At 51.2% G+C, this 57671-nt stretch carries 56 protein-coding genes (1 of these 56 running past the window's edge); 48 read left to right on the top strand and 8 right to left on the bottom strand.

What is annotated here, in order from left to right:
• From C3F13_01540 to C3F13_01515, 6 genes are all read left to right on the top strand, one after another.
• Positions 1-972 carry the 3' portion of a hypothetical protein gene (locus C3F13_01540; GenBank protein PWB56248.1) on the top strand. It extends 336 nt beyond the left edge of the window, so the window shows 972 of its 1308 coding nt (coding positions 337-1308); its start codon lies beyond the left edge, outside the window; its stop codon occupies positions 970-972.
• Positions 972-1961: a hypothetical protein gene (locus tag C3F13_01535; GenBank protein ID PWB56247.1), complete on the top strand. Its 990-nt coding sequence runs from the start codon at positions 972-974 to the stop codon at positions 1959-1961. Before C3F13_01540 ends, C3F13_01535 begins: the two co-directional genes overlap by 1 nt.
• A gap of 25 nt (positions 1962-1986) precedes the next feature.
• Positions 1987-3270, top strand: coding sequence for a (Fe-S)-binding protein (locus tag C3F13_01530; GenBank protein PWB56246.1), 1284 nt, complete (start codon positions 1987-1989; stop codon positions 3268-3270).
• The gene (locus tag C3F13_01525) at positions 3260-4642 is read left to right on the top strand and encodes a glycolate oxidase subunit GlcD (GenBank protein PWB56245.1); all 1383 of its coding nucleotides are present in this window, start codon (positions 3260-3262) and stop codon (positions 4640-4642) included. Before C3F13_01530 ends, C3F13_01525 begins: the two co-directional genes overlap by 11 nt.
• Before the next feature lie 20 nt (positions 4643-4662).
• Positions 4663-5769 (top strand): lactate dehydrogenase, encoded by a 1107-nt coding sequence (locus C3F13_01520; protein ID PWB56244.1) that lies wholly within the window; start codon positions 4663-4665, stop codon positions 5767-5769.
• A gap of 319 nt (positions 5770-6088) precedes the next feature.
• Complete coding sequence (locus C3F13_01515) at positions 6089-6970, top strand: alpha/beta hydrolase (GenBank protein ID PWB56434.1); 882 nt, start codon at positions 6089-6091, stop codon at positions 6968-6970.
• 116 nt (positions 6971-7086) lie between these two features.
• Here C3F13_01515 and C3F13_01510 read toward each other — a convergent pair whose 3' ends face one another.
• Genes C3F13_01510 through C3F13_01490 form a run of 5 tightly spaced genes read right to left on the bottom strand, consistent with a single transcriptional unit; the run spans position 7087 to position 10159 of the window.
• A complete protein-coding gene (locus tag C3F13_01510; protein ID PWB56243.1) occupies positions 7087-7308 on the bottom strand; it encodes a ferredoxin in 222 nt (73 codons plus the stop codon).
• A 31-nt stretch (positions 7309-7339) separates the two neighbouring features.
• Complete coding sequence (locus C3F13_01505) at positions 7340-8104, bottom strand: hypothetical protein (protein ID PWB56242.1); 765 nt, start codon at positions 8102-8104, stop codon at positions 7340-7342.
• Between the two features lie 8 nt (positions 8105-8112).
• Entirely contained in the window at positions 8113-9012 is a 900-nt protein-coding gene (locus C3F13_01500) for a hypothetical protein (GenBank protein ID PWB56241.1), read from the bottom strand.
• Between the two features lie 8 nt (positions 9013-9020).
• Positions 9021-9488, bottom strand: coding sequence for a hypothetical protein (locus C3F13_01495; protein ID PWB56240.1), 468 nt, complete (start codon positions 9486-9488; stop codon positions 9021-9023).
• Positions 9485-10159 carry a hypothetical protein gene (locus C3F13_01490; GenBank protein PWB56239.1) on the bottom strand — a complete coding sequence of 225 codons (675 nt, stop codon included), beginning with the start codon at positions 10157-10159 and terminating at the stop codon, positions 9485-9487. The genes C3F13_01495 and C3F13_01490 overlap by 4 nt, the downstream gene beginning before the upstream one ends.
• 325 nt (positions 10160-10484) lie before the next feature.
• Here C3F13_01490 and C3F13_01485 point away from each other — a divergent pair, with 325 nt between their 5' ends.
• The 14 genes from C3F13_01485 to C3F13_01420 all read left to right on the top strand — a co-directional run bounded on the left by C3F13_01485 (position 10485) and on the right by C3F13_01420 (position 28559).
• Entirely contained in the window at positions 10485-11408 is a 924-nt protein-coding gene (locus C3F13_01485) for an alpha/beta hydrolase (GenBank protein ID PWB56238.1), read from the top strand.
• 41 nt (positions 11409-11449) lie between these two features.
• Positions 11450-12853 (top strand): hypothetical protein, encoded by a 1404-nt coding sequence (locus tag C3F13_01480; GenBank protein PWB56237.1) that lies wholly within the window; start codon positions 11450-11452, stop codon positions 12851-12853.
• Positions 12843-13115: a hypothetical protein gene (locus C3F13_01475; protein ID PWB56236.1), complete on the top strand. Its 273-nt coding sequence runs from the start codon at positions 12843-12845 to the stop codon at positions 13113-13115. Before C3F13_01480 ends, C3F13_01475 begins: the two co-directional genes overlap by 11 nt.
• 884 nt (positions 13116-13999) lie before the next feature.
• The gene (locus C3F13_01470; GenBank protein PWB56235.1) at positions 14000-14182 is read left to right on the top strand and encodes a hypothetical protein; all 183 of its coding nucleotides are present in this window, start codon (positions 14000-14002) and stop codon (positions 14180-14182) included.
• 214 nt (positions 14183-14396) lie between these two features.
• Positions 14397-15674, top strand: a complete 1278-nt coding sequence (locus tag C3F13_01465; protein ID PWB56234.1) for a hypothetical protein — start codon at positions 14397-14399, stop codon at positions 15672-15674.
• 3 nt (positions 15675-15677) lie between these two features.
• A complete protein-coding gene (locus tag C3F13_01460) occupies positions 15678-18089 on the top strand; it encodes a hypothetical protein (GenBank protein PWB56233.1) in 2412 nt (803 codons plus the stop codon).
• A 61-nt stretch (positions 18090-18150) separates the two neighbouring features.
• Positions 18151-18891, top strand: coding sequence for a hypothetical protein (locus C3F13_01455; protein ID PWB56232.1), 741 nt, complete (start codon positions 18151-18153; stop codon positions 18889-18891).
• Positions 18892-18955: 64 nt separating this feature from the next.
• Positions 18956-19717, top strand: a complete 762-nt coding sequence (locus C3F13_01450; GenBank protein ID PWB56231.1) for a hypothetical protein — start codon at positions 18956-18958, stop codon at positions 19715-19717.
• Positions 19717-22302, top strand: coding sequence for a hypothetical protein (locus C3F13_01445; GenBank protein PWB56230.1), 2586 nt, complete (start codon positions 19717-19719; stop codon positions 22300-22302). Before C3F13_01450 ends, C3F13_01445 begins: the two co-directional genes overlap by 1 nt.
• An 8-nt stretch (positions 22303-22310) precedes the next feature.
• The gene (locus C3F13_01440) at positions 22311-23507 is read left to right on the top strand and encodes a hypothetical protein (protein ID PWB56229.1); all 1197 of its coding nucleotides are present in this window, start codon (positions 22311-22313) and stop codon (positions 23505-23507) included.
• 980 nt (positions 23508-24487) lie between these two features.
• Positions 24488-25282, top strand: coding sequence for a short-chain dehydrogenase (locus C3F13_01435; protein ID PWB56228.1), 795 nt, complete (start codon positions 24488-24490; stop codon positions 25280-25282).
• A 38-nt stretch (positions 25283-25320) separates the two neighbouring features.
• Positions 25321-26340, top strand: a complete 1020-nt coding sequence (locus C3F13_01430) for an alcohol dehydrogenase (protein ID PWB56227.1) — start codon at positions 25321-25323, stop codon at positions 26338-26340.
• A 263-nt stretch (positions 26341-26603) separates the two neighbouring features.
• Positions 26604-27551 (top strand): NADPH:quinone oxidoreductase, encoded by a 948-nt coding sequence (locus tag C3F13_01425; protein PWB56226.1) that lies wholly within the window; start codon positions 26604-26606, stop codon positions 27549-27551.
• Between the two features lie 135 nt (positions 27552-27686).
• Entirely contained in the window at positions 27687-28559 is an 873-nt protein-coding gene (locus C3F13_01420) for a hypothetical protein (protein ID PWB56225.1), read from the top strand.
• Positions 28560-28889: 330 nt separating this feature from the next.
• Here the strand turns inward: C3F13_01420 and C3F13_01415 are convergent, their stop codons facing one another.
• The 3 genes from C3F13_01415 to C3F13_01405 are packed head-to-tail and all read right to left on the bottom strand — an operon-like array spanning position 28890 to position 31683.
• Positions 28890-30095, bottom strand: coding sequence for a TIGR00299 family protein (locus C3F13_01415; protein ID PWB56224.1), 1206 nt, complete (start codon positions 30093-30095; stop codon positions 28890-28892).
• A gap of 3 nt (positions 30096-30098) precedes the next feature.
• Complete coding sequence (locus C3F13_01410) at positions 30099-30881, bottom strand: 1-(5-phosphoribosyl)-5-amino-4-imidazole-carboxylate carboxylase (GenBank protein PWB56223.1); 783 nt, start codon at positions 30879-30881, stop codon at positions 30099-30101.
• A complete protein-coding gene (locus tag C3F13_01405; GenBank protein PWB56222.1) occupies positions 30874-31683 on the bottom strand; it encodes a TIGR00268 family protein in 810 nt (269 codons plus the stop codon). Before C3F13_01405 ends, C3F13_01410 begins: the two co-directional genes overlap by 8 nt.
• Before the next feature lie 1102 nt (positions 31684-32785).
• Here C3F13_01405 and C3F13_01400 point away from each other — a divergent pair.
• The 28 genes from C3F13_01400 to C3F13_01265 form a co-directional block, all read left to right on the top strand.
• Positions 32786-34171 (top strand): ABC transporter substrate-binding protein, encoded by a 1386-nt coding sequence (locus tag C3F13_01400; protein PWB56433.1) that lies wholly within the window; start codon positions 32786-32788, stop codon positions 34169-34171.
• Between the two features lie 87 nt (positions 34172-34258).
• A complete protein-coding gene (locus tag C3F13_01395; GenBank protein ID PWB56221.1) occupies positions 34259-35197 on the top strand; it encodes a sugar ABC transporter permease in 939 nt (312 codons plus the stop codon).
• Positions 35198-35209: 12 nt separating this feature from the next.
• Positions 35210-36070, top strand: a complete 861-nt coding sequence (locus C3F13_01390) for a carbohydrate ABC transporter permease (protein PWB56220.1) — start codon at positions 35210-35212, stop codon at positions 36068-36070.
• A gap of 13 nt (positions 36071-36083) precedes the next feature.
• Positions 36084-36350: a hypothetical protein gene (locus tag C3F13_01385; GenBank protein ID PWB56219.1), complete on the top strand. Its 267-nt coding sequence runs from the start codon at positions 36084-36086 to the stop codon at positions 36348-36350.
• Positions 36347-37489, top strand: a complete 1143-nt coding sequence (locus C3F13_01380) for an ABC transporter ATP-binding protein (protein PWB56218.1) — start codon at positions 36347-36349, stop codon at positions 37487-37489. Before C3F13_01385 ends, C3F13_01380 begins: the two co-directional genes overlap by 4 nt.
• 5 nt (positions 37490-37494) lie before the next feature.
• On the top strand, positions 37495-38598 hold the full coding sequence (locus C3F13_01375; GenBank protein PWB56217.1) for an ABC transporter ATP-binding protein: 1104 nt from the start codon (positions 37495-37497) through the stop codon (positions 38596-38598).
• Positions 38599-38603: 5 nt separating this feature from the next.
• Positions 38604-39458, top strand: a complete 855-nt coding sequence (locus C3F13_01370; GenBank protein ID PWB56216.1) for a hypothetical protein — start codon at positions 38604-38606, stop codon at positions 39456-39458.
• Positions 39459-39480: 22 nt separating this feature from the next.
• Positions 39481-40524 carry a hypothetical protein gene (locus tag C3F13_01365; protein ID PWB56215.1) on the top strand — a complete coding sequence of 348 codons (1044 nt, stop codon included), beginning with the start codon at positions 39481-39483 and terminating at the stop codon, positions 40522-40524.
• A 36-nt stretch (positions 40525-40560) separates the two neighbouring features.
• Positions 40561-41319, top strand: a complete 759-nt coding sequence (locus C3F13_01360; protein ID PWB56214.1) for a 2-deoxy-D-gluconate 3-dehydrogenase — start codon at positions 40561-40563, stop codon at positions 41317-41319.
• Positions 41320-41340: 21 nt separating this feature from the next.
• Positions 41341-42291 (top strand): hypothetical protein, encoded by a 951-nt coding sequence (locus tag C3F13_01355; protein PWB56213.1) that lies wholly within the window; start codon positions 41341-41343, stop codon positions 42289-42291.
• A gap of 11 nt (positions 42292-42302) precedes the next feature.
• Positions 42303-42605 carry a hypothetical protein gene (locus tag C3F13_01350; GenBank protein PWB56212.1) on the top strand — a complete coding sequence of 101 codons (303 nt, stop codon included), beginning with the start codon at positions 42303-42305 and terminating at the stop codon, positions 42603-42605.
• 14 nt (positions 42606-42619) lie between these two features.
• Positions 42620-43591, top strand: coding sequence for an aldo/keto reductase (locus C3F13_01345; protein ID PWB56211.1), 972 nt, complete (start codon positions 42620-42622; stop codon positions 43589-43591).
• Positions 43592-43613: 22 nt separating this feature from the next.
• Positions 43614-44273: a dimethylmenaquinone methyltransferase gene (locus C3F13_01340; protein PWB56210.1), complete on the top strand. Its 660-nt coding sequence runs from the start codon at positions 43614-43616 to the stop codon at positions 44271-44273.
• A 56-nt stretch (positions 44274-44329) separates the two neighbouring features.
• Positions 44330-45004: a bifunctional 4-hydroxy-2-oxoglutarate aldolase/2-dehydro-3-deoxy-phosphogluconate aldolase gene (locus C3F13_01335; protein PWB56209.1), complete on the top strand. Its 675-nt coding sequence runs from the start codon at positions 44330-44332 to the stop codon at positions 45002-45004.
• 17 nt (positions 45005-45021) lie between these two features.
• Entirely contained in the window at positions 45022-46167 is a 1146-nt protein-coding gene (locus C3F13_01330; protein ID PWB56208.1) for a sugar kinase, read from the top strand.
• A gap of 63 nt (positions 46168-46230) precedes the next feature.
• Positions 46231-47211: a sugar kinase gene (locus C3F13_01325; protein ID PWB56207.1), complete on the top strand. Its 981-nt coding sequence runs from the start codon at positions 46231-46233 to the stop codon at positions 47209-47211.
• A gap of 2 nt (positions 47212-47213) precedes the next feature.
• The gene (locus tag C3F13_01320; protein ID PWB56206.1) at positions 47214-47861 is read left to right on the top strand and encodes a 2-dehydro-3-deoxyphosphogluconate aldolase; all 648 of its coding nucleotides are present in this window, start codon (positions 47214-47216) and stop codon (positions 47859-47861) included.
• Between the two features lie 29 nt (positions 47862-47890).
• Positions 47891-48667 (top strand): GntR family transcriptional regulator, encoded by a 777-nt coding sequence (locus C3F13_01315; GenBank protein PWB56205.1) that lies wholly within the window; start codon positions 47891-47893, stop codon positions 48665-48667.
• A gap of 82 nt (positions 48668-48749) precedes the next feature.
• On the top strand, positions 48750-49127 hold the full coding sequence (locus C3F13_01310) for a cupin domain-containing protein (protein PWB56204.1): 378 nt from the start codon (positions 48750-48752) through the stop codon (positions 49125-49127).
• 84 nt (positions 49128-49211) lie between these two features.
• Positions 49212-49931, top strand: coding sequence for a hypothetical protein (locus C3F13_01305; protein PWB56203.1), 720 nt, complete (start codon positions 49212-49214; stop codon positions 49929-49931).
• A gap of 123 nt (positions 49932-50054) precedes the next feature.
• On the top strand, positions 50055-51578 hold the full coding sequence (locus C3F13_01300; GenBank protein PWB56202.1) for a hypothetical protein: 1524 nt from the start codon (positions 50055-50057) through the stop codon (positions 51576-51578).
• 15 nt (positions 51579-51593) lie between these two features.
• Entirely contained in the window at positions 51594-52583 is a 990-nt protein-coding gene (locus C3F13_01295) for a hydroxyacid dehydrogenase (protein PWB56201.1), read from the top strand.
• Between the two features lie 30 nt (positions 52584-52613).
• A complete protein-coding gene (locus C3F13_01290; GenBank protein PWB56200.1) occupies positions 52614-52949 on the top strand; it encodes a hypothetical protein in 336 nt (111 codons plus the stop codon).
• Complete coding sequence (sucC, locus tag C3F13_01285; GenBank protein ID PWB56199.1) at positions 52882-54108, top strand: succinate--CoA ligase subunit beta; 1227 nt, start codon at positions 52882-52884, stop codon at positions 54106-54108. Before C3F13_01290 ends, sucC begins: the two co-directional genes overlap by 68 nt.
• A 3-nt stretch (positions 54109-54111) precedes the next feature.
• Entirely contained in the window at positions 54112-54990 is an 879-nt protein-coding gene (locus C3F13_01280) for a succinate--CoA ligase subunit alpha (GenBank protein PWB56198.1), read from the top strand.
• A 17-nt stretch (positions 54991-55007) separates the two neighbouring features.
• On the top strand, positions 55008-56852 hold the full coding sequence (locus C3F13_01275) for an aldehyde ferredoxin oxidoreductase (protein ID PWB56197.1): 1845 nt from the start codon (positions 55008-55010) through the stop codon (positions 56850-56852).
• Positions 56849-57121 (top strand): molybdopterin synthase sulfur carrier subunit, encoded by a 273-nt coding sequence (gene moaD / locus C3F13_01270; protein ID PWB56196.1) that lies wholly within the window; start codon positions 56849-56851, stop codon positions 57119-57121. The genes C3F13_01275 and moaD overlap by 4 nt, the downstream gene beginning before the upstream one ends.
• A partial coding sequence (locus C3F13_01265) for a gfo/Idh/MocA family oxidoreductase (GenBank protein ID PWB56195.1) occupies positions 57118-57671 on the top strand: 554 nt, incomplete at its 3' end. The genes moaD and C3F13_01265, both read left to right, overlap by 4 nt.

Here is a 57671-nt window from a genome sequence, read left to right as displayed (position 1 = left end):
ACACCGACCGAAAAGGTTGCCAAGCTAGGGGCAGAGATCGTCAACCGCTACCGGGTTATCGACAATGAGCCGCAGAACCTGAATATGCTGGTAGATCTAGGGATAACCCCGGCAGGAGTACCCGTGCAGGCAAACCGGGCAGCGATCGAGGCAGACTTGCTGATCGCTACAGGGATAGTTGAGCCGCACCAGTATGCCGGTTATTCTGGTGGGAGCAAGACCCTAGCAGTGGGTGCAGCAGGTGAAGCCCTGATTGCCCACACCCACGGGCCTGCCTTCGTTGATGACCCATGTACCCGCTTGGGGAAGATTGACGGGAACCCGTTTCAGGAGGCTGTTACTGAAGCAGCTCGACGAGCAGGTCTGCGCTTCATTGTGAATGTCGTTCTGGATGATGAAAAACATATCCTGATGGTGAAAGCGGGCGACCCTATACTGGCTTACCGGGAGCTGGTAGCATTTGCCAGATCGGTTTATGAGGTAAGCATCCCTTACCAATATGACATTGTGATTGGGGGTGTGGGATATCCAAAAGATTCCAATATCTACCAGGCCAGCCGAGCCCCTTCATATTTATATTTCGCTCCAACTCCGGTGGCCTGTCCTGGAGGGATGTATATCATTCCGGCACGCTGTGAAGAAGGAGCTGGAATAGGTGTGGGCGAGCAGCGCTTCTGGAAGGCTATGAAAGAAGCAGCAGATGTCCTATCGATCCTGGAAGATGCGAGGCAGCATGGCTACCCACCTGGCCAGCAACGGGCCTTCGTGCTTGCCAAAGTGCTGGAACACAACCGGGTGATCATCGTGGGCAGTGAGTGCCCCGAGCTGGTTGCGGACTGCAAGATGACACCTGCAGCTTCAATGGATACCGCCCTGGCGATGGCTGTTGGTGAACTCGGCTCTGTATGCAAGGTTCTAATTGTTCCGCATGCACTGCTCACATTACCAGTGGTTGAAAAGGTGAACGGATAATGCCTATGATGAAAGCCTTGCAGTTGGTCCGGCCGCGGATTTTCGAAAAACTGGAAGTACCGATTCCGACCTTGGTTCCTGGTCCATCCGAACAGTTGCTGATTAAGACCCGCTGGCTATCGTTATGCGGGAGTGATATCTCATTTTTCAACGGAAACAAACGCTATATCCAATTCCCACTCCCAGTGGGTAACCCCATCCATGAGAGTGTGGGGGAGGTGGTCGAGAGCCAGTCAGGTTTGTTCAAGCCGGGCGAGATCGTTCTGGCCATCCCCGAGGGCGACCAGGGACTGGCTGAATACTACACCGCCTTGGCCAGTAAAGCGATCCACCTGCCTGAAGCTCTGGCTCAATGTGATGACAGTTGCTTGATCCAACCACTATCGACAGTTTTGAATGCGGTCGACCAGCTCGGTGAGCTGCAGGGAAAATCAGTGGCCGTTGTGGGTCTAGGGTCAATTGGTTTGTTCTTCTGCTGGCTACTCAAGAAACGCGGGGCAGCGTCGATCACTGGTATCGATCCCATCCCTTCTCGATGCAAGGTAGCAGAAAGATTAGGCGCAAACCAGACGATCGCGTTGCGTAGTGGTCAAGCAGTGCATACCTTGCGCCAGGAAGAAAAAGAGCTGCTGCTCTTCGATATATGCATCGAAGCGGTTGGTCACCAGACGCAAACCTTGAATGACTGCCTTGACCTGGTGAGTAAGCAAGGCACCGTCCTGTGCTTCGGCGTCCCAGACCAGCCAGTCTACCCCATTGAATATGAGGTCTTCTTTCGCAAGAACGCCGTACTTGTAGCTGTGGTCACCCCCGACTGGAGCGACTACCTGAGCCGGGCGAGTGAGCTCTACCTGGCACATCATGCTGAGCTGGCATGGCTGGTGAGCCATCGCATCCCAATCCAGGAAGCTGCCAGGGCATTCACATTGTACGAACAGCATGACGACAAAATCCTTAAGGTCATCCTAGACGCCTCTGGTTGGTCCTAGGAATATACCAACGTTTTTTTACCCAATGGATGCCATCCCAGAGGTCGAAAGACCAAGAGAAACTGAATACTTGAACTGCATCCGCTGTGGATTGTGCCTGGCTGTCTGCCCGACCTACCGGGAGCATCTCTCTGAACCTGCCAGCCCACGCGGCCGGGTGGTTCTAGCGCGCAAGAGCCTGGAAGGTGAGCTTAAGCTAACAACCAACCTGTTGGAGCAAATGAATGCCTGCTTCGCGTGCTTGGCATGCAATGAAATCTGCCCCGTGGGGATCCGGCCAGCCGAACTGGTCCTGGCGATGCGCTATGTGGGTGAACAAACCAGGCGGACTGGCTGGAAGCAGTTGCTATTCGGCGGCATGATTCCAAATCCGGGGAGAATGGAAACAGCCACCCTGCCACTACGGATATATGAACGTTCAGGATTGCGTAAATTATTCTATCAACTAGGTGTGGGTCGACTACTCCCTGAAAAGGTGCGTGACCTGGAAGCCATGTTGCCACACCTCCCTCGACGCCCATTAAGGCAGTCCTTGCCGGAAGTCACCGAGGCGCTGGGGCAAAGCCGATACCGGGTGGGTTTCTTTTTAGGCTGTGTGCAGAACCTGCTTTACCCGGATGAGAGCAAAGCCACCGTGCGAGTATTGGCGCGCAATGGCTGTACGGTGATCACGCCCAGGGAAGTACAATGCTGCGGCATGCCAGCCCGGGGATATGGGCGTCTCGACCTGGTGCGGCAACAAGCCAAGCATAATATTGAGCTATATGAAAAGAGCGGGGTGGAGGTCATTGTGACTGATTGCGCCACCTGCGGATCGACGCTGAAGGATTATGTCGTTCTGCTGCAAGACGAAGCCGGCTGGGAAGCGCGAGCGCAGGCTTTCAGTGCCAAAGTACGCGATGTGAGCGAATTCCTGGCAGACATCCCCCTTGAAAAACCCACAGAAAGACTCCAAGCGCGCCTGACCTACCATGATCCCTGCCACCTGCGGCGGGGGCAAAAAGTGTGGCAGCAGCCGCGTTATTTACTTTCGCTAGTGGATGGGTTGGAATTCGTCGAGCTGCCTGAAGCCGATTGGTGCTGCGGCTCGGCGGGTAGCCAGCTGATCACCCATTATCAGACTTCTGTGAAAGTGATGGAGCGCAAGCTAGACAACCTGGTTGCTACCGGTGCCCAGGTAGTCGCCTCAGGCTGCCCGGGCTGCCAGATGCAGCTGAATTCTGCGGTCAGGCGGCGAGGATTGAACCTCAGGGTAACCCACCCCATCATGTTACTGGATGAAGCTTACAGGACAGACAATGCAGCATGATCTAATCGACGACTTAATCCGTTCGGTCGGGAAGAAGGGTGTGTTATCCACTCCCGAAGACCTGGCCGCATACAGTTACGATGGGACCTTCTTGGAAGGTACCCCAGAGGTGGTGGTGCTGCCGGAGACGACTGAGCAGGTCAGCCAGGTGGTCAAAATCGCTGCCACCAGGCACACCCCGATCGTGCCGCGTGGATTGGGATCGGGGCTGGCTGCAGCATCCGTGCCGCTCCCCAGTGGATCTATTGCCCTGAGCCTGACGCGCATGAACCATATCCTCGAGATCGACCTGGAAAATTCAACTGCCAGGGTTGAAGCTGGGGTTGTGACTGCTGACCTGCAAGCAGCGGTGGAGAAGCTGGGGTTATTTTATCCTCCCGATCCCTCCAGTATCCGCCACTCATCGATCGGAGGCAACGTGGCTTGTAACGCGGGTGGTCCACGCTGCTTGAAATACGGTTTGACCGGTGATTACGTACTGGGACTTACTATCGTGCTGGCAGATGGGAGGATCTTGCGAACAGGCGGAAAACCCATCAAAGATGTCACAGGGTATGACCTGAACGGACTTTTCACCGGCTCGGAAGGAACGCTGGGGATCATAACGGAAGTACTGGTCAGGCTGATCACCAAACCGCGCTTCGCTAAGACCGCCCTGGCGGAGTTCGCTGCGTTGGATGATGCCTCCCAGACTGTCACAGCCATCCTGGCAGCAGGGATCGTGCCCGCCAGCCTGGAGCTGATGGACCAGACTGCCATCTGCTGTATCGAAGAAGCCATGCACCTGGGTTTGAACACCGAGATCGAGGCATCCTTGATCATTGAGACAGATGGGAACGATGAAAGCACAGTGCTGCGGGAAATCGACGCCTGTGACAAGCTCTGCCAGGAAAACGGAGCAGTGAAGGTAAGGACGGCTAAATCGGAAGCAGAGCGAACCAGCCTGTGGAAGGCGCGGCGGTCCATCTCCCCCTCACTGGCTCGACGGGCCCCCAACAAACTAGGTGAAGATATTACCGTGCCGCGCAGCGCCATCCCGGAGATTATCCGGCGAATACGGGCTATCAGCGAGAAATACGGTTTGCCGGTGGTGATCTTTGGACATGCTGGCGATGGCAACCTGCACCCGAACATCCTGTTCGATAAGCGCGACCCTGAGCAGTGGGCAAAAGTAGAGCAGATGGTCCCGGAGATCTTCATGGCTTCATTGAGCCTGGGCGGCACGCTCTCGGGTGAACATGGCGTCGGCCTGCTCAAACGACCTTACTTGGAGCATGCCTTAGGCCAGGCATCTATTGATGTTCAAAGAAAGATCAAAACTGCCTTGGATCCACTGAATATCCTGAATCCGGGGAAGATGTTCCCAGAGTGAAAATAGATTAGGAGAATGCAATGACAGAGGAAAACGTGCGCGTACCAGTTAAGGACTTAATCCGATTCATGATCTTAGCCCTGGAGAAAATGGGGATTCCCACAGAAGACGCCACGATCATTGCAGACGTGTTGATCACCTCTGACCTATGGGGGGTACGGTCGCATGGTGTGGCCCATCTAAAGATGTACCACGAACGGATCAAGGCTGGCCTTCAGCTTCCGCTAACGAATTGGAAAGTAGTCAAAGAAAGCCCAACCACGGCAGTGGTCGATGGGGGTAACGGGATGGGGATGGTGGTGGGAACACAGGCGATGCGCATCGCTATCCAAAAAGCCAAACAATATGGCCTAGGTGCCGTGGCAGTGCGCAACTCCAGCCACTACGGTGTGGCAGGTTACTACCCGCTAATGGCTGTGAAGGAAGGCCAGGTTGGGCTGAGTGTAACCAATGCCCACCCATCTACCGCTCCCACCTTTGGAACGGAGCCGATGCTGGGGACCAACCCGATCGCGGTGGCAGCCCCCACCGATGAAGAATTTCCGTATATGTACGACGCGGCCACATCGGTCATCCCGCGGGGTAAGATCGAGGTCGCTGCCCGTGCTGGTAAACCTATTCCCGAAGGCTGGGTGATCGATGCCCAGGGCAATTCAGTAACTGAGAGCAGCCAGATCATTGCCAATATGAATGCCAACCAGGTAGCTTTACTTCCCCTGGGAGGATCGGGTGAAGCGATGGGAGGGCATAAAGGCTACGGATTATCAACCTTCGTCGAGATCTTCTCAGCCGCTTTCCAGAGCGGGGCTTATCTTTCCATGCTGCATGATAAGGATCACGAAGGGAAAACCCAATTTCTGCGTATCGGGCACTTTTTCCTGGCGATCAATGTAGAAAACTTCGTCCCATTGAACGAATTCAAACACAGCACCGGTAATATGATGCGCGAGCTGCGTGCGTCACGCAAAGTCTCCGACCAGCCGCGCATCTATACAGCAGGGGAGAAGGAATATTACAACACTTTACATAACCAGGCAGAAGGGATCGAGATCACACCGGGAGTGCAAAAAGCACTGCAAACATTACAAAAGGATCTAGACATCGGTGAGTATGTCCTGGGATTTTGATCTTAATCACACCAGTGGCATTATGAGTTTCTGATCAGGAAGCCCATATCTATCCATAGATAAATAATTAAGGTTTATATCGAAATAAGGGCGATATTCAACTGCGCCTTTGATAACGCTAAATGCGATTAAACAAAATTAAAACGAGGATAAAATGAAAAATCTATATCAAAAGTGTTTTTTTTATTTGGCAACAATTACCATATCGCTATTCCTGGCATTTGGTACAACGGGATGCGGGACGGTTGCTACGCATGCAACACCATCGATAACCCCAATAGAGCCAACAGCTGCACAAGCAACACAACCAACCAATGTCATGCCCCAAGGCGGACCTGGCAATCCTGCGAGCTCAGGCACAATTGCTTCTGTTGCACCAACATATGCGGACTTAGCCTACACGACAGTTTCGCCAACGGATAAACTTGACCTCTATATTCCTAACACGGGTAGTGGACCTTTCCCTGTGGTGATCATGGTTCATGGAGGTGGATTCATGATGGGTGATAAAAGTGATGGAACAGGCCTGGCTGGTGTGGACCAGTTACTTGCAGACGGTTACGCAGTTGCCAGCATAAATTATCGTTTAAGCGGTGAAGCCAAATATCCAGCGCAAATTAATGATGCCAAAGCCGCTGTGCGATTCTTGCGAGCGAATGCAGACAAATATAACCTGAATCCAGATAAATTCGGTGCCTGGGGAGCTTCTGCAGGCGGTAATCTGGTTTCATTGCTTGGTACTACCTGTGGCGTGACTGAACTGGAAGGTGCTGACTTAGGAAATGCTGATCAATCCAGCTGCGTACAGGCAGTGGTAGACTGGTTTGGTCCGATTGACTTTCTGGCTATGGACGAGCAGTTTGCCGGCACTAATTGTCCACAAAATCACAATGATGCTAGCTCTCCAGAATCCCAATTGGTAGGTACCCCCATCCAGACCGTGCCTGACCTGGTAAAAACCACAAATCCAATGAACTACATCACGCCTGATGATGCTCCCTTCTTCATCCAAAATGGTTCAGCGGATTGTAATATTCCACCCATACAAGGGAAGAACCTTGCAGATGCATTAAGTCCAGTTATTGGAGCAGATAAAGTAACTTTCATACTGATAGATGGTGCAGGGCATGGTGGTTCGCAGTTCACAACCTCTGAGAACCTGGCACTGGTGATAAATTTCCTTGACAAATACCTTAAGTAAATAAGGCTATTATGCAGAACGCTCCCGGCCAGGGAGCATTCTGTTTTTAAGGAGGAACTACCAATGAACGCAAAATTTAATAACCTTACTGGAGATTGAGAAAAAAGAACTTATTTTTATTTTTGATCCACTTTATTAGTTACACGCTGTATATCTGTCTCGGTTTCCACTACGAAGATGATTGCATCGGATGGACAGTTCATCTGGCAGGTGCCACACTCGATACAGATCGTCACATCGATGTGGGATTGGGTCTCCCCCTCGGTGATGGCATTGCTTTCACAACCTGACACACACGCTCCGCAGGATATGCATTGTTCAATTACAACGTATGGCATAAGCTTCCCTTACCTGTAAGAATACCGTACCTTAGCCCATGTACATATGGCGTGGATCGATGACTTCCCGGATCAGGCGCACCTGTTCGGGAGTGGGTGGCTCGGTGTATGCGATGTGCTCTGGCACGGCAGGCTTGAAACCCATGGTACCCAACACCTCTTCCAGGGTGATACCCGGATGGATGGATGAAAGCATCATCTGCTTAGTCTCTGGATGAAATGAGAAGATGGCCTTATCGGTGATGACCCGGCTTGGCCCACCCAGCAGACCGGCCTGGCTGCGGCTGTCATTCCCGGTGAGATAGCCTGGGCTGGTGATAAAGGATATAGCCTGCCTGATCTTGCGCTCTTCATGGCGCATGATGATAATGGTGCGCTTGGCGCAGGAGGCGATATCGTTCGCCCCTCCACTGCCGATCATGTGGCGAAATTTTCCTTTTGGGTCGCCCAGGAGCGAGGTATTCAGGTTGCCATATTGGTCAACCTCAAGGCCACCTAAGAAGCCCACATCCACCCGACCGCGATGCAGCACTTCGCCCAGAATATCCACAAAACTGCTGAGCACATTGGCCCGGTACCAGACGCGCGGGTCGGCTAACCCAACCCCCTGGTCCACTGGCTGGGGATCGATCACCCCTAATTCAAACAAAATAGTCATCTTGGGGGCATGGGTGTGCTTGGCCAGGAAAGACGCCACGACCGGCAAGCCCAACCCAACCGCGACGACTTCTCCGTCGTGCAGCTCGCGGGCGCCAGCGACAGCCATTAATTCGGAGGGGGTATATTCGAATGGCATGGCTCCTCCTAGTATCCCATCACTGGGTCGGCTTTAAGGCGACTGAGATGCTTAAGACCACCCACCTTCTCAAGATATGCCCAATGGTCTTCAACCCCATACACATATTCATCCAGGTAGGCATGAAAAGCATCGGGAGTCTGGGTGGCTTCTACATAGGCCTGGATGTGCTCCGCATCATAATCATACGATTGATAGACCGAGGTTGGGTGAGCCGAAAACGGTAGCTCAACCACGTGGGACACAAACAGGCCCGGTATGGTGGTGCGCTCGGGGTCCTGGCAGATGGTTTCGCATGAGACGACATGCTCAGCGATCACGATGGCGCGCTGGCTGGCGCGCACCTGCTCATTATTATCCCAACGTGGTCCAAGGATGCAGGCGTTACCTTCCTCATCGGCGGTCTGCACCTGAACGATCGCCACATCCGGCGTGAGCGGCTTCAGGACCGGCCACTCTTGCCCGGTAAATGGATCGGTGATACTGGCAATCTCGGATGAAGAGCGCTCCTTGAGGTTGGTCATCAGATCGGAGCCGCGCAGGGAGCGGATGGGCATGAATGGAACTCCAAGCGCGCCCGCCAGATACCTGAAGGCGACCGACAGGCTGCTGTACTCTTCTGCGGCCAGGGTACCTGACTCGATTCCCCGATTCACGCAATTCAGCCTGCCGAAGCGATCCAGTGAACCACCGCCGTAGATGATCCGGTCAACTGCGCCGGCACCCACCAGCATATCGGCATCCATCGCCCCAACACATTGGGAGATGGTCAGATGGTTGATCCCCATGCGGATGACCTCGCGGGCGAAGGCCATGGTGCAGCGCGTGATGGCAAAACCAGAGAGCGCTAGGTGCGAACCAGAGGGAATGCTTGCTACTGCGTCATGTAGGGTGGATAACTTGGACATGATGGTCCTTAATCGAGGGAAGGTCGCTTGTCGAACAGCACCAACAATAAATGGCAGCCATTTTCGTCCTTCTTTATCTCGGCCAGCTCAATTGGACGGTCGAGCTTTTCCTCAACTGCCAGGACAATCAGATTAGCCGGAACACAGGTAAATGGCTCGATCCCGTGGGAGGTCATGCGGTCTTCGACCTGCCCGTGAAGGCATCCTTTGACTGTCAGCCTTAGCAAGCGACCATCCTGGTCATAAGAGACCTGCCCGGCGATACCTTCAGACTCCAGGGTTGCTTGCACGGTTTTCAGGATTTGCTCCAGATCAGGGGCTTCAAGGGCTGGGCGGATGCGTTCACGGTAATATTGCCGGCCGACAGTGGTCATGCGGAAGCGTGCACCCCGCCCGCGTTCATCCCAAAAAGCTTTTTCCAGCTCATAGATCAATCCGTTGGCGTAATCGAGGGGGATGGTTTTTTTATCGTTCATGGCTGATCCTTATAATATGCTTCGCCCCATTTTTCGGTGAAGACCAGATCTTTGATAGGCAAGCGTGGGCGTGGCCGATGGGGACGGGTGGGATGGCCGATGGAAATTATGCTCACGGCTTTAAATTCTTCTGGCATACCCAGCAATGCTTTGATACGTTCTTCATCGCGGATATCAATGCAGGGGGCAATCACCCAGCAAGCACCCAGGTCCAGGGCTGTCACCATGAGTAGGATATTCTCGATGGCTGCAGAGGTGTCAAACGGCATATCCCAGACATTTTTCTTGCCACAGACAACCAGATCCAGCGGGGCATCAGCCAGGAAAGCAGACACTTTACCGGAAGTCAGTTTTTCAAATGCAGCCTTTTTCTTCTCTTCATCCTGTAAGCTGGCAAAGCGCTCCTGCATCTGCTTGGTAACGAATTCGGATGTGAAGCGGCGACCGCTCCCCCCACCTGCGAGTGCGCCAAGTTTCTTGCGCATCTCCGGATCGGTAACGACAATGAAGCGCCATGGCTGAGCGTTTTCACCCGAGGGTGCCTGGCGTGCAGCTTCAAGGATCAGGTCTAGGTCTTGGGCTGAGACTGGCTCCTCCGTATATTCGCGGATGCTACGCCGATCCAGGATAACTTTCATGGTAGCATCTACAAGACTATATGTATCTGACATTTCTCCTCCCGATTATGAGGGTATAAGGAAATATTCTATTTGTAATGTTGCACAGTGCCGTCAGGTGAAAATGAGTTTTACAGTATAATACTACGTTAGAATACCAAATTTTCAAGCATTTGTCAATAAAATGCATGTCCATTCTATTAATACTCAATCACATTCATGTATAACAGAATGAGTACTCGTATGAAGTGCTTATAATTTGCTCTGTCGGTCAGCAACTGAGTTTTGTGGTAAATCTTTAGTGCTTGTTAACGAAAAATAACTGCTATAGAGAAATTAGGAGTATATTGAACACTGAAACATCTACAGAGAGGAAAGCATGACAGACACCATTTCCCTTACGCCTCCGCCCCATTATGGCATCCAGCAGACACCTCCGAAGGCAAATACCGATCATATTAAACACAAGATGCTCGATATACCATATGCGTCAATCTCACCCTCACAAAAGCTGGATATCTATCTTCCAGACGGTTTTCCAGCTCCATACCCGGTGATCCTGCAGCTCCATGGAGGCGCGTTCATGGGCTGCGATAAGGCAGATATGCAGGTGGTGCCGATGCTGGAAGGGCTTAAGAGAGGATATGCTGTTGTTGCTACGAATTACCGGCTGAGTTGGCAAGCAAAATTTCCTGCCCTAGTTCAGGATGTGAAAGCTGCTGTACGCTGGATCAGAGCTAACGCCGACCGGATCGGTATTGACGCGCAGCGAGTCGCCGCCTGGGGAGGCTCAGCGGGAGGATACCTTGCCTCCATGCTGGGGGTCTCTGAGGGTATAGCAGAGCTTGAGGATAAAGAATTAGGGAATCCGGAGCAACAATGCAATGTTCAAGCAGTTATTTCTTGGTACGGGCCGAATGATTTTATGAAGATGGATGCTCAACTGGAAGAAAATGGGCTAAAACCGCCGGATGACCAGTTGCACTGCGGGCCGAATTCACCCGAATCACTGTTACTGGGGCACACGATTATCGAAGTCCCTGAGCTCGTCAAAGCAGCCAACCCTGAAACATATATCCGAAAAGGTGCACCCCCGTTTTTCTTGCAGCACGGGACGATGGATGCAGTTGTTCCGGTTCAACAATCGATCAATTTTGCCTCGAAATTAGCTAGTGTTCTCGGCAGAGATAAGGTGATGTTAGAATTGCTACAAGGAGCCGAGCATGCTGATCCGATGTTTGAGACTCCAGAGAATGTAAAAAAGGTACTTGATTTCTTAGATGGTCATTTCAAAAAAGGGTAATTTTAAATATCACCAGATCGATCTTGGGCTGATTTATCCTGATGGCACCAAAATATAGCTTAAAAGATGGTGTGTATCTCATTAAGGGCGCCTTGCGAGGCGCCATCATGGATACCAACTCAGGCCTTGTTTACTCTATAAATAGTCAAGGCTGTAAAGTATGTGCATACAAAGTGGAAGATGATCAATATTGGCACGCACTTGTCTCTATGGGTATTGCTGGTGAGATTGAACGTGCTTGCCCGCAGGAATTACCCAGGTCAATGGAAAATGACCATCTAAAGTTCATGTGGTTTGAAATCGCGACAAATGAGTGTAATCAGCGATGCATTCACTGTTATACCAATTCCATGCCTCAAAACAGCCGGGGCGATTTGTTGACGAAAGACTTTTCCCCTTCGATCGCTCAACCGAAGTCTCGGATGTTGTATAAAGACTGGCTGAGAGTGATCAAGCAAGCACGAGAACTTGGGTGTAAGGCTTGTCAATTTATTGGTGGTGAGCCGCTTTTATATCGGGGTGAAAAAGGTGAAACAGTTATTGAGTTGGCCGGATTTGCAAAAAAGGTTGGATATTCATCTGTTGAAATCTTTACCAATGCGACCCTGCTCACTCCCGATAACATACTCAAGATAAAAGAGATGGGGATCAAGGTGGCAGTATCACTTTATTCAGATGATCCAATTATTCACAATAGTGTCACCCAAACTCCCGGCAGCTATGCAAAAACAGTTAGCTCCCTGGCGTTGTTGAAGAAATTTGGTGTTGAAACAAGGGTGGAGACTGTAGTTATGAAAGCCAATCAAGAATCTGTTGAATCTACAAAGTCATTCATACGGAAAATGGGTTTGCATGGGAGAAAACCCGATCTAGTTCGACCAAATGGTCGGGGCGAAAAAAGCCTGATTCAACCCGTCGATAAGACTCTAATCCAGTACGGATTCATGCTGACCCCCCTTTTTAAAGCTAGTAGAAAGAAGATTGCCCATTATAAATCGCGCCATTCTTGCCTAAATGGTAAATTGGTGATTACAGAATTTGGTGATATCCTGCCATGCATATTTGCCCGGGAACATATCCTTGGGAACTACCTGGCTCAAAACAACCTCTGTGAGGTTATTTGCTGTTCAGAACTCCAGGGTATATGGCATACCACTAAAGACCATGTGGCTGTCTGCCAGGATTGCGAATACCGCTATGTATGCTTTGATTGCAGACCTCTGGCTGAAGCAGCCGCGCAAGGCCGGGTAGATTTTCGCTCTGCGCCTTACCCACGCTGCACTTATAACCCATATTCTGGAGAGTGGGGCAATGGGATATGGATAGTTGATAGGGACGGCAAACCATATTATGATAAAAGCATGGCTCTAGAAATCCGACAAGTCAGGCAGTCAATAGAGAGATCGTCAAATATGATGATAGGAGAGATGAATTATGAAGGATAAAAAAAATAAGACACCCATATCAAAAACGGGTGCGACAATTTCATTGGTCACTTCGATGAAGAATCCTGACACCTTATGTGAACCTTCAGAAGAATGCCGGCCTCTGTGCGAACCTTGTACCGATGGAGGACCTGAATGCGCGCCGGATTGCACCTGTTCTCCCTGTGAAGAGGAAGAAAAAAGCCATACTCTAAATCATGATCAATATAATTCTGAAGAAGATTTCGGTGAAGTAGATCAAGGCTGTGAGCCAAATTACTAATATTCGGTTATTTAAGATTATTACAAGGTAGTTTTACAATTTAATCAGTAGCTGAAACGCAATTTAACAATTTTTACTTCACCTAAACAAGTGTGAATTTTGTTGGTTCTGAAAAGATAGTAGAGTATTTTTAAATCGATGTTCGATATTTTCTTATTAAAATGTAGTAAAATCCACGAAACAGCCATTAGATTTTGGTGTTGACTGGACTTTAATAACATAACCAATGTACTCGCTTAGTCCGTGTCCAATGGACTGAGCCATAAATGGCAGGACATTGGTTGGGAGATGCTGCTTTTTAGGATCGTCCTTTTAAGCCATTGGTTGAGCGTCCCCGCAAGGGGGAGACTCTTTGAGCGTCTCCACGCTCACTTTTTGTTTATTAGACTTATGTTTGGTTGAGCGTCCTCGCAAGGGGGAGACTCTTCGAGCCGCTCCACGCGCACTTTTTGTTTAATAGACTTATGTTTGGTTGAGCGTCCTCGCAAGGGGGAGACTCTTCGAGCCGCTCTACGCTCACTACCGCACCAAGATCGTGCAGGTGGACGCTCGGTGCAAGCACGCTCACTAAAAATGGGTAGAAGGGGTTATAAATACCCTAAAAACGCATGTTTTTTTCCACCTAGAGCTGCCAAACGGCGGTTTTTCCCTTTACATCCCCCACTTTTATCACTTTTTTAAAAATCGAAAAATAGGTCAAAAATAAATAATTCCAGTGTCCTTGCCGCCTTTTTTAGTCAACAGCAGTCAACCAATTCTTCGGAAAGGGAGGGTACCATGGTTAAAAGAGACAAGCGGGAGTTGATGATGATCACACTTGAGAAAGCCATTGGTATACATTTAGCCACTTTGGAAACGGAGGGTAAAAGTCCCCGTTATATTGATTGGCTGAAAACCCGGCTGAGATTTTTAATGGCTATAAAGAGAAAGCCTACAGCCAGTATTATGAACCCCAAGAAATTACCGTCGATGATGGCCACAATTATCTACGCAGTCTGATGGAGCGCGATAAACGGCATGTGGGCCATCCGATGGATAACGAAGAGAATGGCAAATTCGAGCTCTAATACATCTATGGCCTGAGCTGCTCAGTTCGCTAATGATCCACCTGGCTTACAAAGATGGAGATTTGGAGGAGAATTTAATGCAAAGGCAAAAACTGTCCCAACTTGCCAAGACCTTCCCAGTGACCATAACAGGTTTGACTTATCATATTTGTAATTGACCCATGAATAAAATCCTGGTAATATTCACCACTTACTTTTTTTAGATTAATGGTAAATGGAGAAGACCATGCTCTGGGGACTTTGTTGCATGTTAGCTTTTTTAACTGGTGTGTTTTTTCTTAAATTCCTCACCACGCACCCATTACGTATGAGCCTGTACTTAAGCCTGACCTGGGCATGCTTTTTAGGCAGCCTGGTCATCTTTTCTCAACCAATGATCCGTGTTCGAGTTGGTTTGGCAGTGCTGGCTTGGATGTTTTTTTTCCTGGGTGGTTATGCAATCCTAACTAGAATATTCCTGTCGCGAGAAGACCATCGGCATATACCTCTCCTAACACGTCAAAAGGGAGACCCCGGCGACGGTCATGTTGCGGTCATCTATTTCACCCATGGCGAACCTGAGACATACGATCCGATCGGATGGCTCAACCAGTTCCGCGAGTTTGATGAGCAACGGATCTCCTTTGTCCCATTTCTTGCCAGGCCTTTCTTTGTATATCAATTGCGGAAAAAATACCTCCAGGTAGGCTCCAGCAACCACCGAAAGGTTCATCAGCGGATGATGAGCAGCCTGGAGCGTGAATTTCGCCTTCAGGGTGATGAAACCACCCGATTCTATATAAGCTTTTTGGATGATGATCCCCGCCCGGATGCCGCTATCATTCAAGCTTTGAATGAGGGGGCAAGCCAGTTGATCGTGGCAGAGGTTTTTGTCTCAGTATCCAACCATACCCTGGAAGGCAAGAACCTGATCGAGGCGATAAGGCTTGAAGATTACGAAATTCCCATTTATTACACAGGTCCGATGTGGGATTCATCCACCCTGCACCGCATGTTCCTGGAGCGGGCTCAGCAGCACCTTGGTGGAACTGACAAAACTAAGGTGGGTGTGCTTCTAGTTGGACATGGGCAGCCCGATGTATGGGATCGCGAATTTGCTAGCGAAACTGAACACGAGCTCCAGTTCCGCCGATATATCCTGGACCTGTTTGAAAAGGATGGTTTCCATCGGGATCATCTAAGCCTGGCATGGATGGAATTTAAAAACCCTAAACCAGCGAAGGTCATTGAGCAATTTGTGACAAATGGGGTGGAGACGGTGTTATATTTCTCAGCCGCCATCAGTGCCGATTCGATCCACAGCCAGTATGACATCCCTGAGCTCGTGAATAAAGCGAGGGTACCAAAAGGGTTTTCATTGATAAACCTGGGGGCATGGAATGATGATCCGCTCGTGATCCAGGCGATCAAGGAAAAAATTGAGGCCGCTTATGCAACCTGCCTTAAACCCGAAAAACAAGTGATACATCCATTGAAAGAAATCTCGCTGTAAATAATGAGCTTGTTACACCGCGGGCTTTATGTGGTCCAGATCAATGACCAACGCCAACCCAAATCAGTGGGAAATAAAGCATTTAATATCCACCAGTTGATGCAAAGGGGATTGCGTGTGCCTAAAACGTATGCAGTCAGCTGGGAAGCCTATGATCGTTATTTGCAGGATGATGATTCAATCCTTAAACTATTAAGTCAGCAGCTGATGGAGGTGCTGGAACCTGCAGGTGTTTATGCGGTGCGCTCGTCTGCCAGCGTCGAAGATACGCTGGAAGGCTCATTTGCCGGCCAGTTTAAAACCATCCTCGATGTTCAGGGTGAGCAGGCAATCCTGATGGCGATCTTGTCCGTATGGTCCAGTGTAAATTCACCCGGTGTGCAGGCCTACCTTGACAAACTTCCATTACAACAACGCGAGCTGCACATGGCGGTCATCTTGCAGGAAATGGTCAACCCGCTTGTCTCCGGGGTTGCCTTCTCGCGCAATCCCATCACTGGCGAGGATGAGGTGATAGTCGAAGCGGTGCAGGGAGCTGGAGCGGCCTTGGTTCAGGACGGGATCACACCACTGCGGTGGGTGAACCGGTCAGGATTGTGGAAATCATCCCCACAACATTCACCGATTGGGACCGGCTTGATCGAGATGGTATGCCGGCAAACGCGCCAGATTGCTGAATCTTTCAAAGCGCCGGTAGACCTTGAGTGGGTCTATGATGGGCACGAGCTCTTCTGGGTTCAAATGCGCGAGATACCTTCACTGAAGAACCTGGAAACCTACTCGAATCGAATTGCCAAGGAAGTACTGCCGGGGATGATCAAACCCCTGATATGGTCGATCAATATCCCCCTGATCAACTCCGTGTGGGTTGAACTTTTAACCGAGCTGGTAGGGAAAAATGATCTCAAGTTCGATGACCTGGCAAAGAGTTTTTATTATCGAACCTATTTCAATGTAAGTGCGTTGGGGCGAGTTTGGGATGTCTTTGGCATGCCACGCGAAAGCCTGGAGATCATGATGGGTATCCTGCCCCGCTCTGAAAGACAGCAAAAATTTAAGCCAACCTGGCGGATGATGCGACTGTTGCCCCGCTTGTTATTATTCGCCTGGAAGAAATGGCACCTCGGAAAGCGTTTTGAGGTTGATTATCCACGTCTGAAATTATTACCTGAACATTACAACTGGCAGAATACACGAAATCAAAATGAAAGTGAACTGTGGGTCGAAATCAACAGGCTCTATCGTGATCTGTATCCTCTGGTTTATTACAACATAAATATCCCGCTCCTGATGGGGTTCTATAACACAGCCTTTGCATACTTCCTTAAGAAAGCGGAAGTTGATCCAGCCCAGTTTGATCTGATGGCAGGCATGACAGCCCATCTGGAGTACGCTCCTGACATACCCCTGAGGGATCTACAGCATGACTTTCACAACCTGGACCCTGCCACCCAGCAGTACATTAGACAATCCTCTTATGTAGAATTTCAACAATTACCTGGCATCCCCCAGTTTCAGGAAAAAGTCTCCAGCTTCATGATACGATTTGGCTACTTGTCGGATAGCGGCAATGACTTCTCATCAGTCCCATGGCGCGAGAAACCGGACATGGTACTGAAGCTCATCACCCAGGGGCCAGTGCAGGAAGCACATAAGGCCAAGGTGCGTTATGAGGACCTAAACCTACCCAGGCTGACATCCCATTGGGCGAACCTGTTGTACAGGAAAGCCAGGAAATTTCGCCTGTACCGTGAACAGATCAGCTCTTTATATACCCAGGCTTATGGCTCCTTCCGACCATACCTCCTTGCGCTCGGACACCATTTCACGGCGCGTGGTCTGCTTTCCGAGCCTGAGGATATCTTTTACCTGGATCGGTTGGAGATTGACGAGATTGTTTCATACATAGTGGATGAAAGAAACTCAGCACCCGCCAAACAACTGGACCAGGATTATGGCTTGCTTGCCAAGATACGCAAGGCAGAGCTAATCAGCTGCAAGGACGTGCACCTACCGACTTTGATCTATGGCAATGTGCCCCCATTGGTGGATACAAACGAGGAGGATAAACTCACTGGAGTTCCCACTTCGAGGGGATATTATACAGGTCCGACCAGGGTAGTGCATGGGCTGGAAGATTTCAATAAAGTGAAGCCCGGTGATGTGTTGGTCATCCCATTCTCAGATGTGAGTTGGTCGGTGCTTTTCGCCCAGACAAAAGCAATCATCGCCGAATCAGGAGGAATGCTGTCACACAGCTCGATCCTGGCACGCGAATATCAGATCCCGGCGGTGGTATCCGTGCCAGGTGCTATGGAACTCAAAGACGATATGCTGGTTACGGTGGACGGCTACCGGGGAGAGGTAATCTTACATACGAAAGCAGAGATTCAGCAGAATGAAGGGTCAAATTGACCTATACGTTTCCAACACCGAGATTGGGTGATTGCTGCTTTGATATTTTATTGAGGGAAAAATGGAACTATGGATTGCTTTCCTTGCTTGTCTCATCGGGTACTTGTGCGGTTCGATTTCTTCCGCTCGCCTGGTCACAAGGCGGGTGGCTCCAGATACTGACCTGAGGCTGATCCAACAGCCTATCCCGAGTACAGACATTATATTTGAGTCTGACTCAGTAAGCGCTTCCATGGTGCGCATACAGGTAGGCACACGGTACGGGTGTCTGACAGCCGTCCTGGATATACTCAAAGTCTTCATTCCTACTTTGGCGTTCAGACTGTGGCAGCCCGCAACCCCATATTTCTTGCTCATAGCCATATTTGGATTGATTGGGCATGACTGGCCACTTTATCACCACTTCAAGGGTGGTCGGGGAGAATCAGCGATCATCGGAGGTATGCTGGTGATCGATCCCATTGGGTTGATACTGACCAACCTGGCTGGTGGCGTGATTGGCTGGCTGGTCGGGGATGTGCTGGTCCTACGCTGGTCTTTCCTGATCCTGCTCATCCCATGGCTTTGGTTCAGCACCCATGAGCCTGCATATCTGATCTATGCCATCGCCTTCAACCTGATATACTGGGGAAAGATGACCCCTGAGTTAAAACAATTCTTCCGGATCTTAAAACAAGGTGGCTTGAGCACGCAGGAAGAGGTTGCAGGGGACATGGCAATGGGTCAGAGACTGGGACATTTCCTGGATCGTTATGGTGCACCCAGCCTGATACGCAGGCTGTTTCGGGTGAACAAAAAGTAGCAGCCCAACCAGCCACGTTTGGGTTATGAGAATGACAAATTTTCCTTCGATATAGGAACACGGCATGACTGAGATCGTATTAGAAGCAAAAGGTCTGCGAAGAAAATATCAAATGGGTGAAGTGGTGGTCGAAGCGCTCTCTGGATTGGATTTCCAGGTTAATAAGGGTGAATTTATTGCTATCATGGGTCCGTCAGGCAGTGGAAAATCAACTCTGCTGCATCTGTTAGGTGGGCTGGACTCACCTTCGGATGGAGAGGTCATCCTGGCAGGCAAGAAACTTTCTGTCCTGGGGGATAAGCAAGTCACCCTGGTGCGCAGGCATAACATTGGCTTCGTCTTTCAATTTTTTAACCTGCTGCCAACATTATCTGCGGAGGAGAATATTGCCCTACCGCTCTTAATTGATGGTAAAAACGTCCGTCAATACCAGGCTCGCATTGACCGCCTGCTGGATTTGGTCGGCCTAACAGACAGGCGCAAGCACAAACCCGACCAGCTTTCGGGTGGCGAGCAACAGCGCGTGGCGTTGGCGCGCGCCCTGGTCACTGAACCGGCCATCATCCTGGCCGATGAGCCAACCGGCAACCTGGATTCAAAGACCGGGACCACGATCATGAACCTGTTGCAACGTTCCTGTGTGGAATTAGAACAGGCTCTGGTAGCTGTGACGCATGACGCACGCGCAGCAACATACGCCAACCGCGTTGTCTTTCTCCACGATGGCAAGATCGTCAAACAGATCCAATTCACGGATGGTCAGGAGATGTCTGACCGATTAAGCATGGTGATCAAGGTGTTTGAAGCGCTGGAGGCAAAAAGGTAGTGCTGCTCACGCGATGGCTGACCCTACGTTCCATGTGCTCCCGCCCCTTGCGCACGCTTTTAAGCATGTTCGGCATCATCCTGGGTGTGGCTGGATTGCTGGCCATTCGTATCACCAACCTCACAGCATTGGATACACTTTCAGCGCTTTTCGAAGGCACTGCTGGGAAAACCGACCTAATCGTGACATACACCGGGACGGATGGAGATGGGTTACCGGAACGCATCTTGCGCAGGATCATTGATGACGAAGCTGTACAAACAGCTGTTCCAAGCCTGCAGATTCATACCGCCCTGGCGGTCGGTGTTCCTGAATCTGCCATACCGCTGAGCCTGCTGGGATTTGATATGGGTGGCTTCTCGGTTTTTGGGATCGATTCACAAACGGATCTAAGCGTACGAGACTATACGATAACCCAGGGCGAGTTTCTCTCTCAAGATGAGAATGGCCGCGAGATCGTGCTGGTTGAGAACTACGCCAGTGAGAATGAACTAGAAGTTGGCAAAATAATCGAATTATTGACAGAAGACGGTCCCAAGGAATTCACTGTTGTTGGTTTGATTGCTAAAAAGGGGGTGGGGCAAAATAACAATGGCGCGTTTGGCGTGATCCCACTGAAAACTGCCCAGGAGCTTTTTCATCGCAACGGTGAAATCGACCAGGTCGATATTGTGCTAAAACCGGATTACGGATCAGCGGATCAACTCGCTATGGTTAAAGCCCAACTTCAATCACAGCTGGGGGATGAATACCCTGTCACCTCCACCGTTTCAGGGGGCAGCCGAGTGAATCAGATGCTGAGTGGTTTTTCCATCGGACTAAATTTCATGGGCGGGATGGCGCTTTTCGTTGGAGGCTATCTCATCTACAATACTTTTTCCATGACCGTGGTTGAACGCACACGTGAATTTGGCTTGTTGCGTACATTGGGTCTCACCCGTCAACAGGTGACCATCCAGGTGCTGGTAGAAGCTGCAATCTTGGGGTTGATTGGTTCGTGCGTTGGTGCCATCTTAGGAATCGGACTATCACAGGGTGCCACGTATTTGTTAACATATCTATTGGACCTGGATTCAATCCCATTAATAATCACCCCTGAGGTCATCCTCTCCAGCCTGCTGGTGGGTATGGCAGTAACACTCGTTGCGGCGCTCATCCCAGCCTGGCAGGCGGGCCGCATCTCACCGCTTGAAGCCCTGCGTGTGCGTGGGGTTCGGAAGGAAGGCTGGCTACTCCGCCAGGGATGGATATTAGGTCTCCTCTTCCTATCGATCTCGTTTATCATCCTGGTTGCCAATCCATTCCCATACGATGTCCAGTTCCGGCTGGGCAGCCTCACCGTGGTTTGTCTATTTTTCGGCGGGACGCTGCTCATCCCGGGCAGCGTGGGTATCTGGCAACGTGTAATCCGTCCAGTTGTCCACTGGTTATATGGGGCAGCTGGACAATTGGGTAGCAGGAATATCCAACGGTCAAAGTTACGCACCACCCTCACCGTGGCGGCATTAATGATCGGCGTTTCGATGATCATCATCACACGTGGGATGACCGATTCCTTTAAAGGCGACCTGGAAACATGGATCAACGCGTATGTGGGCGGTGATCTTCTGGTCACCTCCGCTTCTCCCATGCGCAGCCAGGTGATGCGCCGGTTGGAAGCCATACCTGGTGTTGAAGCAGTGACTCCCATGCGTACCCTGGATGTGAAATGGCAGACTCCGGATGAAAAGACCGAAGATCTGGTCTTCATGGGGATTGATACACAAACCTACGACAAAGTGACCTCTTTTGTTTTCAGTGATAGTCAAGTCGATGGAGAGGCAGCCTATGAAAAACTTAGTGAAGGGAATACGCTTTTTATCTCCAGTGTTCTGGCAGAGAAATATGGATTAAATGTTGGAGATACCCTGAGCCTGAGAACACGCAGTGGCGAGCGGGATTTCTCAATTGCAGCGGTGGTGGTAAATTTCTACAACCAGGGCCTGGCAGTCCAGGGAAACTGGCAGGATATGCGCCGTTATTTTAAGACTTCCGAGGCTGGGGCCTACCTGGTGAAACTTGCGGATGGATATCTAACAACAGAAGTACAGCAGCGCATTCAAGAAACCTACGCTGATCGGCAACACCTCTCCATCGCCTCAAACCAGTCACTAATCGATCAAGTTCTGACGCTGCTCAACCAGGCCTACAGCATGTTTGATGTGATGGCAGTCATTGCCTTGCTCGTCGGAGCTCTGGGGGTGGTCAATACCCTGACGATGAATGTTGTAGAGAGAGCGCGGGAGATCGGCATGCTGCGCAGCATCGGCCTGACGCGTGAGCAGACACTGGTAATGGTGCTGGCAGAGTCTCTGCTGATGGGCTTGATCGGAGGGGTGCTTGGCCTGGGTTTCGGCATCTTGCTGACGCGCATCTTCCTGTGGTCGATGACTGCCATGTCGGGCTATAAGATCAACTTTATCATGCCTGTAGGGGCTGTGATCGCTGGCATATCAATCGCCCTGTTGGTTTCACAGCTTGCTGCAATTTTCCCAGCCAGGCGGGCATCACGCACACAAATATTGGACGTTATCCGTTACGAGTAGGAGCCTTTATGAGATTTAAATTCATCCATGTTCTAAGTGCTTTATTGATCAGCCTGATTATGCTTGCAGGCTGCCAGGCAAATACACCTGAAGTTGTGTCAACCGACAGCCAGGCAAACGGACCTGAATTGTTCATGGACGATGGTGTAATGACCATTGAAGGGCACCTGGTCCCCAGGGTATTTGCCACCCTCTCCTTTGCTGCTACTGGCGAGGTGGTTGAAATTCTGGTGCAGGAAGGTGAAACGGTGTCAACAGGTCAGGTGATTGCCCGTTTGGGAGGAAAACAGCAAACTGAGGCATCTGTAAAATCCGCTGAGCTGGAGTTGCTGGCTGCACAGCAAGCACTGCAGGATCTATACGATGCCCAGGAAGCGGTAACGAACCAGGCTTTTTTTGATCTCCAGGCAGCCCGCCAGGCTGAGTGGGATGCGCAAAGCCATCTTGATTCCATCACCGGTGACCAACTCCAGAATGAAATTGCCGGTGCAAAAGCTCAGCTGGTGCTTGCTGAGAAACAGCTGGAAAGTGCTAATGACAATTACAATGATTACGAGGATGAAGCGGAGGACGATACGACACGCGCTTTCTACCAGGTGCAGCTGACAGAGGCTCAGCAAGCTTATGACCAGGCAGCTCTACGGCTAGATGATTTGCAAGGCGAAGGATACACTTTTATTTTACAGCAGGCGCAGGATTCCTTGGAAGCTTCAAAAACCCAACGAAAATTAACAGAAGCGCATTTTAGCGATGTCTCACATGGTCCGGACACAGATTCGCTGAATTTAGTAAATGCTCGGGTTTCTGCCGCCAAAGAGAACCTGGCAGCTGCCCAGGCAACGCTTGAGCAGTTTGATTTACGAGCTCCAGCGAATGGGACCTTGGTTGAATTAAACCTTAACGAAGGCGAGCTTGTCATGATAGGACAGCCTGTTGCTAAGTGGGCAGATTTATCAGAATGGTATGTGGAAACAATAGACCTAACTGAGATTGATGTGGTAAATATTGAATTGGGTCAGGTTGTGGAAGTGGCAGCCGATGCATTTCCAGATAATATAATGAGCGGAACAGTAACTACAATCCGGGATACTTTTCAGGAAGTCCGGGGAGATATCACCTATGTCACTCGCATAAAATTGGAAGATGCTGCTCCCGGGTTGAGGTGGGGGATGACGGTCCTGGTGAGCTTTATTCCCTTCAAATAAAGATGTGGTTCTGCTGAATAATTCTGGATTTTCCTGAGCCTACCACCGTTTGGTTTTAGAGCGATATATGTATTTAAAATTGTGCTCATTTAAAAATCACTCAGGTAGAAATATAAGCAGTAAATATATAAGATCTCATTCTCCAAACCAATCGTCTTTAATAATGGTTCACATGATTATTAAAGCGCTTGCATGGTTTCTTAATAGTTATCTGAATCCACTGGATGCCAATCCGTTGACAGGACTTTACCAACCTCATCCAATATACTTGACCTACAAGTCATGCAATGGATTGGACGAAAACAGCAGGACACTGGTTGGGAAGAGCGTTTTTCTAGATTCGTCCTTTTACATCATTGGTTGAGCGCCTCGCAAGGGGGAGACTCTTTGATCTGATGCACGCATGTGAATCAAATAGCCTGTTGAAGGTGGGTTTTTAGTTTATTCTCCACATTTATTCCGCCTGGTTGGATACAAGCCAGCAAATCAAAGACGACTTCGGTGTTGCAAAAGTCGAACCGCTGTCAATTGATGCTAAGGTGCATGGCCTCGATCCAGTTAATGTGTGACAAGCTATCAGCCAGGATCGCTGTTTATCCATGATGCTTTGCAAATGTTGCGCGCGCTGATGTAGGTGTCGGTTGTTGTGTATGCCCAGAGCATATCAACCCGTATAGCAGCTACCATTTGCGATTGATCGGTATACACGCACCCATTGACACTCATCAAAACGATGCTTTACTTTTCGCGTACTTGTAATTACAATACAACATTACTACAATTTTCAAGAATAGTTTCTCAAAGCAAAACAATATCATCTCCTGTAGAGCGCATCTAATGCAAGAGAGTAAAATAGAATACCTCTACCGGGTTTATAAGGAAATATTGGCTTAACTACCCTATTCATGCTTTATCAGGCTTGGGTGAGATGTCATTAGTATATTCAATGTCAGGTAACTCTGAAAGTTAAGGAGTTCAAAATGGATCTCGAACTCAAGGATAAAGTGGCCGTTATCACAGGGGGAAGTGTTGGCATCGGACTGGCCGTTGCTCATGGCCTGGCAAAGGAAGGTGTGCACGTTCTGATTTGCGCCCGCAATGCGGCCAGGGTCAGTGAAATGGCTTCTGAGATTGCAGCTACTTACGGGGTAACAGCAATTGGCGTCAAGGCAGACCTATCAATGCCTGAGGATATCTCCACGGTGATCACCAAAGCCGGCCAGGCTTTTGGTGGCGTGGATATACTGATCAATAATGCCGGCACCGGCAGCAACGAGACTATCCTGAACGCTCCCGATGACAAATGGCAGTACTATTGGGAACTGCATGTCATGGCGGCAGTCAGGTTGGCGCGCGGTCTGGTGCCTTTAATGCAAAAGCGTAATGGGGGGGTAATAATCCATAATGCCTCCATATGCGGTAAACAACCGCTCGGTTATGAGCCAATTTATAACGTCACCAAAGCAGCCCTTATCATGTTTTCGAAGTGCCTGGCTGACGAGGTGATCAAATACAACATTCGCGTCAATTGTATCAATCCGGGGTTGATCCTTACCCCTGATTGGAAGAAGACGGCTGCGCAATTGACGGCGGGCACTGATGTAACGGTGGATCAATACCTCGACCGAATTGCCAGGGATAATGCGCCTATTGGGCGGTTTGCGACCCCTGAAGAATTGGCTGACTTTTTTGTATTTCTCTGTTCGCCGCGCGCCAGTTATTGTGTAGGTTCCACTTATTATGTGGACGGCGGCTGGTTGAAGTCTGTTGCGTAATTTACCCAATCTATCACTTAAAGAAAGCGAGGCATTTCATGAAACAAGCGGTAATGACTAAAGCTGGGGAAATTGAACTTCACGATGTTCCTGCACCCACACCCGGGCAAGGTGAAGTTTTGTTACGTGTCCAGCGTATTGGGGTGTGTGGTTCAGATATCCATGTATATCACGGTAAACATCCCCTCACGAGCTATCCGGTGGTGCAGGGGCACGAGTTCTCTGCGGTGCTCGAAGCTGTTGGGCCGGGGGTCGCCGGACTCATGCCTGGCACAAAGGTAACTTCGATGCCACAAATTGTGTGTGGCGAATGTGCACCGTGCCGCCGCGGGGATTATCACATTTGCGACAAATTAAAAGTGCAGGGTTTTCAAGCGCCCGGCTGTGCCCAGGAATTATGGACCACATCTGCAGACATGATCATAAGCCTGCCGGATACGTTTACCTTTGAGCAAGGAGCTCTGGTGGAACCTGCCGCCGTAGCGGTCCATGCCGTGGAGCGAGTCGGAAAGTTGGCTGGGCATCGCGCCGTGGTTTTAGGTGCGGGGCCCATTGGTAACCTGGTTGCACAAACTACCCGCGCAGCAGGCGCACAGGTCTTGATCACTGATTTAAGTGACTACCGTCTTGAAGTAGCCCGCCAATGTGGACTAGCAAACACCAGCAATCCCAAGCAAGAAAACCTGGCAGATGCTGCTAGGCGTGTTTTTGGTAATGATGGTTTTGATGTGGCTTTTGAGTGTGTGGGAGTGGAAGCAACGATTACAGAAGCAGTGGCGAATATCCAAAAAGGCGGCACAATAGTTATTGTGGGTGTGTTTGGCGATAAGCCCCGCCTGGATATGTCCACCGTGCAAGACCGGGAGTTGAACATTCGCGGCACTCTGATGTACAAACGTCCCGATTATATCCGTGCCGTGGAACTCATAGGCTCAGGTGGCATCATAACCGAGCCGCTGGTTTCCAAGCACTATTCGATCGACAACTACATTGAGGCCTATCGCTACATTGATAAATTTGGCGACAAGAGTATGAAGGTGGTCATCGATGTGGCATAGGAACTCCTGAGTGAAGATAATCCTTGTTCGGGTGTTGCGTGGCAAGTAGACTTGGAATACCAATGGTTGATTGGAAATCATCGGCGAACAAGGGCGATCTAAGCTGCACTTCATTCACTAGTGGTTCAAGGCAGCTGTAAATTGCTGACGATCCCTGCCGGATCACGCCTTGTGCTTATTGAAGAGCAGACCTGGTTTGAGGAAAGCCAGGGAGTTTAGCGGTGATATCTTCATAATATGCGGTTTATAAAGGAGTGGATTGTATGAAAGCAATGATCATTACTGCATTCGGAGGGCCAGAAGTATTTCAAGAGGCTGATTGGCCCAAACCGGTACCGCAGGCTACAGAAGTCCTGGTGCGAGTGTACGCAGCCGCAATAAATCCTGTAGATTATAAGATTCGCAAGGCTGGTAGATGGGCAGGGGTAAAACCACCTGCGGTCTTGGGTTATGATGCTGCCGGGGTTGTTGAGGCAGTAGGGGTAGGTGTTAAAGCCTTCAAGCCAGGCGATGAAGTGTATTACTCACCATCAATCTGGACAGGGCAGGGCAGTAACGCTGAATATCAGGTTTCCGATGAATCGATTGTAGCCCATAAGCCCAGGAATTTAAGCTTTATAGAAGCATCTGCATTGCCCCTTGCGGGCATGACAGCCTGGGATGCCATGCAATTTTTACAGCCGAAGCCAGGTGCCACGCTGCTGGTGCATGCAGCCGCAGGTGGAGTAGGTTCGCTAGCGGTACAAATAGCGAAAGAAGCTGGAGCACGGGTGTTAGGAACATGCCGAAAGGAAAACCAGGAGATGGTTAAGTCCCTTGGGGTCGATTTGGCCATTGATTATCATGCCGAAGATTTTGTCACTGCAGTGCAGCGTGAGACAGGTGGCGAAGGAGTGGATGGTGTGTATGATACCGTGGGAGGAAATCTGCTTGCCCAAAGTATCAATATCATCAAACCCCATGGCCGCGCAGTGACCTGCGTCAACAGCACAGGCGATTTGAGTGCAGCAAATCCTAAAAACATAACCATCTATTTTGGTTTCATGGAACGGGCTAGGGCAAAGCTGGAGGCGCTACGCGTGCTCGTCGAACGCCAGCAGCTGAAACCAGTCATTGACTCGGTGATCCCCCTGGAGGAAGTGGCAGCAGGGCATCGCCAGCTTGAAGCTGGTGGGGTCAGAGGCAAGATTGTATTGCAGGTGATTGGGTGATAGCCCGAATTCCATGTATCGTAGCCACCAGTCCGACTGATGGTCGTTTATATATTTACAGGAATCAATCACCAGATCAATTTTCAAGAATTTTCCGAGCAGCCGATATTTCTAAAACACAAGGAGTAAGGTGGTATGAATAAAATCGGAATATACTTTGCTTATTGGACCGAGAAATGGACGGGGGATTATAAATACTTTGTGGATAAAGTTGCCCGGCTTGGTTTTGATATTTTGGAAGTCCAACCGGATGAACTGCTGAGTATGCCCAAGGCAGAACAGGAAAACCTGCGCCAAATGGCGAATGACCGGGGGCTTGAACTCACCTACTGTATTGGCTTTTCACACGACAGGGACCTGGCTAGCGAGTCAGCTTCAGTCCGCCAGGCAGGTCTTGATTACGCCTATAAAATTTTGGATGTTATTCATTTCATGGGTGGCAAGGTTTTTGGTGGCATTAACTATTCCTCCTGGCCAGCGGTCTTTCCCAGTAACCTCATCGACAAACGCCCGTATCTCGAACGCAGTGCTCGCTGTGTTAAGGAAATCAGCAAAGTAGCTGAAGACTATGGCATCACCTACTGCCTTGAGATCGTGAACCGCTTTGAGCATTTCTTGCTGAACACTGCCGCAGAAGGAGTGGCTTTTGTGGACGCAATCGGCAGCCCAAATGTTAAGCTGCTCCTGGATGCGTTTCACATGAACATTGAAGAAGACAACATTGGTGCTGCCATTACCTCGGTTGGCGACCGGTTGGGACATTTCCATATCGGTGAAACAAACCGCAAACCGCCAGGACAGGGGCGGATGCCGTGGGATGAAATAGCCCAGGCATTAAAGAAAATAAACTACCAGGGACACGTGGTGATGGAACCATTTATCAAGCCTGGCGGGGAGGTAGGCCACTCTATCCGTGTTTGGCGTGACCTGAGTGTCGGCGCAGACGAAGCTCAGCTTGACCACCAGGCTAAGGAAGCTTTGACTTTCATGCGCAATAAACTTGCCTGATCTCTTAGAAAATAAGGGCAGCCGATTCTACCTGACTGGTAAATGAGGCTGCCCCGAATTTTTAATCTCAGCTGACTTTTTGATATCATCTCGGCACAGTCTGAGTATATTTTTCGTTGATTGGAGTAACGATCTATCAATATCCACCAAGGTAAGATGCACGGTGGATAATTATTCTTATATTGTCATAAGGATTATCGAGCCTAATAAATCAATATGTTGGTTCTGTGGGTGAAAAACCACCAACGCTGGGGCGACAACCCGGATGCTGCATCGTAATATTGCGAATAGGGCTGAGATATGGATGTTAATTTGACCGCTTGTTTTCGTTTATTCAGCTAGAAACAGGTTTTGAAGATGCTCTTCCGCAGCAAATTCCGCAGCTCGATATATTTTTTGGATGGGGATATTGTGTTGTAAGGCTAATCGTCTGCAATCCTCATACTCGGGTGTGTAGTTCCAGCTTTTATCGCCCTTTTTCGAAAATTTGATGTTCACTGCCCCATAAGGTGTGCTCACCTGCGTGATGTGCCGTTCCACTGAATAGCGATCAACAGAATATTTGCGTATACCCAATGTGGTAGTTTCGGAAAAAATGATTTCCATTAATTTCTCTGTGTCATCTTCGGTACACAGCACCGTGACCAGAGAGCCCGGGCGATTCTTCTTCATATAAACAGGCGTAAGAGAAACATCCAGCGCACCGGTATTAAAAAGCCTTTCGGAGAGATACGAGTAAATTTCAGGATTCATGTTATCGATATTGCATTCGAGGCATACCAATTTCTCTGTCTGCAATGAATAACTGGACAAGGTTGGTTCCATGCTTTCCCCGATCAATAAGCGTAAAACGTTGGGGGTTGGTAAATCCCGTTTACCTGCGCCATAACCAATTTTCTCTAACCGCATGGCTGGAATGATGCCAAATTCCTGCACCAGGCTGGTTAATAAGGCTGCGCCGGTCGGTGTAACCAGTTCTTTATTTATCTCGCTTCCATGGATGGGAACACCTTTTAATAAAGCCAGGGAAGCTGGTGCAGGTAATGGGAGCGTTCCATGAGCCGATTGGATAGTGCCTGAGCCGAGGGGGAGCGGTGAGGCAATGAGCCTATCAATTCCGAGTAATTCCATACCCAGCAAGACTCCCACCACGTCGACAATCGTGTCCAAGCCCCCAAGCTCATGTAAATGTATTTCTTCTACTTCCAAGCCATGGATCAGGGCCTCGACCTCACCAATCCTTCGAAATACTTCCACTGCCTTCCCCTTGATATTTTCAGACAATGGGCTTTGCAAAATGAGGTTGATTATCTCTGCCAACTTGCGTTCTGTAACCCGATCATCTACCAGCACATCAACCTGGATTGCGGTCAATCCCGCCTTATTAACCCGCTTGGAGGTAATTTTGAAACCCTGAATAGGCAAGAGAGCTAAGCGCTCTTTTATATCATCAAGCGGAGCGCCACAATCCACCAGGGCACTTAAGAACATATCTCCGCTGATACCTGATGGGCAATCGAGATAGCCGATTTTCATAGGCTAGGTTCCTTTTGTACAATTGACTCTTATTCGCTCAAGGATGGCGAAAGCCATTTGGGCGGCGCCAAAGCCATTGTCAATATTCACTACGGCCACACCGGGGGCACAGGAATTTAGCATTGCCAGCAAAGGTGCCAGGCCGCCAAAACTGCTGCCGTAGCCCACGCTGGTTGGCACTCCAATCACCGGGCAGGCAACCAATCCGGCGACGACGCTGGTTAAGGCTCCTTCCATCCCTGCGATGGAAATGATTACATCGGCATTCATGAGGACGTCTCTCTGGTCGAGTAAACGGTGCAATCCCGCAACGCCGACGTCATAGACGCGCACGACTTTTTGACCCAAGAATTCCAGCGTCTGTACCGCTTCCTCGGCCACTGGAATATCCGCAGTTCCACCCGTGATGACGGCTACCATTGGTTGCGCATCATCGGGGGGTATAGGTAGATCATCTTGCAAGACGAGCAGGCGTGAGATGGCATCATAATGCGCTTCCGGTAGCTGTAGCCTGACAAATTTGGCCATCTCAGCAGAGACTCGCGTGCCCATCACCTTTCCATGCAATTGCTTTATCCGCTCAAAAATGGAAGCTACCTGCTCGGGTGTCTTGTACTCGCAAAAAACCACCTCCCCCGCACCCTTGCGTAATGCGCGATGCGAATCCAACCTGGCATAGCCCAAATCGGCGTAGGGAAAGTCTCGAAGCAGGTTCAACGCACTATCAATATCGATTTGCTGATTAGATAAATCCGTGAGGATCTGCCGTATTTTGATATTATCCATTTCTCTCTAGAACCTCATTCATGCTTCCCGACCTGAATCCATTCAAATCAAGGGTGATGTATAAAAACCCCAATTCTTTTATTCGGCTGGCAATTTCAAGCCGTTTTTCCAAGGCGATGGTAAAGTCCGCCGGCTCCATTTCTATACGGGCGATCTGGTTATGATAGCGAACCCGCACCTGTGAAAAACCCATTTGGCGAAGGATATGCTCGGCCTGTTCTATCTGATGCAGAGTGGAAATCTCGATCGGGGTTCCGTACGGGATACGTGAGGATAAGCAGGCAGCGGAAGGCTTATTCCAGTTCGGCAGTTTAAATTGGCGGGCCAGAGCCCGAATATCAGCCTTTGTGAGACCGACTTCCATCAGAGGGCTGCGCAAGCCTTTTTCTAATGCCGCTTGCCTGCCTGGCCGATGGTCATTCAGATCATCAGCATTTGTTCCATCCAGGATATACCGATAGCCGTGTTGTACGGAGTATTCAACCATCGTGGTGTATACATTCTGTTTACAAAAATAACACCGGTTTGGCGTGTTTTCTGTATAGCGCGGGTCTGCTAATTCATGGCCTTCGACGATTACCTGTTTAACACCGAGAAGCTCGGCAATTTGGCGAGACTCATCTAGATCACTTCTGGGCATGCTGGCCGAAACGGCAGTTAATGCAATTGCGTGTTCACCAAGGACATCGTGAGCGATTTTAAGCAGCAGGGTACTATCGACGCCCCCGGAATAAGCCACAATCACCGATTGCATTTCACTGAGCAGTTTTTTTAGATTTTCATACTTCTCTTCAAGGATCATACCTGTAATCTTCTTTCATCGAACGTGTGTCAAGCCTTCAAATGTCTCTTGTTAATATCGATAAACTCTCTTCGTTCATATTCATGGCTAGTGAGTGACATCGAGCGGGATGCAGCGGAAATTATAACTGATTGGTTCCGTGTTTTCGCAAGTGGTCATTTGAATCATATACGCCTTGTCATGAATTTGCCCACACAGCTTATTATTGTGATCCCGGCGAGCTGGGGCGAATGATTAGATTTGTCTTTCAAAGGAAGTCATTGTGTAATAATCGCTCTAATTCCGATCTATCGATGAAGAATTCAGGTCATTTCCCGTGGTGAGGCATGTATACAAAACACAGTCTTTTGATTGACACCGTTTCTTCATAGGGGTGTTATGCCTATAATTTGGGAAGTTAGTTTTCACCTTCGATCTCACGCTCTAATATAACTATTGACAGTGTATAAAAAAATGTTATACTGCCGCTTGTATTGTAATGACAATATTACATTACTACAATATTCTCAATCGCTTTTGGAATAACAAAAATAAACTACAACAAGGTTAATTATTAAATATACGATGACGGTTGCACACCGCATGTGTTATTCAATTATTTCGATGTACGCCCTGTTGAACTAGTTTCATAGAGGTTCCCCTGTGTCACGGATTTCGTGGCACTTTTTTTATTGTTGGTAACCTGATCGCTGCTTATTCGTTGTCTCCGAGGTTAATACTGGCTTCCTGTCAGGTACGATTGCGTCAAATTGACAGGCATATGGATCGTGAGTACGACCTGTATCAAGAATATGCTCGGATAACCTTTTCGGATTAAAAGGAGGTGTAGCTCTAAGGAAGACACGTAAACAGAGATTTACCTGGGTGAATCCTGAGGTTGCTAGGAAGATACAGCGATTTTGCCTCAAGGAACTGTACAGAGTCCAAATGGTAATATCCTGCGGTAGACGTTAGTCAGATAAAGACCAGTGATATACCACTCGGACGGTTCAAAAAGAAAAACATTTGGATCAATCTATTTACCCATTTTTGCTTGCATGGAGGAGAATATCCGATGAAAGGCAATTTGTGGAAAATTTTGTGCATATTGATGGTTGGTGCGATGGTACTGGCTGCTTGCGGAACCAAGGCAACTACCACTGCTCCGGAGACTGCCGCACCGGCGACAACAACCGAACCTGTAGCCACCACCTGTAACGATGCCGACCGGGTGCCCATCACCTGGTCGACCATTGCCGGGTTCTATACCGATGCCATGACGGCCATCGTGAGTGACTTTGAAGCCGAGAACTGCGTGAAGGTGACCATTGTTGGTATCGACAATGCCCAGCTGTATGACAAGCAGATCATCGAGGCTGTGGGAGAGACGGGTGCTTACGACGTGTACAACATCGAGACCGCTGAGAAGGCTGGTTTCGCTGAGAACGGCTACATTCTGCCGATGGATGACTACATCGCTGCCAATCCTGATAAGGTGGCCTATGATGATATTGCGCCCGTACTGGCAGAAATCACCACCAAGTACAAAGGCCACATCTGGGGTCTGCCGTACTACACCTATACCCAAGGTAACTTCTTCCGGCAGGACCTATTCGATGACCCGACCGAGCAGGCAGCCTTCAAAGCCAAATATGGCTATGACCTGGCCGCACCCCAGACGTGGGAGCAGACCAAGGATATCGCTGAATTCTTCACCCGCAAGTCAGGCGAGACCCTGAAGGGTGAAACACTGACCAAGGACTTCTACGGGATCGGCCTGATGGCTGGACGGTTCCAGGAGATCCAGGACGAGCTCTCCGGCATGATCCTGTACAAGGGTAGTGACTGGCTGGGAGCTGATGGCTCAATCTTGGTTAAGGATGCAGGAAACGAGTGGGCTTTGGACTGGTACGTGAATGATCTGCTGCCCTATGCTCCACCGGCAGCTCTGACCGTGACCTATGACGGTGTGATGAACCAGATGCAGGACTGCCAGATCGCCATGACAGCCAACTTCTTCCTGGATCAGTGGCCGAACGCAGCCAACACTGAGAACACCTGCCCGGGTGCCAAGATGGGCATCGGGACTGGTATTGAGAATACCACATACATCGGTGCATTCCTGATGGGTGTGTCGAGCTCGTCGAAGCACCCGAAGGAAGCCATGGACTTTGTGGCCTACGTGGCTGGTAAAGCAGCCCAGACCAAGTTTGCATCCATGGGTGGATCAACGACCCGCGTCAGTGTACTGACTGACCCGCAGTTCAATACCCCTGAAAGCTGGCCGAAGACCGGGCACTTTGCTTACCTGTTGAAGGTGTTTGATAACATGAAGAACACCGTGTCCAATCTGTTCTTCAGCCCGTACGGCGCCAAGCTGTACAATGCCATGGGACCGATCTACCACCAGGCAGCGGCAGGAGAAAAGACGCCGGAGGCGACCCTCCAGGAGCTGTACGACGAGTTTGTCAAGATCTGTGGCGGAGATACATGCTCCGTGTTTAGATAAGCTCGACTATTTTCGATTGGGGCCGGGCTCGACCCGGCCCCAGCATCTGTCTGGCAGTATATTAACCCGCTCGGTTGGGAGATAAAGATGGAATCATTAGCAATCAAGAATTCCAGGTCGACCAAAAAGACCCGAAGAACCATATCAGATAATTGGTATTCGGTGCTGCTGATTGCGCCGGCCATGATCATTATCCTGTTTTTTGCCCTCGTACCGCTTTTCTATGCGATCGATGTATCATTCCGCCAGGCTGACCTTACCATGGGCGGTATCCAGGGGTTCGTTGGTTTACGAAACTATCGGGAAGTACTGCACGAGGAGTATTTTTGGCAATCGGTGGGCACAACCTTGAAGTTCACCTTCTTTGCCATCGTCATTGAAATGGGGCTCGGGATCGTCCTCGCCTTTTTGATTTCAGGCGCGACGAAGGGCAAGGGTTTGATTCGCAGTCTGTTGATTCTTCCTCTCGCAACAGCGCCGGCAGTTACGGGTCTTTTCTGGAGGTATTTGTATGACACCCAGTTTGGTGTCTACAACTACTTTTTAAAAATACTCGGCTTGCCATGGCAGCCCAACTGGCTGGGTGACATCAAGCTGGGCCTGTGGAGTGTGATCATCTTCGATGTCTGGCTGTGGGTGCCGTTTGTAGCTCTAATCGTTCTGGCGGGCTTGCAATCTCTGCCTAAAGAGCCTTTTGAAGCGGCTGAGCTGGATGGCGCTTCCACAACTCGAGTTTTACGCACTCTCACTTTCCCCATGCTGTCACCTGTGCTCATCCTGGTATTTATCTTGCGGACGATTGACTGCCTGCGTCTTTATGATAGCGTAGCCACTCTGACCCGCGGCGGACCGGGCTCTGTGACGGAGACGTTGACGTATTACCTCTACCGCCAGGGTCTGGTATTTTTCCGTATGGATTATGCTTCGACCATGGCCTTGCTCTTTATGTTTGCTGTGATCCTGGCAAGTGGCTATGCCCTCAGGCCCTTACTTGCCCGGCTCGCCAAGCGTGCTGGACAAAGATAAGGAGATACCCACATGTTACAACAACGGAATTCTAAAGCCTTCGAAATTCTACGATATGCACTCATCATAGGATTTCTATCTGTCTCACTCTTTCCTATTCTCTGGCTCATCCTCACATCTTTCAAGCCGGCCACCGATATTATGGTGTCGCCACCCCACTTCATCTTCAAGCCAACCCTTGACAACTACAGGTATGCCCTCCATCAGGCTAATTTTCTGGTTTTCGTAAAGAATACGATCCTTGTTGCAGTCACTTCGACCATCATCGTGATCGTATTGAGTGCGCTTGCCTCATATAGCTTTGCCCGTTACAACCCGGGTGGTGGAAATATCCTGTTCTTCATCCTGACGACAAAAATGTTCCCGGCTATTGCCGTCGTACTACCTTACTTTCTGATATTCAAAGAAATCGGCAATACCGCGGTGGGTAATTTCCTGCAAGTAGGCCTTGATAAGCCTGGAGCGTTAATTATCAGCTACACCATGTTCAACCTACCGTTTGCCATCTGGCTGATGGTCTCCTTCTTCCAGGATATCCCACGCGAGCTGGAAGATTCGGCTCGCCTGGATGGCTACAACCGCTTGCAGGTGCTCAGGAAGGTGGTGCTTCCTCTGGCGATGCCTGGTATCGCAGTTACAGCCATCTTCTGCTTACTCTTCTCGTGGAATGAGTTTCTTTTTGCCTACATCCTTACCCGCGATGCGGCCCGTACCATCACTGTGGGCGTCGAATCCTTCTTCACCCTACGCGGAATTTTGTGGGGTCCTGTGGCAGCCGCTGCAACGATCAGCGTGTTGCCCATGTTGATCTTTGTGCTCATCTTACAGCGCTATATGGTGCGCGGCCTCACCTTCGGGGCTGTCCGAGGCTAAAGAGAGGACTACTATGTTAACCTTTCCGATCATTTGGGACTTAAGCTTTTCATCCTTCCAGATATTCGTCGGTGTGGGCATCGTGTGGCTGCTCTGGATCGAGAAACTTTTCGCATCACAACGGACATCCGTTATTGTGATGACGATAGTAGCGCTTGCAGGAGCCGTGTTCAATTGGTTGTGGGGGTACTGGAAAATTCGCAAGAATTATCTGGCGACCCAGAAACAAATCCAGGAAAGCGAATCCGCTGAAGTGGTATTCGAAGGTGAAATCGCATGATCGAATTAAAGGACGTCACCAAGCGTTATGGTCTTTCGACCTTTGGAGTACGCGACCTCAATTTTGATGTTCGCGACCAGGAATTCCTGGTTATCTACGGTCCATCCGGTGCTGGGAAGAGCACAACCCTAAAGCTCCTGGCAGGAATATTAAAACCCACAAGCGGCGATATCATTCGGGATGGTGTGTCATTGGTTGGTGTCGCCCCTGAAAGCCGCGACATGGCCATGGCCTTTGAGAACTATGCCCTATACTCGCACATGTCCGTGCGTGACAACCTGGCTTTCCCCTTACGTGCCAGGGAGATGTCAAAGGCAGAGATTGATGAGCGCGTGGATCGAACGGCTCGCACACTGCAGATCACTGATCTGCTCGACCGGCGCCCCGGATTTCTAAGTGGCGGCCAGCGACAGAGAGTGGCCTTAGGCCGTGCCATCATCCGCCCAGCCAACCTGTACCTGCTCGACGAGCCCATTGGACACCTGGATGCTAAACTCCGTAACCGCATGCGCGGTGAGCTCAAAGCCATGTCTGCTGACATGAATGCCACCATCGTGCTCGTCACAACGGCCTCGCGTGAGGCGCTGGCACTCGGTGACCGGATCGCCATCCTGCGCGAGGGTCACTTACAGCAGATTGGTACACCCAATGAAGTTTATTACCAACCCGTGAATGAGTTTGTTGCTTCCTTCGTTGGCGAGCCACCCATGAGCTTTTTGGACATCACACCCAAAGGTGATGATGGAAAGCTTTTCTTCCAGATTCAGGATTGCGATGACTGTCTGGAGGTGCCCCCGCAGCTGGCGCAGCACTTGAATGGTGAGAAAGAAGGTTATCGGCTCGGAGTACGTGCTTCTGAGATCACCGTGGCATCTCAGCAAGATACGGATCACCAGGTAGCGGGTGAGGTTTACATCGTTGAGCACATGGGTTATTGCAATATTATCTCTGCCAAATTGGGTAATGGTTTAATACGCGTGATCACTGAGCCAACGGTGGTTCCCAATCGCCGTGAGTCCATCTGGCTATCGTTAAAAGCAGAGAACATGCATCTATTCTACAAAACCAAGGCCATTCAGCATCCATCCGGCAAGCTGAATGGGAGGCATTCTAACGGCGAAATGGCAGAAGCGAGGTAAATTCCGTGGCAACCATTACTCTTGAAAATGTTTCAAAAACATATGGCAATAAAGTTGAGGCTGTGCGGGGTATTAATTTTGAGGTCAAGGATGGTGAGTTTATTGCCCTGTTAGGCCCTTCAGGCTGCGGTAAATCTTCCACCATGCGTATGATCGCAGGCCTGGAGGATATCACCAGTGGAACGATTTACTTTGACGGCAAGCCGGTAAACCTGCTACGCCCACGCGATCGAAAAGTGGCAATGGCATTTGAGACCTATGCCTTGTACCCTACTCTGACGGTCTATGAAAACCTGGCATTCCCGCTCCGCTCAGCAGGTTGGGATAAGGAGAAAGTTGATGCAAAGGTACAGGAGTATGCCCAATTATTGGAGCTTACTCGCCTGATGGACCGTGTGCCGAGTGATCTGAGTGGTGGTCAGGCACAACGTGTTGGCCTGGCGCGAGCCCTGGTGCGCGAGCCAGCTTGTTTCTTGCTAGACGAGCCCATCTCGCATCTTGATACACGCCAGCGCCACCGCATGCGCCAGATCATCAAGCGACTGCACCTGGAAAAAGGTTTTACTATGATCTATGTGACCCACGACCAGGAAGAAGCCATGGCGATGGCTGATCGCGTGGTGGTGATGCATGAGGGCACCATCCGCCAGATAGGAACCCCGGCTGAAATTTATCGTGATCCAGCCGATAATTTTGTGGCTGGCTTCGTGGGCGAACCTCCTATGAATTTCCTGGAAGGCTCACCCAATCTCTGCGATGGACAGTGGATGTTTCGCTCTGGTGACCGGCAGTTCCCACTGCCGGAGTGGATGCAGGCTGGAGGCGAAAAACTGCCCGGAAATCTTACCCTGGGCATCCGCCCGTTTAATGTCGCGGTAACCACGGATAGCGACATACCTTATGATGCTGCGGGTGAAGTCTTTGTGGAAGAGAACCTGTGTGATTATAGTATTGTGGCAGTCGATATGACGGATGTGCGTTTCCAGGCGGTAACACCGACCTCATTCACGGTCCAGCGCCATCAACCGGTTTACCTGAAATTTGACCCGGTCTTCATGCGCTTTTTTGATAAGGAAACTGGCAAGGCCATATCCGCGCCTCGTGACTGAACATTATGAGTATCGTAGCTATTACGGGTGGTGCCGGTAATCTTGGACGGCAGGTCGCTTTCCTGTTAGCCAGGCGCGGCGACCATATACGCATTTTCGATTTACCCGAGGTTGACTTTGATTTTACCTCCGGGCAGTCGGCCATGGAGGTCATCACGGGTGATCTGCGAGACCAATCCGCCCTCTCCCGGCTCTGTTCCGGGGTTGATTGGGTAATTCACCTGGCGGCTATCATGCCGCCACTCAGTGAAATTAACCAGGATTTAACCCACGCGGTAAACATCGAAGGCACCAGGGCATTATTATCTGCCATGCAGGCCGGGTCTAAGCTTGTTATGGCCTCATCTGTAGCAACCTACGGCGTTGCTCAAAGTGAGGTGGTTGGTTTAGATCATCCTCAGCAACCGATTGATTTCTACGGTCAAACCAAGGTACAGAATGAGCGTGATGTTCTGTCAAGTGGAATACCCGCCGCGATCCTGCGTATCTCGGGTATCTCCGTGCCCGCTTTGCTTGAGCTTCCCCGCCCGTGGTTTTTTACCCAGGATCAAAAGGTAGAATTCATCCACTTGCAAGATGCTGCTTTGGCGGTAGCAAACTGTGTGGGGAACGCCAGCGCGCTGGGTAAGATTTGGCAGATCGCTGGTGGAAGTACCTGGCGTACAACGGGTCAGGGTTATTCTGAGGCGATATGTAGGGCATTCGATACACCCTTCGAAACCGCAACCTTCATGGATACGCCCAACTGGCCAGCCTGGTACGATACGACCGGGTCTCAGGCGGGGTTGAGCTATCAACGCCACACTTTTGATGATTTTATCGCTGAGCTACAGAAAATTTATCAAGAAGCGATCGGTTGATCTGGGTTGTGAGGATTGATCTATGAAGGCAGTACGCATCATCGGCTACGAACAGGCTGTTTATACCGACATACCAGTTCCTATACCTACACCAGATGAATTACTGGTGCAGGTTAAGCGGGTAGGGGTCTGTCACAGCGATGTGGAAGTGTACCGGCAGGAGCTTGGTATCTATCGCACCGGGGGGGCATCCTTGCCAATTACTGTCGGTCATGAATGGGCTGGTGTTGTGGTCGAGGTCGGTTCCAGGGTGCAGGATTTCGAGCCTGGCGAGCGTGTGACCGGTGAGTGCGGAATGGGTTGTGGCCACTGTGCTTTATGCCAGCAGGGCTTACACAATATTTGCCCCGAGCGGGTAGAGATGGGCGTGTTCAATCGGGACGGTGCCTATGCGGAGTACCTGACAGTGCCAGCTGCTCATGCCCATCACCTGTATGACCTATCCTTTCAGGAAGGCGCGCTGGTGGAGCCGTGTACTGTCGGGTTGTGGCTGGCGCGCCGGGCGGGCATCGGCCCGGGTGATCGAGTGGCTGTGATCGGCTGCGGGACGGTCGGACTGATGGCGGTACAGACGGCACGTTTCTTTGGTGCCGACCAGGTGGTGGCGGTAAGCCGCTCGCCTTTCAAGCTCGATCTGGCAAAAAAGATGGGCGCAGATACAACAATCAATATTTCTGAACTTTCAGTGGCGGACGCAGCTCCCATAGTTACGAAGGATCAGGATTTTAACGTTGTGATCGAAGCGACAGGAGTATCGGACGGGGCAACATTAGCCCTGCGTACCGCTGCTCCCCGCGGCCGGGTAGTAGTCACCGGCGTGTTTGAGAAAGAGTTGCAGCTGATCGATTTTAATACCATCATGCCCAAGGAGTTAACCGTCATGGGTTCTCTCGGTGGGCCAACTGTATTCGATGAAGCAGTGGAGCTGATACGCAAAGGGCAGTTAAAGGTTCTACCGATTAACACCCATTCCTTTCCACTCTCGGAAGGGCCGCAGGCGTTGGCCATGGTTGCTCACGGACATCCGGATATGGTTAAAGTACACCTGGATTGCTCATTGAACTAAGGGTTTGCCCGAGCTGACAGCACAAGGAGAGAGATAATGACTACCAGTTTTTCGATCGAAGGGAAAAGAGCAATTATTACTGGTGCAGCGCGTGGGTTGGGTCGAGGCATGGCACAGGGTTTACATGAGGCAGGTGCTGAACTGGCGCTGATTGATATGGCGGATAACATTCAAGCCATCGCCAAGGAGATGGGGGCTCAGGGGAAGCGTGTTGTAGGTGTTCAAGCGGATCTCTCTCACCGGGATGAGCTCAAGCGTGGTTTTGATGAAGCAGTGAAGGCGCTGGGTGGCCTGGACATCCTTGTGAATAATGCCGGTATCACTCGCTGGAGCCAGGCCGAAGCGATGACCGAAGCCGATTGGGATATCGTTTTGGAAGTGAATCTAAATTCGGTCTTTTTTCTTGCACAGCTGGCCGGGCAGCACATGCTGAAACAAGGACACGGTAAAATTGTAAACATCGCCTCGCTGTTAAGTTTTGGCGGAGGTTACCTGACTGTGGGTTATGCTGCCAGCAAGGGGGGTGTAGCCCAGATGACGAAAGCCCTGGCAAATGAATGGTCTGGCAAGGGAATAAATGTAAATGCCATCGCTCCAGGATATATGGCCACCGAAATGAATATCCCGCTAATGGAAGACCCTGCCCGTAATAAACTCATTATGGATCGGGTTCCAGCCGGGCGGTGGGGCTTGCCAGAGGATTTGGTTGGTGCGTTAATTTTCCTATCATCCTCTGCATCCGACTATGTGCATGGCGTTCTCCTGCCCGTCGATGGTGCATTCCTGGCTCGATGATTTAGAATAATAGGAGGCAATATGCGTCAAGAAGAGTATCTTAAACTAGAGCGGAAGGTGGAAGAAGTCAACGATTGGCGGCATCGCCCCGTAAATGTATATACTCGTGATGGGCACGCGCTTGTTTCAAAAGCTGTGACCACTGACCGTGACCTCAAGGTTGCGGTAAAAGCTGCAGTGGATGCCATCGGCGGTGTGCGCAAAGCACTCCAGCCGCAAGACCGGGTCTTGTTGAAAGCCAATTTTAACAGTGACGATGCGTATCCGGCTTCCACAGACCTGGGTTTCCTTACCGCGGTGGTCGAAGTGCTGCGTGGTGAAGGCATCACAAACCTTACCCTGGGCGAACGCTCAGGCTGGCCATGGATGCCTACAAGCAAGGTGCTAAGGGCCATGGACGTCTTTGAAACGGCGAAAGCATTGGATTTACCGGTGATTGATTTCGACTCGGGACCATGGATGGAAGTCCGCTTGGGTGAACAAGCAAGATGGTGGAAAGGTGTGGCTTACCACCAGTCGCTTAAAAGTTTTGACAAGATCGTATATCTCCCCTGCATGAAGCACCATTTCCTGGCCACCTTCACCATGAGCCTCAAGCTTACCGTCGGCCTGACGCATCCGGTGGAGATGCAGTATATGCATGCCGATTTTGACAACGGGAAGACCGACGAGCCCATGTATCTGAAGATGATCGAGCTGAGTTTACCGGTTGGGCCTGATCTGATCATCATGGATGGCCGCAAGTCATTCATCACCGGCGGCCCCGATAATGGTGAAGTGGTCGAACCGAATGTCATCCTGGCATCCGGTGACCGGATCGCGTTGGATGTCGAAGGGGTCAAGATCCTGCAGACCTACCCACGCGAGAACCTTATTCAAGCCCCGGTCTGGGAGATGCCAGTGATCAAGCGGGCGATTGAGCTGGGCTTGGGCGTCAAGAGTGAATCTGAGTATCAGGTTATTTCAGCATAACGAGGTGAAGCGTGGCAGACAAGACATTATTTGACCAAGTGCTAGAAACGGCGATAAGCCTGGAGGACGTAGTAGCGGCTCAACACAAAGAAGAGATGAAACTGCTCGTCAAGGATTTACAGGAAGCCAAAACGACCTTGTTTATCCGCACCGCTGAGGCCAAGCCAATGATCGAGCGTTGCTGGAAAGCTGTGGAGGCGTTGAAAGCCGCGCAACCAGGGTCTCAAGAGGCCGAAGACGCTTTTAGTGATTTTGAAGGAGCGGTCAGTAAGTTACGCAATACGATCCTCGTCCGTACACAGCGGGCCACATAAAGGACTGGAGACATATGCAAACGAGAAAACTGGGCTGGACAGATCTACAATTCACGACCATTGGCTATGGCAGCTGGGCCTTGGGCGGGGGTGATTGGGTATGGAGTTGGGGACCGCAGGACGATCAAGCCTCCGTGGGTACGATTGTGCGGGCGATGGAGCTTGGCATAAACTGGATTGACACCGCGGCAGTCTACGGCTTGGGCCACTCCGAAGAAGTGGTCGGCATGGCGTTGAAGAAACTTCCCCGTCGGCCTATTCTGGCGACAAAGTGCAGCCTGGTATGGGATTCAACCAAGAAAGTAACTGCCCAATTAAAGAAACAGAGCGTGCGCGCTCAGTTTGATGCCAGCCTTCGCCGTCTCGGAGTGGACGAGATCGATCTATACCAAATCCACTGGCCGAACCCGGATGAGGATATTGAAGAAGGTTGGAGTACGATGGCTGACCTGGTAAAGGAAGGCAAGGTTCGTTACATTGGCGTCAGCAACTTCAGCGTTGAGCAGCTCAAGCGAGTCCAACCGATCCATCGCGTCGCGTCCCTCCAGCCACCTTACAGCATGCTGAAACGCGACTTTGAAAGGGAATTGATGGGATATTGTGCTGCCAACCAGATTGGGGTGGTGGTCTATAGTCCAATGCAAAAAGGGTTACTCACTGGAAAATTCCAGGATCGCCTGGGACATTTAGCAGCCGATGACCACCGCTTAACTGACCCGGACTTTCAGGATCCTCGGCTCAAAACTCACCTGGAGCTGGTAGAACAATTACGTCCGATTGCTGCCAAACACGGCTTGACCGTGGCGCAATTGGCTATTGCATGGGTATTGCGGTGCCCGGAAGTCACCTCGGCGATCGTAGGCGCACGTAAGCCCTCTCAGATCGAAGAGACAGTCGCGGCTGGCGAATGGGCTCTCCCTGTTGAAGACAGCCAGTTGTTGGACAAATTACTGGCGGCGCATGACCTGGCCTTGCCGAAAGAATGATGCTTGCGAAAAAGGATGAAAAATGACTGTACAAAGTGCCATTTCGCCTGAAATTATCCAGGCCTTTCGCAAGATTACCACCGCTTCGGTAGCTGATGCGTTGTGGGGGTTGGGGTTCTCTGGCCATATGGACCATGAGATCAAGCCTTTCATGAAGGTCAAAATCGTTGGACCCGCAGTGACCGTGCGCGAAGAACCAACTACCGAGAGGATCCCTCCCAGCCATGCTTTGGAGCTCATCGATCAGAGTCCAGCGGGTAGTGTCATCGTGATTGCCATTGACGGCTTCCGTGATGTTGCAGTCTGGGGTGGTCTAATGACGGCTGGCGCAGTAGTTAACGGTATCGAGGGGGCGGTACTGGATGGTGGTGTGAGGGATGTAGAAGAGATTGAGCGTGATTTCGGTTTCCCTGTGTTCTCCCGCAGCATTTGCCCGGCCACGACAGTCGGAAGGTTCAAGACGGTAGCAGCCAACGAGCCAGTTAACGTTGGAGGGGTCACTGTCAACCCTGGCGATTTGATCGTGGGAGACCGGGATGGCGTGATCGTGGTGCTATCCAACCTGGTGGAAGCCGTGCTCAAGGATGCGCAGGATATCGAGGATCGCGAGCGTGAGCAAACTCGCTTGATTCACGAGACCAAGTCGCTGCTCAAAGGGCTTGAAAAATACCAGCGCATTTAACCAAGGCGTAAACTTGAACGATAACGATAAATATCGATTAAGGAGTATGAATACCTATGGCTAGTTTTCCCAGATTAGAAGTACTGAACGCAATGGTCGATACGGGTCTCATTCCGGTGTTTTATCACAAGGATGTTGATGTCGCCAAGAAAATCGTGGCAGCCTGTGCCGCGGGTGGGGTGCGTACCGTCGAGTTTACCAATCGCGGCGATTTTGCCCCGCAAGTCTTCAGCGAGCTCTCCCAGTATGTAGCTAAAACACTTCCTAAAGTTATCCTTGGTGCCGGCTCAATCGTCGACGCACCTACTGCCGCACTATATATCGCCAGTGGGGCAAACTTTATCGTCGGGCCTAACCTCAACCCGGAAGTAGCGCGCCTGTGCAATCGACGTAAAATCCCTTACAGCCCCGGGTGCGGCTCAGCTTCCGAAATTGCGGAAGCAGAAGAATTGGGTGTGGAGATCGTCAAGGTCTTCCCAGGCGATTCGGTAGGCGGCCCGCAATTTGTAAAATCCATTCTTGGGCCGTGCCCCTGGACACGCATCATGCCCACTGGTGGTGTTGAAGCCACGCAGGAAAGCGTCACCGCCTGGTTTAAGGCAGGTGTCACTGTGGTGGGTATTGGAGGAAACCTCGTTCGCAAGGACTTAATTGATGCGGGTGACTATGAAGCAATCTCAGGGCGCGTGGCGCAGGTGCTCGCCTGGATTCGCGAAGCACGGAAAAAATAGGTCTTAAGGACGCCAACATGGCCAAGATCGTAAATTTCCGCGAAATCAAGCCAGCAGAAGCCTGTCATTACGACGGGGTTGCTCTGGGTGAAGTGATGCTTCGCCTGGACCCCTATGATGTACCTACGGCATTGGCCCGTCAGATGCGCGTCTTCCAGGGTGGCGGTGAGACGAATGTGGCCTGTGGCCTCGCATATACTTTTGGTCTGCGAACGGCTGTCCTGACCGCTCTGGTGGATGACTATATTGGCAAAAATATCCGCAATCAGCTCCGTACTGCAGGGGTGGATACCAGCAAAATTATCTGGTACAACACCAAGAATGACGGTTCCCGCTTTTCGACGGATTCCAAGGGCACGCTGATGAACGGGCTCAATTTTACTTATGCCGGTAAAGGGGTTATTCCCTCGGATACGCTCTATTACCGTGCTCATTCAGCGGTGCGCGAGCTACGCGTGGGTGACCTGGATTGGGATGGCTTGTTTGGTAAAGAAGGCGTGCGCGTATTCAGCACGGGTGGGATTTTCACCCTCATTTCGCCCACCTCGGCTGACCTGGCATTGGAAGGCGTGAGTAAGGCAAATGAGCTGGGCACCTTCGTGGCTGCCGACCTGAACTACCGCTCCAAGGTCGAGCCCAATAAGAACCGCGCCAGGGAAATCAACCAGAAGATCACTCCGTACCTTGGGTTCTTAGTCGGTAATGATAGCGACCTGTCAGATGCGCTGGGCTATACTACACCGGTGCCGGACGATGCATCCTTTGAGTCGTGGCTGGATGCTTATCAGCAGACGGTGCGGAAAGTTGCGAAGGATTTTCCGAATCTCAGCCTGATTGGTACGCAATGGCGGGGAGCAACCAATGCTGACCTGGTGAGCTGGGGAGGCGTGCTCTACGACACAGCCGAAGATAAGCTCCACGTGGCGCCTATCCGCCGGGATATTCCCATCGCTGACCGCACGGGTGGTGGCGACTCGTTCGCCTCCGGGGTGCTGGCTGCGCTGCTTAAAGGCAAGGATTTGGATGCAGCCGTCCAGTGGGGTGCAGCCCATGGAATGTTGGTTCAGGAAACGCCCGGTGACATTACGATGATCGATGAAAAAGCGGTACTGGCTGAAGTAAAACGGGCATTATCCAGCGCCGGTGTTCGTGCAACAAGGTAGCATATAAACGAATTATAGGCTTGGCAGGCTAACATAGATTGATTGTGAAAGGATCCTTAGATAATGTATGACATAGTAACATTCGGAGAGACGATGATCCGGCTTACACCGCCGAATTTTCAACGTCTTGAGCAGGCCCACAAATTTGAAGTGGGTATTAGTGGTGCCGAGTTGAATACCGCAACTGGATTGGCGCGGCTCGGTATGCGGACTGCCTGGGTCTCCCGCCTGGTCGATAGCCCAATGGGGCGGATGATTGCGAACCGGGCAAGGGAACAAAACGTTGATACCTCCAACATTATATGGGCAAAGGATGGCCGGGTAGGATTATACTTTTATGAAATGGGTGCCTCTACACGCGCCAGCCAGGTGATATACGACCGGGCGCATTCCGCTATCAGCCAACTGAAGCCCGGTGAAGTGGATTGGGCTACTATACTGAATGGGGCAAAAGCCTTTCACATCAGCGGCATCACCCCTGCGCTTAGCGCAAGCTGTGCTGAAGCCTCTGTAGAGGCAATCACCGCGGCCAAACAAGCTGGGTGCGTGGTCAGCCTTGACATCAATTTTCGCGCCCGGCTGTGGTCAAAGGAAGCGGCGCGGGAATGCATCACCGGCTTGCTCAAGGATGTGACCATTTTATTTACCACACTGGATGAAGCGAATGCGGTCTTGGGTCTCGAGGGGGAGGCTGAAGAGGTAGCCCGGGAAATTGCCGGGCGGTGGAATGTGCCGGTAGTGGCGATCACCCTGCGCGAAGCACCGAGTGTTCTTCGCAATATCTGGCGCAGCCTGGCCCTTGCCGATGGTAAAGTTTACACGGGGAGAACCATCAGTTTGGAACTGATCGACCGGATGGGTACCGGCGATTCATATGATGCCGGCTTTCTCTTTGGTTATCTGACTGGCGACCTTAATAAGGCTGTGGCCTATGGTGATGCCCTGGCAGCCATCAAGCATTCAATACCTGGCGATTACACCTGGGTAACCCCAGCCGAACTTAAAGCACAGGTCGAAAACGTACAGACCAAGATACAGAGGTAATGATGAACAAAGATGAACAACTACGATTTTTGTTGGATCACGGGCTTGTGGCGATTGTCCGCTTAAAGGAGCCAGCTGAGCTGGTGCCCATCGCAGAGGCCATCGAGGCAGGTGGCGTGCGGGTGATCGAGTTTACCATGGGAACCCCCAATGCACTGGACGCCATTCATACGATTGCTCAAGAGTGGGGAGACCGAATCCTACTTGGTGCGGGTACCGTACTGGATCCGGAGACCGGCCGAGCAGCGCTTTTGGCTGGGGCGCAGTTCCTGGTGGCGCCAAACTTTAATCCCGCCCTGATCGAGTTAGCCCGGCGATATAACAAGATTATCGTGCCGGGTGCTTTTACACCCACAGAAATTTTAGCGGCGTGGGAGTGTGGCGCCGACATCGTCAAGGTTTTCCCGGCTTCCACCGTCGGCCCACAATATATCAAGGACATCCTCGGCCCACTGCCGTATGTGCGTCTTTTGCCCACGGGTGGTGTCTCCCTGGATAATATTCCCGCCTTTATCACCGCAGGTGCGGCTGCCGTGGCAGTCGGCGCAAGTTTAACTGATCCAAAACTGATCAAGGAAAGAAACTGGGCAGGCCTGACAGCGCATGCCCAGCGCTTTGCCGAAGCTGTCCAACGTGCACGCGGGAAATGAATCATCCGTAGAAAGGGGATAAATCCATCATGATCCGGCTTGAGTCGCTCGATTCCACTAGAATAAAACGGGATACACCGGTTCCCTACCACTACCAGCTCTCTGAATTATTAAAGCAGGAAATTGAATCCGGAAACTGGAAGGTCGGCGAGCAGATTCCCGTGGAAGAGGATTTATGTGAGTACTTCTCACTCAGCCGGACTACCATCCGAAAATCTCTGGATGCCCTGGTGACTCTCGGTTTGCTTCGCCGTGAGCAGGGCTGTGGTACATTTGTCGCTGAGCCTAAGATGATCGAGGGCCTGGTCAACCGGCCGATTGGTTTCTATGACGATATGGTTGAGCGCGGCTTTGAGGTGGTTACCCGGGTTTTAGAATTGCACCGCATCACACCCACGCTGGTGGTGGCTCGTGAACTCGAGCTTGACCCCGACGCGACCGTCATCGAAATCCGGCGGGTGCGTTATGTCCAAAACCTTCCCGTGGTGATCGTGAACTCTTATGTTCCATACGAATTATGCCCGAGCTTGCTGGAGGCCGACCTGACCCATACCGGTTTGTATAAATACCTGCGAGAGAGTGCGGGTTATAAAACCTATCGAGCCAAGAGTTTCGTTGAAGCGGTTGGGGCGAATGAGGCAGAAGCTCAACTACTCAGCGTAAAAGTTGGCAGCCCGCTGTTAATGATTGAAAGTACTGTGTATCTGGAAGATGGACGACCAATTGATTATTACAAATCCCGTCATCGCGGCGACCGCATGAGATTACTCATGGAGAGTGAGAAATTGGAGATAACTCCCATATAAGCCAAGAATCCATGAACATTCTTGGCAGCCAACACACGGTTCAGACAAAATCGGTACATTCATTAACTAAGGAGATAGTAATATGGAGAAAATGGTTGAGATGTTCAAGGTTCCGGTTGAGACAGGCGCAAGTGGCTTTGCTGCACTACTGCGCGAAGAAGGTGACCAGATCCGTCGCGACGTGTTCAATCTTGTCCTCCCGAAAGACACCGAGGGAGGCGTTCTTCACGCTGGCTACACGATTGTTTATCCTGGTTGCAAAACCAAGGGCCATGTTCACCCGGACCGTGAAGAAATATATTACTTTGTGCGTGGTAAGGGAATCATGGGTGTTGAAGACAAGGAATATGAAGTTGCTGCAGGTGACACCTTCTACGTCCCCTTCGGACCGTTCCACACAACCCGCAATCCAAACAGTGTACCGCTAGAGTTTTTCTGGATAACGATCCAGAAAAAGTGAACCGTAGTGTATGATCTGAATCGCGATAAGCAGCGTTAGAGTAGACATTATTATTAAGAGATAAATAAACTACAGGAGGATGCCATGAAACTCGAACAGTGGGGTTACACCAACCCCGTAATAGCACCGCTGTATTCAAAACCACCCCTTATCTGGCGCGATGCGCAGGTGGTGATGGTCCAGTATGAAGCCAACCTGGATGCCATTCGCTCCGTATTACCTGAACCAATGGAGCCGTGGGGTAACAATGTTATCGCCTTCGTATCCTGGGTTCCAATGGGCACTCAAGGAGCCTGTGGAGAAGCCTGCATCTATGTCCAGGCAAAATTTAAAGACTACGTGGGCACATATGAGCCCTATCTGTATGTGACCACTGAAATCCCCCTGGCAGCAGGGCGGGAAATCTGGGGGTTCTGCAAGAAGCTGGCGACGATCAATGTGCGCCTGGATAAGGAAATTGCCCGCGGAGAGGTAGAGCGGGTCGGCACCAAGATATTAACCATTCAGACCACGATTGACGAGCCTGCCAGTTATGACGATATTCCGTGGGGAACCTCGGGAGTATTTTCTCTGAAAAACATCCCTGCTGCTGAAGAAGGCGAGCCGCCGCTGCGACAATTGGTCTTGACCGCCGGCACGGTGAACGCTTTACCTGGGCATTTCTTTAAGGGGCGTGGCTCCATCTCCTTTGAGCACTCAGACATTGACCCCCTGGACATTCTGAAGCCTGAGCGCATTATTTGCGGCTACTACGGCATTATTGAGATGAATCTCCCGCTGGGAAAGATAGTCCACCGATATTAAAAAATCCCCTTGTCCCTTCGGTAAATCATGCGCACCATCTCCAGGTGTTATTTGGCTAGTTAACTAAATTCCACTGCATACCTTGGGACTTTGTTTTGCTTGAATTGATACACGGAGACGACTATGGCCAATAAGTATTTACTCGGTATAGATATCGGCACACAGAGCAGCCGGGCAGCACTGATTGACCTGACTGGCGTGGTGATTGCCAGCAGCTCTCAGGAGTTAATTTTACAGACACCGCGTGCAGGATGGGCCGAACAGGATCCCCAGGTGTGGTGGGATACGACGGCCGCAAACATCCAATCGGTGTTACAGAAGGCCGCGATCTCACCCCAACAGGTATTAGGCGTGGGTGTCAGTGGTCAGATGCATGGAACGGTGCCTCTAGGCCCTGGAGGCGAGCTGATATCGCATGGTGTGCAGCTGTGGTGTGATAAGCGTAGCGCCAGCCTGGTCAATGAATTTAAGCTGCGCCCCGATGCGGCCTCGGCTCAACTTATCTCAGGTTCGCCACCGGCTGCCTCCTGGTTTGGATTCAAGATCAAGTGGCTGCAGGTTAATGAGCCGGAAATCTATCGGCGTACTTGGAAATTTGTCGTCCCCAAAGACTTTATCAACTACTGTCTAACCGGGGTTGCGGCGATTGACTATTCAGAAGCATCTGGCTCTTTTCTCTTAGATGCTAAGCGCGAAACCTGGTCTGAAGATATGGTTAGCCGGATGGGATTGGACATGGACAAACTCCCTCCACCCTACCCAGCTGCACATGTCATTGGCACCGTAACCTCAGCAGCAGCAACTGCAACCGGTTTGTTACCAGGCACACCCGTAGTTGCCGGTGGGGGAGACATGCTGTGTGCGCTCCTGGCCGCCGGCATCACCCAGCCAGGCTCAGCCTGTGATATCACCGGAACCGCCTCACACTTATCCGTGTTCACCAGTGAACCTGTCCAGGATGCACGCTTGATGAATTTACACCATGTAATGCCGGGCTGGATTCCGTTTGGGATTATTGACTCGACCGGCGGGACATTGAAATGGTTCAAGGATTCCTTCTGCCAGGAGGAAATCGCCCAGGGTCGCCAGACAGGTCGCTCGCCCTATGCGATACTCGATGATTATGCCGCAGCTGTTGAGCCGGGAGCGGAAGGTCTGCTGTTTTTCCCATACATGATGGGCGAGCGGACCTTTGGGACAGCTTATGCGCGTGGCGTTTTCTTTGGCATGAGCTTGCGCACCAACAAGGGTGCCATCTCCCGGGCGATTATGGAGGGTGTAACCTTTGAGCTCAGACGTGCCCTGGAAGCCATTGAGGCCGCTGGAAATAGCGTGGCCGAGGTACGCACGACCGGCGGTGGTGCGCAGAGCGCCCTTTGGTCTCAAATTAAGGCTGACATTTATCAGAAACCGGTAGTCACATTCCAGGTCTTTGAGGGAAGTGTACTCGGCGCGGCGATTTTGGCCGGAGTGGGCGCGGGGGTGTACCCCGATGAGCGTACCGGCGCTGAACGTACGATCCGCTTGGGGCCAACCTTCCAGCCAAACCTTACCACCAAGCCACGCTACGATTATTTATTTGATATGTTCAAAGACATGCATGATAGAATGCAAGACCCATTCAATCGATTCAGTGCACTACCGTGATACAGGAGATAGATAATGTCAAAAGTGCTCGTGACGGCGCGTTCGTTCCGTAAAATGCAAGGCGATCATTGGCGGGTCCTTCAGGATGCTGGTTATGAGATTGTTACACCGGAGCAAGATCAGCCACTCAAAGAAGCAGAAATGATTTCACTTGTCGGTGATGTCGATGCGATATTGGTTGGCAATGATGCCATGACCGCCGCGGTAATTGCTGCCGCGCCTCGCCTGAAGGTGGTCGCAAAACATGGCGTGGGCGTGGACAATATAGACGTCGCTGCTGCTACACGCGCCGGTGTGGTTGTAACCAACACGCCCGGTGCGAATCAGGTGGCGGTAGCCGAAATGACGGTTGCGTTGATTATGGCGTTGACCAGGAAACTGGCTTATCATGACATGGTGGTGAAATCGGGTGGGTGGAGTCGCATTATCGGAACTGAGCTGGCGGGCAAAACTGTCGGATTAGTCGGCCTCGGCCGCATTGGTAAAGAAGTTGTGGTGCGATTGGAAGGCTTCCAGGTCAAGTTCCTGGCCTATGATGTTTACCAGGACAAGGCCTTTGCTGATGAACACCATGTGCGCTTTGTGGAGCTGAACGAGTTATTGGCTGAGTCTGACATTGTCACACTGCATGCCGTGCTCACGGCGGATACGCAGAAACTAATTGGTGAGAAAGAATTAAGCCTCATGAAACCCGGCGCATACCTGGTTAACACCGCCCGGGGTGGACTGATCGATGAAGCAGCTCTCTATAAAGCGTTGGCAGAAAATCGCCTGGCCGGTGCCGGGTTGGATGTGTTTGCTGATGAGCCGCCCAAGGATAGCCCCCTGCTGCATCTGGGCGACAAGGTGTTACTGGAACCCCATCTGGGTGCCCAAACCACGGAAACCGTTTTACGCATGGGGAGGATGGCCGCGGAAAACATCGTCCAGGTACTGGGCGGTGAAAAACCGGTCGGATTGGTCAATCCCGATGCGTATGCGGTCGCGAATCAAGGCCCTCTGTAAAACGCCGGCACTTCACTAAAGGAGAAGACGATGATCATACATGGTGCAACCCGTGCCTGGCCAGCTGAGCCTGGGCAGATAGACTGCTTCTCAAGGGATCTGGTTACCCGCGTTGAAACCGAAGCCATGAGTGCTCACCATCTACGCATAGAGCCGGGTGGTGAGTTTATTTCCCATGCCCACGAGGGCGAGACAGAAATCCATTTTGTTATTTCTGGGCGCGGCCAGGCTCAGATCGGTGACCAGTGGGAGGATGTGGAGCCAGGTGATGTAGCCCTTGCTCTCCCAGGGGTTGCCCATGCCTTGTGTAATCCAGAATCCACGCCATTATTCATATTATGCGTGTTTGCACCACCGCTGTATTGAGACACACCGAGGAAATAAGTTGATCATTTCTGAACATCTGGCTAAACGTCTGGTTGCAGCTTACGGGCTGCAGGTCCCGCCTGGTCAGGTGGCTCAAACGCCCGAGGCAGCCACAGCAGTTGCCCGCGAGCTGGGTGGTTTGGCCTTCGCAGTTAAGGCATTGATACCGACGGGCGGGCGTGGCAAAGCTGGCGGAGTAAAGCTGTGCAGTTCCATTGAGGCTGTCACTGAGGCCGCCCACAGCCTTTTAGGTCATGAGTTGCTGGGCTGTCAGGTGACTACGGTATTGGTTGAGAAAGCCATGCCAATCACCCGCGAGATCTATGCAGGCGTGATTACCAATTCTGCTTCAGATAGGATTGACCTGGTGGTGAGCTTTGCTGGCGGTATGGATATTGAGAATACTGCGCAAAGTGGTCATCAGGCCATCTGGCAATTGCCGGTAGAGCCAGGTGATATTTTACCGGTATACCGGGTTCGCCAGTGGTTAAGCCAAGCCCGGGTTGAAGACGTCAATATCGAAGCCTTGGCCCACGTGCTGGTGACGCTCTACCGTGCTGCTGCCGACCTGGATGCAATTCTTCTGGAAATCAATCCTTTAGCAGTCCTGACCGATGCCAGCCTCGCTCTGCTGGATTGCAAACTGGAGGTGGACGATAACAGCTTGCCACGCCATCCGGAGCTGGCAGAAGTTTACCGCTCGTCGCTCTCATCCCGCGAATTACGCGCCCGAGAATTGGGTGTGTCTTATGTCCCGCTGGACGGCGATATCGGCGTGATTACCAGCGGTGCTGGCCTGGGAATGTGCACAATTGATTTGCTCAAGCAACAAGGTCTTAATCCAGCGAATTTTCTGGATACTGGCGGTGGCATTTCCGCAACTCTGGTGCAGGGGGCGCTGGAGCTTATCATGGAACCACCTCAGGTACGCGGGGCAATCATTAATTTATATGGTGGAATTAACCGCATGCTGGAAGCCTCGAAAGGGATTGTCGCTGCGTTGCAAACGATTCCAGGCGAACGTCCGTTGGTGGTGAAGATTTTAGGTAATCAACAGGAAGAAGCCTGGGCTATGCTGGAAACGGCGCCGAATGTCCATGTAATCCGAGTGGTGCAGACCGAGGATGCTGTTTCCAGGTTAGCAGGATTGGTGAGCTAGATAATGGCAGCTTTCTGGGTAGACAAATCGACCCGCGCTATCGTGCAAGGCATAACTGGTAGGGTCGGACAAGCGCAAACACATTGGATGCTCGAAGCTGGCACTCCGCTCGTAGCGGGTGTAACGCCCGGCCGAGGCGGACAAGTTATTGAAGGTCTACCTGTATATAATACGGTAGCAGATTGCGTGTCAAATGAAGGAGCAAACGCTTCCGTGATATTTGTTCCAGCGGTTGCAGCTCGCCAGGCTGCCATGGAAGCCATCGATTGCAAGCTGCAACTGATTGTCATCGTCACCGAGCATATCCCCATGCGAGATACGATGGAGATCAAAGCCCGCGCAAGGAGTTCCGGCGTAACGGTGATTGGCCCTAATTGTCCCGGTCTTTTTGTGCCGGGTATCGGTAAGCTCGGGATTATTCCTGCGAGTATCTTTCGCCAGGGTACTGCAGAGGGAGTGGGTGTGGTAGGCCGTAGTGCCACGCTGAGTTATGAGGTCATCGCCAATTTGGCTGAAGCTGGCCTAAGCCAAACTGCTGCAGTAGGCATCGGCGGTGATCCGGTGGTGTGCACCGAATTCGTCGAGGTCCTAAAGCGCTTTGAAGCTGACCCGGCGACAAAAGGTGTTGCGTTGGTAGGTGAAATTGGGGGCACTACCGAGGAACGGGCAGCTGAGTATATTGCCACCATGAGCAAACCGGTGGTGGCCCTTATTGCCGGGCGGGCGGCACCCGCAGGGCGCCGGTTTGGGCATGCAGGTGCTATCATTCGCTCAGGCTCCGGAGGAGCCGAACAAAAAATAAAGGCTTTACGTGAAGCAGGCGTGACGATTGCGGATACGCCGTCACAAATCCCGATGTTATTGAAGCAACGCATATTGTAATAATTTAGGAGGTACCTATGTTTTCAGGTGGCTATTTGGGTCGGTTGCTCAGGATAAATTTGACCACCCGGCAATATTCGATCGAAACTATTCCAGATGAGAAGCTGCGTCTATTTTTAGGCGCGCGTGGCCTGGGAGCCGAGTGGTATGCGCGGGAGGTGTCTCCGCAGGTCAAGCCGCTGGATCCTGAAAATAAAATGGCTTTCTTTGTCGGCCCGATGACGGGAACTCCGTTGGTTTCCACTACCAAGTTTGAGCTGACGACCAAAGGGCTGGAGACCGGGCGTTATTTGTGCTCCAATTCCAGCGGAAATTTTGGGCCGCGCTTGCGCGAAGCCGGATTTGACGGTTTGATTTTAGAAGGTGTGTCTAAGTGCTGGACGGCTTTGGTAATTGAGAAAGAGGACGTGAAGTTTTTGGACGATGACGGTTGGCAAGGGCTTGAACCGATGGAAGCTCGCGCAAGGCTGCTGGGACAGCTGCCCGATCGCAAGCCGAAATGGGCTACGATGAGCATCGGACCAGCTGCAGAAAATCGCGTGGCATTCTCATCCATCTTTGTGGATGATGGGCGGGCATTCGGCCGGGGTGGTGGTGGTGCGGTGCTGGCCTCGAAAAAAGTCAAGGCTATGGCTGTTTGGGGAGATGTCCCCGTGCCCCTGGCCGACGCCGCCATGTGCAAAGAGATCGCGAAAAACGCCAACATTGACCTGAAGACATCGCGTGCAAAGCACCGCGAGTTGGGCACCGCCCAGCTGGTTGAGCCGATCAATGCACTTGGTTGTATGCCCACGCGTAATTTCCAAACCTCCTGGGAGCTCCCTGAGAAAGTGCAGGGTGTCTACGGGCAGACCTTACATGACCAATACCACGTGCGTAATTATGCCTGCTACCGCTGCAGTGTAGCCTGCGGGCAGATGGGAGAAGTCAAAGAAGGTCCTTTTGCCGGTGCGAAAGCGCGGCCGGAATTTGAAAGCATCGGTTTGTTAGGTCCTTCTTGTGGCATCAATGATATGGGGGCTGTCATTGCTGCCAACGAGCTGTGTGATCAGCTTGGCATGGATACCATCACGGCTGGCAACCTGGTGGCGATGACGATGGAGCTGTTTGAGCGCGGCTTGGTCTCTGCACAGGATAACGATGGGCTGGAAGTTCGCTTTGGTGATGGGCAAGCCTTGCTGGAAATGCTCCGGTTCATCGCACAACGGCGCGGCTTAGGAGCCATTATCGCCGACGGCGCCAGGGGTATTATCCAGGCCCGGCCTGAATGGGGAAAATATATCCTTCAATCAAAATTTATGACTTTTGCCGCCTATGATCCCCGTGGCTTCCACGGTATGGGATTGGCCTACGCCACCTCTGTCCGAGGCGCATGCCACAATGTGGGTGGCTATACAGTGAGCGAGGAACTGATGGGTAAGAAATACGACCGGTACGCCGTGGAAGGGAAGGGGCAGCTGGTTAAGACCCTCCAGGACAACCGCGCCTACATCGATAGCCTCGGCTTATGCACCGTGGTGCGTGGGGCGTACAAGTTCAGTACCGCCCCCACGCCAGAGACGATGCTAGCCATCACAGGTTACAATTTTGCTCCGGAGCTGATGACAATTGGCGAGCGCATATCTAACCTGGAACGCCAGATTATGGTGCGCGAGGGCATCACCCGACAGGATGATGCCCTACCTCCGCGTATGAGTGAAGCAGTGACCAACGGCCCGGCGGAGGGGCATTTTATCAGCAACCAGATGTTGGATGTGATGCTCGACGAGTACTATGCCGTGAGGGGCTGGGATGCCCAGGGTCACCCGCGCCCTGAAACCTTAGAAAAACTTGGTCTGGCGGAGATACCTGCACTGGTATGATCGCAATCACGGTAAAGTTTTTAGGTGGGCTTCGCCAGGAAATGGGGATGGCGAGCACCACCCTCAGCCTGCCAGACAATGCGACAGTAGCTGATTTGCTTAATCAGCTGCTCGCTTTGGGGCTGGATCTCGATGAACAAAAGAATATTGCGGTGATAAACCAGACCGGTTTGAGTCAGGTGCCGCCAGACAGGCTGGTCACGCCAGATGATGAGGTCATGGTTTTTCCGCACATTAGCGGCGGTTGCTGCACCAGCGGAATTATATGAAAACACGGATCGGAATAATTGGGCTGGGACGAATGGCTCAGCGAGCATACCTGCCGGTGCTGGCTAACCTGGAGACTGCGGATCTGGCGGCTGTCATGAGCCGCCGCCCCGAGACGGCTGATCGGTACCGCAACCTTTATAAAATACCCAGTGGGGTCACCGATCTACCGGATTTTATCTGTCAAGGCCTTCAGGCAGCCGTGGTATTGACCCCCTCGCCTACCCATTTTGAAATCGTGCGGACATTACTCCAGGCGGGCGTGGATGTGCTGGTGGAAAAGCCGGCGACGCTTTCCAGCCGGGAGACGGCCCTCCTGGGTGATGTGGCTGAGCGGGGTGGCAGGGTGTTCATGATCGCCTTCAACCGCCGCTTTTCCCCATTGTATAAACAGGCGAAAGACCTGTTTACTGGTCACCAGGTGACGTTATGCGTGGCAGAGAAACACCGTGAGCGCGCAGTCAATCCGTCTCTCTTCGATCATTATTCTGAAGAGGATATCCATATGATTGACCTCTTACGCTGGTATGGCGGTGAAGCCGAGGCGGTTTC

The sequence above is a fragment of the Anaerolineales bacterium genome, from assembly GCA_003105035.1.
Lineage (GTDB): Bacteria > Chloroflexota > Anaerolineae > Anaerolineales > UBA4823 > FEB-25.
The sequence above is the reverse complement of the archived record's forward strand: the minus strand, read 5'-3'. Positions and strand labels throughout refer to the sequence as shown.

What these genes read in the sequence shown, in the direction of transcription:
- C3F13_01500 (PWB56241.1), bottom strand. Translation starts at nt 9,012, where the DNA reads ATGTCCAAGTTATCCACCCTACATGACGCAGTAGCAAGCATTCCCTCT.
- C3F13_01440 (PWB56229.1), top strand. Translation starts at nt 22,311, where the DNA reads ATGAGATTTAAATTCATCCATGTTCTAAGTGCTTTATTGATCAGCCTG.
- C3F13_01450 (PWB56231.1), top strand. Translation starts at nt 18,956, where the DNA reads ATGACTGAGATCGTATTAGAAGCAAAAGGTCTGCGAAGAAAATATCAA.
- C3F13_01485 (PWB56238.1), top strand. Translation starts at nt 10,485, where the DNA reads ATGACAGACACCATTTCCCTTACGCCTCCGCCCCATTATGGCATCCAG.
- C3F13_01320 (PWB56206.1), top strand. Translation starts at nt 47,214, where the DNA reads ATGAACAAAGATGAACAACTACGATTTTTGTTGGATCACGGGCTTGTG.
- C3F13_01410 (PWB56223.1), bottom strand. Translation starts at nt 30,881, where the DNA reads ATGGATAATATCAAAATACGGCAGATCCTCACGGATTTATCTAATCAG.
- C3F13_01415 (PWB56224.1), bottom strand. Translation starts at nt 30,095, where the DNA reads ATGAAAATCGGCTATCTCGATTGCCCATCAGGTATCAGCGGAGATATG.
- C3F13_01460 (PWB56233.1), top strand. Translation starts at nt 15,678, where the DNA reads ATGAGCTTGTTACACCGCGGGCTTTATGTGGTCCAGATCAATGACCAA.
- C3F13_01480 (PWB56237.1), top strand. Translation starts at nt 11,450, where the DNA reads ATGGCACCAAAATATAGCTTAAAAGATGGTGTGTATCTCATTAAGGGC.
- C3F13_01325 (PWB56207.1), top strand. Translation starts at nt 46,231, where the DNA reads ATGTATGACATAGTAACATTCGGAGAGACGATGATCCGGCTTACACCG.
- C3F13_01330 (PWB56208.1), top strand. Translation starts at nt 45,022, where the DNA reads ATGGCCAAGATCGTAAATTTCCGCGAAATCAAGCCAGCAGAAGCCTGT.
- moaD (PWB56196.1), top strand. Translation starts at nt 56,849, where the DNA reads ATGATCGCAATCACGGTAAAGTTTTTAGGTGGGCTTCGCCAGGAAATG.
- C3F13_01435 (PWB56228.1), top strand. Translation starts at nt 24,488, where the DNA reads ATGGATCTCGAACTCAAGGATAAAGTGGCCGTTATCACAGGGGGAAGT.
- C3F13_01315 (PWB56205.1), top strand. Translation starts at nt 47,891, where the DNA reads ATGATCCGGCTTGAGTCGCTCGATTCCACTAGAATAAAACGGGATACA.
- C3F13_01525 (PWB56245.1), top strand. Translation starts at nt 3,260, where the DNA reads ATGCAGCATGATCTAATCGACGACTTAATCCGTTCGGTCGGGAAGAAG.
- C3F13_01400 (PWB56433.1), top strand. Translation starts at nt 32,786, where the DNA reads ATGGTACTGGCTGCTTGCGGAACCAAGGCAACTACCACTGCTCCGGAG.
- sucC (PWB56199.1), top strand. Translation starts at nt 52,882, where the DNA reads ATGCCTTGTGTAATCCAGAATCCACGCCATTATTCATATTATGCGTGT.
- C3F13_01425 (PWB56226.1), top strand. Translation starts at nt 26,604, where the DNA reads ATGAAAGCAATGATCATTACTGCATTCGGAGGGCCAGAAGTATTTCAA.
- C3F13_01280 (PWB56198.1), top strand. Translation starts at nt 54,112, where the DNA reads ATGGCAGCTTTCTGGGTAGACAAATCGACCCGCGCTATCGTGCAAGGC.
- C3F13_01275 (PWB56197.1), top strand. Translation starts at nt 55,008, where the DNA reads ATGTTTTCAGGTGGCTATTTGGGTCGGTTGCTCAGGATAAATTTGACC.
- C3F13_01380 (PWB56218.1), top strand. Translation starts at nt 36,347, where the DNA reads ATGATCGAATTAAAGGACGTCACCAAGCGTTATGGTCTTTCGACCTTT.
- C3F13_01310 (PWB56204.1), top strand. Translation starts at nt 48,750, where the DNA reads ATGGAGAAAATGGTTGAGATGTTCAAGGTTCCGGTTGAGACAGGCGCA.
- C3F13_01305 (PWB56203.1), top strand. Translation starts at nt 49,212, where the DNA reads ATGAAACTCGAACAGTGGGGTTACACCAACCCCGTAATAGCACCGCTG.
- C3F13_01465 (PWB56234.1), top strand. Translation starts at nt 14,397, where the DNA reads ATGGAGAAGACCATGCTCTGGGGACTTTGTTGCATGTTAGCTTTTTTA.
- C3F13_01295 (PWB56201.1), top strand. Translation starts at nt 51,594, where the DNA reads ATGTCAAAAGTGCTCGTGACGGCGCGTTCGTTCCGTAAAATGCAAGGC.
- C3F13_01340 (PWB56210.1), top strand. Translation starts at nt 43,614, where the DNA reads ATGACTGTACAAAGTGCCATTTCGCCTGAAATTATCCAGGCCTTTCGC.
- C3F13_01430 (PWB56227.1), top strand. Translation starts at nt 25,321, where the DNA reads ATGAAACAAGCGGTAATGACTAAAGCTGGGGAAATTGAACTTCACGAT.
- C3F13_01490 (PWB56239.1), bottom strand. Translation starts at nt 10,159, where the DNA reads ATGTCAGATACATATAGTCTTGTAGATGCTACCATGAAAGTTATCCTG.
- C3F13_01455 (PWB56232.1), top strand. Translation starts at nt 18,151, where the DNA reads ATGGAACTATGGATTGCTTTCCTTGCTTGTCTCATCGGGTACTTGTGC.
- C3F13_01345 (PWB56211.1), top strand. Translation starts at nt 42,620, where the DNA reads ATGCAAACGAGAAAACTGGGCTGGACAGATCTACAATTCACGACCATT.
- C3F13_01335 (PWB56209.1), top strand. Translation starts at nt 44,330, where the DNA reads ATGGCTAGTTTTCCCAGATTAGAAGTACTGAACGCAATGGTCGATACG.
- C3F13_01290 (PWB56200.1), top strand. Translation starts at nt 52,614, where the DNA reads ATGATCATACATGGTGCAACCCGTGCCTGGCCAGCTGAGCCTGGGCAG.
- C3F13_01300 (PWB56202.1), top strand. Translation starts at nt 50,055, where the DNA reads ATGGCCAATAAGTATTTACTCGGTATAGATATCGGCACACAGAGCAGC.
- C3F13_01355 (PWB56213.1), top strand. Translation starts at nt 41,341, where the DNA reads ATGCGTCAAGAAGAGTATCTTAAACTAGAGCGGAAGGTGGAAGAAGTC.
- C3F13_01495 (PWB56240.1), bottom strand. Translation starts at nt 9,488, where the DNA reads ATGAACGATAAAAAAACCATCCCCCTCGATTACGCCAACGGATTGATC.
- C3F13_01505 (PWB56242.1), bottom strand. Translation starts at nt 8,104, where the DNA reads ATGCCATTCGAATATACCCCCTCCGAATTAATGGCTGTCGCTGGCGCC.
- C3F13_01420 (PWB56225.1), top strand. Translation starts at nt 27,687, where the DNA reads ATGAATAAAATCGGAATATACTTTGCTTATTGGACCGAGAAATGGACG.
- C3F13_01365 (PWB56215.1), top strand. Translation starts at nt 39,481, where the DNA reads ATGAAGGCAGTACGCATCATCGGCTACGAACAGGCTGTTTATACCGAC.
- C3F13_01385 (PWB56219.1), top strand. Translation starts at nt 36,084, where the DNA reads ATGTTAACCTTTCCGATCATTTGGGACTTAAGCTTTTCATCCTTCCAG.
- C3F13_01510 (PWB56243.1), bottom strand. Translation starts at nt 7,308, where the DNA reads ATGCCATACGTTGTAATTGAACAATGCATATCCTGCGGAGCGTGTGTG.
- C3F13_01515 (PWB56434.1), top strand. Translation starts at nt 6,089, where the DNA reads ATGCCCCAAGGCGGACCTGGCAATCCTGCGAGCTCAGGCACAATTGCT.
- C3F13_01360 (PWB56214.1), top strand. Translation starts at nt 40,561, where the DNA reads ATGACTACCAGTTTTTCGATCGAAGGGAAAAGAGCAATTATTACTGGT.
- C3F13_01530 (PWB56246.1), top strand. Translation starts at nt 1,987, where the DNA reads ATGGATGCCATCCCAGAGGTCGAAAGACCAAGAGAAACTGAATACTTG.
- C3F13_01370 (PWB56216.1), top strand. Translation starts at nt 38,604, where the DNA reads ATGAGTATCGTAGCTATTACGGGTGGTGCCGGTAATCTTGGACGGCAG.
- C3F13_01390 (PWB56220.1), top strand. Translation starts at nt 35,210, where the DNA reads ATGTTACAACAACGGAATTCTAAAGCCTTCGAAATTCTACGATATGCA.
- C3F13_01535 (PWB56247.1), top strand. Translation starts at nt 972, where the DNA reads ATGCCTATGATGAAAGCCTTGCAGTTGGTCCGGCCGCGGATTTTCGAA.
- C3F13_01405 (PWB56222.1), bottom strand. Translation starts at nt 31,683, where the DNA reads ATGATCCTTGAAGAGAAGTATGAAAATCTAAAAAAACTGCTCAGTGAA.
- C3F13_01395 (PWB56221.1), top strand. Translation starts at nt 34,259, where the DNA reads ATGGAATCATTAGCAATCAAGAATTCCAGGTCGACCAAAAAGACCCGA.
- C3F13_01475 (PWB56236.1), top strand. Translation starts at nt 12,843, where the DNA reads ATGAAGGATAAAAAAAATAAGACACCCATATCAAAAACGGGTGCGACA.
- C3F13_01520 (PWB56244.1), top strand. Translation starts at nt 4,663, where the DNA reads ATGACAGAGGAAAACGTGCGCGTACCAGTTAAGGACTTAATCCGATTC.